The sequence below is a fragment of the Rufibacter aurantiacus genome (assembly GCF_017916345.1).
GTDB classification, from domain to species: domain Bacteria; phylum Bacteroidota; class Bacteroidia; order Cytophagales; family Hymenobacteraceae; genus Nibribacter; species Nibribacter roseolus.
Genome location: NZ_JAFMSV010000002.1, coordinates 1,035,579 through 1,093,249, shown reverse-complemented (window position 1 = coordinate 1,093,249; position 57,671 = coordinate 1,035,579). Strand labels below are relative to the sequence as shown.

The 57,671-nt window shown below is 54.2% G+C and carries 33 protein-coding genes and 1 tRNA gene (2 of these 34 cut by a window edge); 13 read left to right on the top strand and 21 right to left on the bottom strand.

The features are described 5' to 3' along the window. The 4 genes from J3P34_RS09660 to J3P34_RS09645 form a co-directional block, all read left to right on the top strand. Positions 1-3,307, top strand: partial view of an amidohydrolase family protein gene (locus tag J3P34_RS09660; RefSeq protein ID WP_246853642.1) — the 3' portion only. It extends 116 nt beyond the left edge of the window; the window shows 3,307 of its 3,423 coding nt (coding positions 117-3,423); the start codon falls outside the window, past its left edge; its stop codon occupies positions 3,305-3,307. 467 nt (positions 3,308-3,774) lie between these two features. Next, positions 3,775-4,518, top strand: coding sequence for an SDR family oxidoreductase (locus J3P34_RS09655; protein ID WP_210488190.1), 744 nt, complete (start codon positions 3,775-3,777; stop codon positions 4,516-4,518). Positions 4,519-4,762: 244 nt separating this feature from the next. Continuing rightward, positions 4,763-5,428 carry an MCP four helix bundle domain-containing protein gene (locus J3P34_RS09650; protein ID WP_210488188.1) on the top strand — a complete coding sequence of 222 codons (666 nt, stop codon included), beginning with the start codon at positions 4,763-4,765 and terminating at the stop codon, positions 5,426-5,428. A gap of 77 nt (positions 5,429-5,505) precedes the next feature. Further along, a complete protein-coding gene (locus J3P34_RS09645; RefSeq protein ID WP_210488186.1) occupies positions 5,506-5,973 on the top strand; it encodes a hypothetical protein in 468 nt (155 codons plus the stop codon). A 486-nt stretch (positions 5,974-6,459) separates the two neighbouring features. Here the strand turns inward: J3P34_RS09645 and J3P34_RS09640 are convergent, their stop codons facing one another. Together J3P34_RS09640 and J3P34_RS09635 are read right to left on the bottom strand one after the other, a co-directional pair. Beyond that, positions 6,460-7,095 carry a response regulator transcription factor gene (locus J3P34_RS09640; RefSeq protein ID WP_210488184.1) on the bottom strand — a complete coding sequence of 212 codons (636 nt, stop codon included), beginning with the start codon at positions 7,093-7,095 and terminating at the stop codon, positions 6,460-6,462. Next, positions 7,092-9,878: a sensor histidine kinase gene (locus tag J3P34_RS09635; RefSeq protein ID WP_210488183.1), complete on the bottom strand. Its 2,787-nt coding sequence runs from the start codon at positions 9,876-9,878 to the stop codon at positions 7,092-7,094. Before J3P34_RS09635 ends, J3P34_RS09640 begins: the two co-directional genes overlap by 4 nt. Positions 9,879-10,094: 216 nt before the next feature. On the opposite strand from J3P34_RS09635, the gene J3P34_RS09630 reads away from it, so the two are divergent. Beyond that, entirely contained in the window at positions 10,095-11,204 is a 1,110-nt protein-coding gene (locus J3P34_RS09630; protein WP_210488182.1) for a serine hydrolase domain-containing protein, read from the top strand. Positions 11,205-11,335: 131 nt separating this feature from the next. Here J3P34_RS09630 and chrA read toward each other — a convergent pair whose 3' ends face one another. The 12 genes from chrA to J3P34_RS09570 all read right to left on the bottom strand — a co-directional run bounded on the left by chrA (position 11,336) and on the right by J3P34_RS09570 (position 29,649). Beyond that, positions 11,336-12,703, bottom strand: coding sequence for a chromate efflux transporter (gene chrA / locus J3P34_RS09625; RefSeq protein ID WP_210488181.1), 1,368 nt, complete (start codon positions 12,701-12,703; stop codon positions 11,336-11,338). Positions 12,704-12,937: 234 nt separating this feature from the next. Then, positions 12,938-13,708 (bottom strand): DUF2490 domain-containing protein, encoded by a 771-nt coding sequence (locus tag J3P34_RS09620; RefSeq protein ID WP_210488180.1) that lies wholly within the window; start codon positions 13,706-13,708, stop codon positions 12,938-12,940. Between the two features lie 381 nt (positions 13,709-14,089). Continuing rightward, positions 14,090-16,957 carry a TonB-dependent receptor gene (locus tag J3P34_RS09615; protein WP_210488179.1) on the bottom strand — a complete coding sequence of 956 codons (2,868 nt, stop codon included), beginning with the start codon at positions 16,955-16,957 and terminating at the stop codon, positions 14,090-14,092. A 497-nt stretch (positions 16,958-17,454) separates the two neighbouring features. Continuing rightward, positions 17,455-17,525 (bottom strand) — tRNA-Cys (locus tag J3P34_RS09610). A 412-nt stretch (positions 17,526-17,937) separates the two neighbouring features. Beyond that, positions 17,938-18,783, bottom strand: a complete 846-nt coding sequence (locus J3P34_RS09605; protein WP_210488178.1) for a chromate resistance protein ChrB domain-containing protein — start codon at positions 18,781-18,783, stop codon at positions 17,938-17,940. Between the two features lie 308 nt (positions 18,784-19,091). After that, entirely contained in the window at positions 19,092-20,504 is a 1,413-nt protein-coding gene (locus J3P34_RS09600) for a sialate O-acetylesterase (RefSeq protein WP_246853640.1), read from the bottom strand. Between the two features lie 278 nt (positions 20,505-20,782). Beyond that, positions 20,783-22,036, bottom strand: coding sequence for a glycoside hydrolase family 27 protein (locus J3P34_RS09595; protein WP_210488176.1), 1,254 nt, complete (start codon positions 22,034-22,036; stop codon positions 20,783-20,785). Between the two features lie 144 nt (positions 22,037-22,180). Further along, on the bottom strand, positions 22,181-23,932 hold the full coding sequence (locus J3P34_RS09590) for a glycosyl hydrolase (RefSeq protein ID WP_210488174.1): 1,752 nt from the start codon (positions 23,930-23,932) through the stop codon (positions 22,181-22,183). A 137-nt stretch (positions 23,933-24,069) separates the two neighbouring features. Beyond that, positions 24,070-25,311, bottom strand: a complete 1,242-nt coding sequence (locus tag J3P34_RS09585) for an AGE family epimerase/isomerase (protein ID WP_210488172.1) — start codon at positions 25,309-25,311, stop codon at positions 24,070-24,072. Further along, on the bottom strand, positions 25,311-26,531 hold the full coding sequence (locus tag J3P34_RS09580) for a glycoside hydrolase family 130 protein (RefSeq protein ID WP_210488171.1): 1,221 nt from the start codon (positions 26,529-26,531) through the stop codon (positions 25,311-25,313). The genes J3P34_RS09585 and J3P34_RS09580 overlap by 1 nt, the downstream gene beginning before the upstream one ends. A gap of 50 nt (positions 26,532-26,581) precedes the next feature. Then, on the bottom strand, positions 26,582-28,453 hold the full coding sequence (locus J3P34_RS09575) for a sodium:solute symporter family protein (protein ID WP_210488168.1): 1,872 nt from the start codon (positions 28,451-28,453) through the stop codon (positions 26,582-26,584). 53 nt (positions 28,454-28,506) lie between these two features. Next, positions 28,507-29,649 (bottom strand): glycoside hydrolase family 26 protein, encoded by a 1,143-nt coding sequence (locus J3P34_RS09570; RefSeq protein WP_210488166.1) that lies wholly within the window; start codon positions 29,647-29,649, stop codon positions 28,507-28,509. A gap of 591 nt (positions 29,650-30,240) precedes the next feature. Here J3P34_RS09570 and J3P34_RS09565 point away from each other — a divergent pair. Further along, positions 30,241-31,113, top strand: a complete 873-nt coding sequence (locus J3P34_RS09565) for an AraC family transcriptional regulator (protein ID WP_210488164.1) — start codon at positions 30,241-30,243, stop codon at positions 31,111-31,113. Positions 31,114-31,570: 457 nt separating this feature from the next. On the opposite strand, the gene J3P34_RS09560 is transcribed toward J3P34_RS09565, so the two are convergent. Together J3P34_RS09560 and J3P34_RS09555 are read right to left on the bottom strand one after the other, a co-directional pair. Further along, positions 31,571-32,593, bottom strand: coding sequence for a glycoside hydrolase family 5 protein (locus J3P34_RS09560; RefSeq protein ID WP_246853639.1), 1,023 nt, complete (start codon positions 32,591-32,593; stop codon positions 31,571-31,573). 179 nt (positions 32,594-32,772) lie between these two features. Next, the gene (locus J3P34_RS09555; protein WP_246853637.1) at positions 32,773-35,079 is read right to left on the bottom strand and encodes a glycoside hydrolase family 3 N-terminal domain-containing protein; all 2,307 of its coding nucleotides are present in this window, start codon (positions 35,077-35,079) and stop codon (positions 32,773-32,775) included. 578 nt (positions 35,080-35,657) lie between these two features. Between J3P34_RS09555 and J3P34_RS09550 the strand changes: the two genes are divergently transcribed. The 7 genes from J3P34_RS09550 (at position 35,658) to J3P34_RS09520 (ending at position 46,335) form a co-directional block, all read left to right on the top strand. Then, positions 35,658-39,836: a hybrid sensor histidine kinase/response regulator transcription factor gene (locus tag J3P34_RS09550; protein WP_210488162.1), complete on the top strand. Its 4,179-nt coding sequence runs from the start codon at positions 35,658-35,660 to the stop codon at positions 39,834-39,836. Between the two features lie 232 nt (positions 39,837-40,068). Beyond that, entirely contained in the window at positions 40,069-41,862 is a 1,794-nt protein-coding gene (locus tag J3P34_RS09545; protein ID WP_210488160.1) for a glycoside hydrolase family 9 protein, read from the top strand. 430 nt (positions 41,863-42,292) lie between these two features. Then, on the top strand, positions 42,293-43,717 hold the full coding sequence (locus tag J3P34_RS09540; protein WP_210488158.1) for a sugar MFS transporter: 1,425 nt from the start codon (positions 42,293-42,295) through the stop codon (positions 43,715-43,717). A gap of 141 nt (positions 43,718-43,858) precedes the next feature. Beyond that, positions 43,859-44,257 (top strand): hypothetical protein, encoded by a 399-nt coding sequence (locus J3P34_RS09535; RefSeq protein WP_210488156.1) that lies wholly within the window; start codon positions 43,859-43,861, stop codon positions 44,255-44,257. Positions 44,258-44,433: 176 nt separating this feature from the next. Next, positions 44,434-44,871 (top strand): DUF1801 domain-containing protein, encoded by a 438-nt coding sequence (locus tag J3P34_RS09530; protein WP_210488154.1) that lies wholly within the window; start codon positions 44,434-44,436, stop codon positions 44,869-44,871. 87 nt (positions 44,872-44,958) lie between these two features. After that, on the top strand, positions 44,959-45,648 hold the full coding sequence (locus J3P34_RS09525) for a helix-turn-helix transcriptional regulator (protein ID WP_210488152.1): 690 nt from the start codon (positions 44,959-44,961) through the stop codon (positions 45,646-45,648). A 159-nt stretch (positions 45,649-45,807) separates the two neighbouring features. Then, on the top strand, positions 45,808-46,335 hold the full coding sequence (locus tag J3P34_RS09520) for a DinB family protein (RefSeq protein ID WP_246853635.1): 528 nt from the start codon (positions 45,808-45,810) through the stop codon (positions 46,333-46,335). A 420-nt stretch (positions 46,336-46,755) separates the two neighbouring features. On the opposite strand, the gene J3P34_RS09515 is transcribed toward J3P34_RS09520, so the two are convergent. The 5 genes from J3P34_RS09515 to J3P34_RS09495 all read right to left on the bottom strand — a co-directional run. After that, the gene (locus J3P34_RS09515; protein WP_210488149.1) at positions 46,756-48,888 is read right to left on the bottom strand and encodes a glycoside hydrolase family 97 protein; all 2,133 of its coding nucleotides are present in this window, start codon (positions 48,886-48,888) and stop codon (positions 46,756-46,758) included. Between the two features lie 296 nt (positions 48,889-49,184). Beyond that, positions 49,185-51,371, bottom strand: a complete 2,187-nt coding sequence (locus J3P34_RS09510) for a glycoside hydrolase family 97 protein (protein WP_210488148.1) — start codon at positions 51,369-51,371, stop codon at positions 49,185-49,187. Between the two features lie 250 nt (positions 51,372-51,621). Further along, positions 51,622-54,351 carry an alpha-L-rhamnosidase-related protein gene (locus J3P34_RS09505; RefSeq protein WP_210488144.1) on the bottom strand — a complete coding sequence of 910 codons (2,730 nt, stop codon included), beginning with the start codon at positions 54,349-54,351 and terminating at the stop codon, positions 51,622-51,624. 255 nt (positions 54,352-54,606) lie between these two features. Further along, positions 54,607-56,385 carry an endo-dextranase gene (locus J3P34_RS09500; protein WP_486966781.1) on the bottom strand — a complete coding sequence of 593 codons (1,779 nt, stop codon included), beginning with the start codon at positions 56,383-56,385 and terminating at the stop codon, positions 54,607-54,609. A gap of 69 nt (positions 56,386-56,454) precedes the next feature. Then, a protein-coding gene (locus J3P34_RS09495) for a SusE domain-containing protein (protein ID WP_210488140.1) crosses the window boundary here: on the bottom strand, positions 56,455-57,671 show its 3' portion. 256 nt of this gene lie beyond the right edge of the window; only the last 1,217 of its 1,473 coding nucleotides appear in the window; its start codon lies beyond the right edge, outside the window — the gene reads right to left on this strand; the stop codon is at positions 56,455-56,457.

The following is a 57,671-nucleotide window of genomic DNA, read 5'->3' as shown; positions in this document are numbered from 1 at the left end:
GAAGGACGGCGCCAAAAAAGAAGAGAAGAAAGACCTGCCTTTAGAGGCGGGCCGCACCATTGACATCAACACCAAGGAAGGCTCCTGGCTTGCGCTGGACGTGCACCCGGCCGGCGGACAGATCATCTTCAGCATGCTGGGCGATCTGTACCTGCTACCCATGGCCGGTGGCAAAGCCGAGCAGCTAACTGAGGGCATGGCCCTGGATGTGCAGCCGCGTTTCAGCCCGGACGGGAAGTCCATTGTGTTCCTCTCGGACCGCGATGGCAATGACAACGTGTGGGTGATGGACCTGCTTACCAAGAAAACCCGCCAGATCAGCAAAAGCAAAAACGAGAACTTCCAGGCGGCCGAGTGGACGCCCGATGGCGAGTACCTGGTGGTATCGCAGGGACGCCGCAATCTGAAACTGCACCTGTACCACAAAGACAGCGGCAGCGGAACGCAGTTGATCAAAACGCCTGAGACCCTGAAAACCGTGGAGCCGGCCTTCGGCAAAGACCCACGCTATATCTGGTACGCCCGCCGTACCGGCGGTTGGAACTACAACGCGCAGTTGCCGCAGTACCAACTGGCCACGCTGGACCGCGAAACCGGCGAAACCGATACAAGAACCTCTCGTTACGGCTCGGCGTTCTCGCCAACCTTGTCGCCGGACGGCACCATGCTGGTCTACGGAACCCGCCACAACAACCAAACCGGCCTTATTGTGCAGAACCTGAAATCCGGCGACGAAAAGTGGCTGGCCTATCCGGTGCAGCGCGACGAGCAGGAATCGGTGGCACCATTAGGGGTATTGCCGGCCATGTCGTTCACACCAGACAGCAAAGAACTGGTGGCGTCTTACGGCGGTAAAATCTACCGCATTCCGGTGAGCGGCGGCCAGGCCAAGGAGATCCCGTTTGAGGTGAATACCAAAATCGCGATCGGGCCGAAACTGGAGTTCAAGTACCCCATCAACGATGACAAAACCATGAAGGTGACGCAGATCCGCGATGCGGCTATGTCACCTGATGGCAAGCGTCTGGCCTTCACTGCACTGGATAGATTGTACATCACTGATTATCCGAACGGTACCCCGAAACGGGTAACCACCAATGATTTCACTGAGGCGCAACCAGCCTGGTCGCCAGACGGCAAAGAGCTGGTGTTTGTGACCTGGCACGAGAAAACCGGCGGTGCTATCTATAAGGTGGCCGCAAACGGCAAAGCGAAACCAGTAAAACTGAGTCAGGAGAACTCGGTGTTCCAAGAGCCGGTATGGTCGCCTAAAGGAGACAAGATCGTGTTCGTGAAAGGCTCGGCGCAGACCTACCGTGAATCGGCTGGTCCGGGCGCGTTCGACTCCCGCCAGACCATCAACTGGATCTCTTCTAAAGGCGGCCCCAGCACGTTTGTGACCAAAGCCAACCTGGGCGCGAACCCGCACTTCGTGCAGGGCGATGACCGCATTCACCTGTACAGCTCATCAGACGGATTGATCTCTATCCGGTGGGATGGTACCGACAAGAAGCCGTTCGTGAAAGTGAAAGGCATCACCACCTTCGGATCGTTCGCCGATATGCTGGAGGAGGAAATGAGCCACAACACGCACGTGAACGAGCGTGAGCCGCAAATGCAGGCTTCTACCGCTACCACGGTGATCAAAGCCCCCAAAGGTGACAAAGCCCTGGCCCTGATCAACAACGAGATCTACGTGGTGACCATCCCGTTTGTGGGCGGTGAAACGCCTACCATCTCCGTGGCAGACGTAGCTAGCTCTCAGTTCCCGTCCTGGAAATTAACCGATATCGGGGGGCAATTCCCAAGCTGGTCAGCCGATGGTAAGAGCGTGTACTGGTCTATCGGTAACGCCTTCTTCGCCTACAATTTAGACGCCGCTTTCGCGAAAAAACGTGAAATGGAAGCTGCTGAGGAACTGAAGAAAGACGCCAAGCCTGCTACCGAAGCCAATAAAGACAGCACCGGCGCCAAAGAAGCCGTGAAGATTGAAGGCTACAAGCCGGTGGAAACCAGAATCGCGATCACCGTGCCGCGTGACATCCCAACCGGAAACATCCTGTTGAAAGGTGCCCGCATCATCACCATGAACGGCGATGAGGTGATTGAGAACGGTGATATTCTCATCCAGGACAACCGCATCAAAGCGGTTGGTGCTTCCGGCACTTTATCTGTGCCGCAGAACGCTACCGTGATGGATGTGAAAGGCAAGACCATCACGCCGGGCTTCGTGGATACCCACGCACACATGTGGCCACGTTGGGGCGTGCACTCCAACCAGGTATGGATCTACGCGGCTAACCTGGCCTACGGCGTGACCACCACCCGCGACCCGCAAACCGCCACTACTGACGTACTGACCTACGCTGACATGGTGGAAACCGGCAAGATGATCGGGCCACGCGTGTACTCTACCGGTCCGGGTGTGGGATACTGGTCCTACAACCTGAAGAGCCTAGATCACGCCAAGAGCGTGCTGAAGCAGTACTCAGATTACTACAACACCAAGACCATCAAAATGTACATGGTGGGTAACCGCCAGCATCGTCAGTGGATCATCATGGCGGCCAAAGAGCAAGGCCTGATGCCAACGACCGAGGGCGGTCTGGATTTCAAACTGAACCTGACCGAGATCCTGGACGGCTACCCAGGCCACGAGCACTCGTACCCCATCTATCCGCTGTACAAAGACGTGATTGATTTTGCTTCTAAGTCGCAGATCGCCTACACGCCTACACTATTGGTGTCTTACGGCGGACCATGGGCCGAGAACTACTACTATGCCACTGAGAACCTGGCCGGCGACAAAAAGCTGAACTACTTCACGCCTAAAGTGGAGCTGGATGAGAAATCACGTCGCAGACCAGGTTGGTTCATGAAAGAAGAGCACATCTTTGACAAGCACGCGGAGTTTGTGAACAACCTGGTGAAAGACGGTGGTTTGGCCGGCGTTGGCTCGCACGGACAGCTGCAGGGCCTGGGCTACCACTGGGAGCTTTGGTCTATTCAATCAGGTGGCATGAAGAACCTGGATGCCCTGAAAGTAGCCACCATCCTGGGCGCGAAATCCCTGGGCTTGGAGGGTGACCTGGGTTCTATCCAGAACGGCAAACTGGCTGATTTGGTGATCATGGACCAGAACCCGCTGGAGAACATCCGGAACACCAACACCATCAAGTACGTGATGCGCAACGGCCGTCTGTATGATGCCAGCACACTGGATGAACTGGCGCCAACCAAGAAGAAAGCCCCGGACTTTGACTGGCACAGCGCCCTTCCATTGGGCGTACCAGGTATTCAGGAGTAATCTTCTCTGATACTTTCTAAAAGGCCTCCCTTGCACATAGCAGGGGAGGCCTTTTTGTTTTATGGCTATAAAGTGATTTCGGGCCGTGCCTGAGCTAAATTCGGTTGTTACTGTTTTCCCTCCTAAAAGCGGGATGATTCATTTCTCCCGAAACCGGTTCACTTCCTCAGATTACCTAGTCCAAGTTGAAAACCTGAACCAGGTTTTTCAGGAAAATGAATCTGTTATAGTCATGGGAGAGGTAGAGTCTGGCTTCTTGATGAACTCCGCCGAAGGCGCGGGACTGTTTCTAAGCTGATTTGGAGAAAACATCCATAAAGCAATAAGGTCGGTAGAACCTGGAAGTCTGGGGAAAGACCTAAAAGACAACCCCATGCCTATTTCATCCAAGACAAGTAGAACCTCCTCCCCGGCCAGGGAGTAAACATGGTTAAATTCTTTCCTTACACCTATCCCAAACAGAAAAGATGAAACTAGCTGGAAACACAGTGCTGGTTACCGGAGGCGCCTCCGGGATTGGACTGGCCATTGCCGAGCGTTTTTTGAAGGCTGGCAGCACCGTCATCATCTGCGGCCGTCGCTCAGATAAACTCAACGAGGCAAAAGAGAAGTACCCCGAACTGCATACCCTGGTCTGCGATGTGGCCCGTGAGGCCGACCGCATTGCGCTGCTGGAATGGACCACCGCCGAGTTTCCCAACCTGAACGTGCTGGTGAACAATGCGGGCATCCAGCGGCGGGTGAACCTTGTCACCGAACAGGAAGAGTGGAGCAAAACGCAGCAGGAAATTGCCATCAACCTGGAGGCTCCCATTCACCTGTGCAGCTTGTTTGTAAACCATCTGAAACAACAGCCGCACGCGGCCATCGTGAACGTGACCTCGGGGCTGGCCTTTACGCCGGGCGTTTTCGCGCCGGTATACTGTGCCACCAAAGCCGCGCTGCATTCCTTTACCATGTCATTGCGCTACCTGCTCTCCAAAACCAACGTGGAGGTGGTGGAGATTGTGCCGCCGGCCGTGAACACCGATCTGGGTGGCACCGGCCTGCATACCTTCGGGGTGCCCTTGGATGAGTTCGCAGATTCTGTCATGCAGCGCGTGGACAACGGCGAACTGGAAGTTGGTTTCGGGACCTCTGAGGTGAGAAGAAACGCCTCTCGCCAGGAGAACGATGCCTTCTTCCTGGAAATGAACTCCCGCTGGGCTTAAGAGAAAGGCGTTTAGGTCTGTTTCTTAGAAAACAGGTCCTAAATGCCATCTTTAGTGCCTGTTTCTTCCCCTGTTTTGATCCATCATAAGGATCTCCTTTGGCCGGGTAAATGTCTGGCTTTTACGGTGTAAATTTTGTAACTTCCTGACAGGGCGAAGCCTTGTCTCTCTTCTGCAGCTTGCATGAGTTGGTGTCCAGTAAGTGCTTTCCCTTTCTGTTTTTTACTCTTTAATTTCCGGAAAGATGAGATGGGTATATAGTTTAAAACATAAAACAAAGGCCGCGCTGCTGCTGGCTATCATCATGGTGCTGGTGCTGGCTAAGAATACGCTGGACAACAAGACCGTCACCAAACTGGGGACTTCCTTCGCTACGGTGTACGAGGACAGACTGCTGGTGGAAAGCTACATCTATCAGCTATCTGGGCACCTGTACCAGAAGAAAATGCTGCTGGATAATTCCTTCTATGCCGGGAATGACGGGAAGTTGTCCTTGGGGTTGAAAGAAAACAACACGGCCATTGCCACGCTCCTCACAGAATTTGGCAAAACGGAGTTAACCCAGTCCGAGGCCCGTTACTTATCGGCCTTCAACCAGAACCACCGGGCCCTACAAACTTTGGAGAACCAATATCTGAAAGAACTGGGAGGCCAGGGCGCTAAGCCAGCCAAGCAAAAGCTGGACGCCAGATTCCAGCTGGCCACGAATTACCTGAACCACCTGTCCAGCATCCAGGTGGCCGAGGGCAAGCGGTTGAATGATTCCACCAAGCAGATGATGGCTGGGTCTGCGGTCCTTACCCAATTGGCGTTTGTGCTGGTCATAGGCATCGGGATCATGATTCAGGTGCTGATCTTCGCCTCCAAATCAAAGCTCTCTAAGTTTCCGCAGAACCCCATGTTGAACTGAGAAAGCGGCTTGTGGGCAGCTGGGGAAAGCAGCAGGTAATGTATGTTAATCTTCGTCTTGAAAACTAAAAACCAATAATGAAAAATACGATTCAGGTCCTTTTCCTCGCTTCTCTGCTCTTTGGGGCTGGTTGTGCCGAAAGTAAAAAAGAGGCCGCCTCTGGTGCAGGGGCCGGGAATAATACCTCTCTGCCGGTAACTACCTCTTCCTCCAGTTCTGCCCCAGTAATTTCCAGCCAGCCAGCGGCTACTGTTAGCCAACCGGTGACCTCTCCGCAGCCTGCGGTAACGGCCGGCTTAAACCCAGCCCACGGCCAGCCTGGCCACCGGTGCGATATCCCGGTTGGTGCGGGGTTAGACTCGCCTCCCGGAGCAACTGCTAATTCCAGCGCCGCCACCCCGTCCGCCTCAAGACCTGCTACCTTGCCTCCGGCGCCGGTTCTACCTGTAGGCCCGCCGGTAGTTACGGCCAAAGGCATGAACCCACCGCATGGCCAACCTGGGCATGACTGTAGCATTCCGGTTGGCGCCCCGTTGAAGAAGTAGTTGTATTAAAAAGGCGCGGTTGAGTTGTTAGGCTGATATACCTGTTTAGGGGCTGTTTTCTTGGAATAGCCCCTAAAACACAGGGTAGTGCCTTTGCCTTTGTTTCTCCCGATAGGGGCCCAGGCCTGTTTATTCTGGCGTGAAGCGTAAGCCGGCAGATCAGCATAGCTGGATTGAGGCTTTCGCCTCACGGAAGTTTCAAACTTCCGATCATAGTAGGTCCAAGTTGAAAACTTGAACCAGGTGTTTGTCTCTTTGTCGTTTCAGGCTTGTTTTCAAGGAAACAGGTCTAAAACGTACCAAAGTCCAGAGCTTCGACTAGAAGCAGGATTGGGAATTTGGCCAATCTTATGGTTCGATGCCAAACGGGATCACCTCAATCTTCCGGTTTGGCTATAGCCCTGAGCCAAAAATTTAATGTGCTGTTTTGGTCTCGTTTTCAGGGAAATTGGCTGTTTTCGCCTTCCCTGATCTCTGGCAGCAGCATTAAAGGATATTGTCTTTGAATGCTTTGGCGACGGCCTCTGATTTGGAGTTTACTTGTAGTTTCTCATAAATTTTCTTCACGTGCGAACGCACGGTCTCCAGGGAGATGAAGAGCTGCGCGGCCACCATTTTGTAGGAGTAGCCGTTCACGAGCCAGTGCAAGACCTCCTTCTCGCGGTCGCTGAGCTGGTATTGGGCCGCCGTGGTTTTTGGGGTTTGATGCGCGAATAGCTGCAGTACCTGGCGGGCGACCGATGACGTCATAGGGGCACCGCCTTCGTAGACATCCACAATGGCTTCCATGAGTTTGGCGGGCGGCGTTTTCTTGAGCAAGTACCCGTCGGCACCGGCCTGCATGGCTTCCAGTACATTCTGGTTATCATCGAACACGGTGAGCATCACCACCTTCACTTTGTCAAACTGGCTACGGATGAGTTTGAGGCCGGCAATGCCACCCATGCCCGGCATGTCAATGTCCATCAGGATCACATCGGGGACAAGTTGGGTTACCTGCTGCAGCACCTGCGTGCAGTTCTGAAAAGCACCTACCACTGTGAAGCCTTCGGTGCCGTTGAACAACATTGAAAGGCCTTCGCGCAACGGGGCATTGTCTTCGTAGAGCAGGATCTTTATCATACGGGTAGGGGGTGGAAGGCTGTTTTAGAAAGTGGTGCGGTCAGTGAAACGGTAGTGCCCTGTCCGGGTGCCGAGCTGATGTCCAGGGTCGCTCTGATGTTCTGGGCCCGTTTCTGCATGTTCAGCAAGCCGTTACCGGTACTGGCCTGGGCTGTGTCAAATCCCTGACCATCATCCCTGATCTCCAGACGCAGATTGTTCTCCTGCAGCTTTACCTTCATCCAGACCTGGCGGCAGTGGGAGTACTTCGCGATGTTGTTGATGGCTTCCTTGAAGATCATGAAGAAATCATACCGCGCCTCCAGGCCCAGGCGAAGGTTGTTCACCGCCGGATCTGCCTCCAGGCAGAAGGTTATGTCTTTTGCCTCCAGAACCTCGGTGGCCACTTCCCGCATGCGCGAAACAAGGTTCTGCACCAGGTCATTATGCGGATTAATGGACCAGACAATATCATCCATCACGGTCATCATTTGGTGCGAATAGCGGCTGATTTTCTGCAGATAGCCCTGAGCCAGCACAGGGTTGGCGAGGACCTGCTGATTGGCCATATCGGAGAAAATGGTGATGGTGCTGAGCGTAGAGCCCATGTCATCGTGGAGGTCGCGGGCAATGCGGGTACGCACCGCCTGCAGCCCCAGTAAACGGTTGATCCGGAGGCGGTAGAGCCCGTACAGGCCGAGGACCACCAGAAGAAAGACCAGGCCCAGGAACCACCAGGTTTTCCAGAAAGGATCGGAAATGACCAGGCGAAGGGTAGTCACCTGCGGGGTGGTGGCACCGTCGTCGCGGCGGGCTCTTACTTTGAACAGGTAATCGCCGCCGTCCAGGTTGGTGTAGCTGGCAAACCGGTTGCGGCCTGCCTGCCGCCAAGTCTGGTCCACGCCTTCCAGTTGATACTCATACTGGATCTTAGCATCGTCATAATAGCTCAAGGAGGCAAATTCTACCGTGAAAAAGTTCAGGTTATGGGCCAGGTGCAGGCCTTCCTTGCCAGTTTCAGCCTTGTTTAACGTAAGGTTTTTATCAAACACCTTGAACCCGGTAATAGCCACCTTGGGCAGAGCGGCAGAGCGGTTGAGGCTGTCTGGGTGGAAGTAGTAGAAGCCCTGCAAGGTGCCCATTAGTATCCGTCCGTCTTTCAGAGTATAGCCAGTGTTGAAAGCATAGGATTCGTTCACCAGCCCGTCCTGGGCACCGTAACCTGTCACGGTTTTGGTTTGGGTATTCCAGCGTCCCAGGCTGAACTGGGTAGTGAAGAACAGGTTTTTGCCAGTTTTCACCAGGTTGAGGATGGTGTTGGAGGGCAGACCGTTGGCGGTGGTGAGGGCGGTAATCTGGCCGATTTGCACGTTGAGGAAATGGATGCCCAGGCTTGTAGAGATAGCCAGCGTGTGATCATCGTACCAGATCATCTCGCCCACGGCGTTGCTGAGCAAACCCTTAGGACGGCTGGCGGTGGAGTAATGCGCCATGATCTTGCCCGTTTTAGGGTCAACCCGCAAGACGCCGGCTTGGGCAGTGGCCAACCACAAGGTACCATCCAAACCAAACAATAGCCTTTTGATCTGCCCCATGGTTTGGGAGGGTGCCTGCTTCTGCAGAGAAAAAGACTTGAATTGCCCGGTCTCCGGATCATACCGCACCAAAAGCCCTTGGTGCGTGCCCCACCAGATTTGCCCCGAGGCATCCACGGTAGCCTTCATGATGTTCTGGCCTGCCAACGCAGGTGGGGTCACATGCCGGATAGCCGACTTGCCCGGTTCCATCAATAGTAACGTGCCGTCTGAGGCACCGGCCCAAACCCGGTGTTGGCGGTCTTCCACCAGGCACCAGACCTGCAAACCCCCTGACGCATAATTTCTGAGGGGGCTGAACTCCTGATCATATACCTGGATTCCCTGGTTCAGGGTGGCGGCCCAGATCTCACCCTTGGCGGTTTCCAGAAAGCCTGAAACCACGGCCGGATTCCTGGTATTTGAGCCGACTGAAAAGAAACGCTGCTTCCCAGGGTTGAAATAGTAGACCCCCTTGTTCGTGCCCAGCCAGATGGTGCCTTCTTGGTTCTGGGAAATGCTGTAGATTTGGTCAAAGACAAGGTCGTGCCTGAACTCATCGCGTTGCGGGATCAAATCAAAGTTGGTAGCTCCCGGCGCCCGGGCCCACAACTGCCCTGAGGCGGCCCAGAGGGTACCCCGGTTATCTTTTAAATACACATACGGTTCTACACTAGGCTGGGGAACAGGAGCTGCCTCAACCTTCCGGAGGCACGAGGCTATTTTCCCACCGGCGCTCTGGGGCAATACAAAAGCCTTTTGGTTGGGTGCGAACACAAATTGCTCCTGTTGGTTTCCGGCTTCCAGGATGATGGTACCCTGGCATTGCCGGAGGCGCCACCGACGGGGACCGCTGGTAAACCGGGCGGCGGTCTGGATGGGAATGCGGGTGAAGGTGCGGCCGGAGGGTGAGTAGCGCGTGACCTGCGCGGGCGAGGCGATCCAGAGGTTGCCTTGGTCGTCCTGCAGCAGCGCCTCCACAATATCAGAAGCCAGGCTGTTGGGGTTGTTCAGGTTATACCGGTAGTGGAGAAACTGGCGGCCGTCGTAGCGCTGCAGGCCGTTGTCGGTGCCAAACCACATGTAGCCGTCACGGTCCTGCAGAATGGCCAATACAATACTGCTGGCCAAGCCGTCTTCGCGGTCCAGGTGCTGGTAAATGTAGGGGTGCGGTGCGCTCATGGTATTCTCCGTCAGGCCCAGTAAAAGCCCGATCAATATTCCTGACATAAGAAGAAATACCCTTAGGTGCCGCATAAAAAGAAGCTGTAACTAAAGGTACAAGTTACCGGCTTATCCGGAAACAGCTGGCTGCAATATCCCCCTTTTATGGGAGGCTGGTGGGCAGTTGCAGCGGCAATTCCCCCTTATATGCGATTGATGTACAGGTAGAAAAGAACGCATCTTTGTCTTGTTCTCCATCATGTACTTCAACCCACCATAACCATGAAAACCATACAGAAAATAGGAAGCGTGTTGTGCCTGGCCATGTTTCTGGCCACCGTTTCCTTAGCCCAGAAAAGCCCCCAAAAGGAGGCCGAGAAATTCTTCCGGGAGATCATGCAGCGCGAGCATATTCCCGGTCTGGCGTATGCCGTAGTGAAAGACGGGAAGGTGGTCTCGCAGGGGCAGTTTGGCGCGGCCAATCTCTCCTGGAATGCTCCCGTAGACCCCGTGACGGTTTTCCAGACAGCCTCCTGCAGCAAACTGTTCTCTGCCTTGCTTCTGGGACGCCTCTTTGACGAGAAGATCCTGCTACCTGGCCAGACCATGGGCGAACTGCTGGATTCTATCCCGGCAAACTGGAAGCCCATCACCATCCAGCAACTGGCTGCGCACCAATCCGGCATCAACATTGCCGATTTCAGCAGAACTAAAAACAGCAAGGAAGCCTTTGAACTGGCCAGGAAACAGGAGATGACCTATGAGCCCGGCACCAAATCTTTCTACGTGAGCTCAGACTACTGGATCCTGCAATACATCATTGAGAAGAAAACAGGCAAGCCGTACTTTGAGGTCCTGAAATCCTATGTGCTGGACCCACTGGGCATGCAGCACACCTTCGTGAGCAACAACGATGACAGCCAGATCCGGACGCATGCCGTGCTGCCCAAGGAAGCCGCCGTGTACGCCTACCAGAACGGGAGCCACAAGGTAAGCGATATGCAGTTTGTGAGCACGGGCTATACCGGAGGCGGCATTTATACCTCCATTTCTGATATGGCCAGAATTGCCCAGACCCTGGACGAAGGCAAGTTTCTTACCCCTGCTACCCAGGCCCTGCTCCTGACCAGTGCGCCGCTTAAAACCGGAGGGAAAGGCGATTTCGGCATCGGGTTCCATATAGAGAACTATCAGGGGCAAAAGGTATCCGGGCACAGCGGCGGACCTGCCTTAGCGGATTTCGTGCGGTTCGATGACAAGAAGACCACCTTTATCGTGCTGACCAACCTGCGGGGTTTTTACCCTTACCTGGCCAAGAAACTGGCTACTTTCTACCTTCCCGGCCTGAAGAATCCTGAGTTACCGCCTAATTATTGGTTGGCGCTGGAATAGCTTGGAGATAAGCCGTTAAGATATAAGATAAGAGTGGTTTGATCTGAATATTGTTAAAAGCACAGTAAAAAGCGTGCCCTTGTGATCTCTCACTAGGGCACGCTTTTTACTGTGCTTTTAAATGAAGGTTATTAAGATATGCCCGTTACCAGATAGTACCCTAAACCAGCCAAAGCACTGATGATGATCCAGGTGATCATGCCTATCTTGAAGCGGTCCATGGCTACAAACGAAATCACCGTCCAGGCCAGCGCGAAGTAGTCAAGACCTGCCAAGGATAGTTCTTTGGGGAATAAAACGGCTTGGCCGAAGTAGACCGTCAGGTTAAGTACCACACCTACCACCGCGGCCGTGATAACCCCCAACACTGATTTTACAGCGGCATTTCCGCGGGTGCGTTCAATAAGCGGGGCACCGGCCAGAATGAACAGGAAGCAGGGCAGGAACGTGTAAAACGTAGTCGTGAAAAGCCCCAGAGCGCCCATGGCCAAGGAACCGGCATATTGGTTGTACCCGGCCATAAAGCCCACAAACGCCAGCACCATGATAAGCGGACCCGGCGTGGTTTCACCCAGGGCCAAACCGTCTATCATCTCGTATTTGGTGAGCCAATTCAGGTTCTCCACCGTTACCTGCGCCACGTACGGCAGCACCGCATAGGCTCCCCCGAAGGTGATCAACGCGGCTTTGGTGAAGAAGAGAATGAGCGTTTTCCAGAATGCGAAATTACTGGTGAGCAGGTAGAAAATCACCAGCGGCAAAGTCCACAAAACCACCGTCACCACTACTCTGATAATGCTTTGTTTCAGGCTGACACCGGCCCCGGCAACAGAGCTGTGCGCGTTCAGGTAATATTCCTCCTCATTGCCCTGGGTTTTGGCAGTAGCAGGTTTCTCCGCTAAGAAGGGCGGGTGCAGTTTCTGCAGTGCAAACGCGATGGCTATGGCTGCCAGAATAATATACGGGAACGGCACGTGCAGAAAGAAAATGCAGACAAAGCTGACGGCCGCCATGGCATAATGGAACCAGCTTTTCAGAGACTTCCCCGCGATCTTCATCAACGCCAGAATCACAATGGCCACCACGGCCGGTTTCAACCCATAGAACAGCGCCGACACCCACGGAATGGTCCCGTAGGTCACATACACCGAACTCAGCCCCAGCAGAATGAACACCGATGGAAGCACGAACAGAATACCCGCTACCAGGCCGCCTTTCACGCCGTGCATGAGCCAGCCCAAATAGGTGGCCAATTGCTGGGCCTCGGGGCCGGGTAGCAGCATGCAGTAGTTGAGCGCGTGCAGAAACCTTGAATCAGAAACCCACCGCTTCTGCTCCACCACAAACTGGTGCATGATGGCAATCTGCCCGGCGGGTCCCCCGAAACTGATGAACCCCAGCTTCAGCCAAAACAGGAGCGCTTCATTGAAAGAAGGCTTTTCCGGAGGCAAAAGAGCTGTTGTTTCTTTCTCTGGCGGAAGTAAGATTTTCTGTGTCATGGGGCTAAGGTAACTTTCTGCTATTTTACGGTTTGCTTTCTGTGAATGATAGAACAGGCGCAACCTTTAGAACCGTTTTTACTTTTATCCGGGCATTTTGGGCCTGTTTTCTGAAAAACAAGCCCAAAATAGAAAGATTGCTTTGTCTGTCGACAGAAACCTGCGCGCCCCTGCCGCATACGCCTTAGGGTGTTTAGAGCCTGGTTTTACGAATTCAGGGTGAAAACGCCTGGCTCAGTTGGTCACCGGTTCTGCCTTGGGTTTGCGGAGATCAAGGTTATGGAAGAGAAAAAGTCTAAGCGTGTGGGTGTTGAAAAACTGGTTTCCGGCGGCTGTCTGCTGGAACACGTTCATGTAGCCCAACTGCGCGTTGAAGCTTTTGGTGAACTGGTAGCCTATGCCCCCGAAAAGCCGGTTCTGGTCAAAGTAGTTGTAGACAATCTCCTTCCCGAAATTCACGTGTATCTCGTCATTGAATACCAGAAAAGGGACGCCCGGGGCGATGGCATCGGCGGATAAGGGCACCATGAGCCCGATCATGTACCGCGCCCTGAAGTTGAAATGGTATCCTTCCTGCAGCTCGTCATTGGCATTGTTGCGGTTGAACCGCTCCTCCAAGCGTACCCACTGGTTTGTCTGCAGCCGTTTGCTCTTCCCCGACCAGTTGATCTGCTGCCACAGCCTATGCTCGGGCCTTACCGTTTCCTGCTCAGCCGAGGCGGGCCAATGGGAGGCATATGCGTAACCCACCGTAAAGCGGGTGTGGTCAGAGATATGGTACGTGATACCCGGACGCACGATGGTGGTTGCCCAGCGGTCCAGGAAATCATTGCGGCGCGCGTGCAGATCCAGCCACAAAGAGAACTTATCTGAAATGCGGGTCTGGTTAAAATATCCCAGCCATGATTGAGACCGGTCCGTCACCTTTTTCTCGGCCGTCTGGGCCTGGCTTTGGAAGGGAAGAAGGAGGGTAAGCGCAAAAGCTAAACGTAAAATTTGTTTCATAGAGTAGGTGGTATGTTGGTGAGGAAGATAGTTGAATGACGATATCCGGATGTCCCCCTTTGAAGGGGGTAGGGGGATGACAAGGCGTTTGAAGAACCAACTGGCCTTGGCTACAGAGCAGATACGCTTATTGTGTTCCTCATACAAGGGCAACCACAAGGGATTGCCCCTACACTTCTGGAATGCCATGATCTGCACGAGAAATCATCCCCCTACCCCCTTCAAAGGGGGACGATAATTTAGTCCGTCATTCTGGCAATCGTCATCTCTGGAAGAGGACGCTTCGTTTCAGGGCTGTTTCCCGGAAAATTGGCTTGAAAAAAGAAAGACAGGCTGTAAACCAGAAGCGGCAGGTTTTAGGTCCGCCGCTTCTGGTATTGGTTATTTGGCTAGCAACCCGTCTATGGTCAATGCCACGTAGTAGAGTCCCCCAATGGTGGGGCCGGCGGCGAATTGATAGTAGCGTTTATTGAACAGGTTGGTGGCGCCTAGCTTCACGGAGGACTTCAATTTTGGGAGTTTGGCGGTAACCTGGGCATCAACGGTGGAGAAGGCAGGAACCAGACCGTTGGCTAGGGTGCTTTCCCAATATACCTCGTCCTGGAAGCGCCACACCACGTTGAAACCTATGTTCTTGAAGACCTCGCGATTGCTGAGAGACAGGTTAGTCACCCATTTAGGCGTGTTGAAACTGGTCAGGAAGATATCCGGCGTGGGGTTCTTTGACAGGGCGTTGTAGTTCGCATTTCCTGAGAGGGTGAACTTCTTGTAGAAGATATAGGTCAGCCCCAAAGATGATCCGTAGCTGTTGTAGATGTTCTTCGCGTTGGTGTATACACGGTAGCGGTTTTGCTTGGATCTGGTGAGCATGTCCAGCACCGCCGCATCTGAGCCAACCGGCCCCGAACTTGGAACTGCCACCTCTACCTGGCCCAGGAATCCTTTATAAGAGTTGTGGTAGGCGTCAAAATCAATGGTGAGGGTATTGTCAAACAAGACGCTCTTGTAACCCACCTCAAAGGAATTGATGCTTTCTGGTTTCATGACCGGAAGATTGGCCACCTGCAACAGGCCCCGGTTCTTCAAAGCCGCGTCATTGCGGGTCATGCCGGCCGTAACATCGGCATTCACGGCCGCCGTGAATTTGTCAAAGGAGGCCAAGGTGTAAGAGTTCTCCAGAAACCCGATGCCTTCGTTTACCCGGGCCAGGCCACCTACCCGGCGCACGCTGGCATTGTTCAGGAAGGATAAGGCTTCAAACAGAGCCGGAAAACGGTATCCGTTCTGGAAAGAGGCTCTGAAGTTGTGCTTCTCCGTGGCGGTGTACACGGCCGCGATCCGGGGGTTAAACTTAGGGCTAAACTCCGGGTTGTTGTCCAGGCGGGCCGAAACTGTGAACTTCAGCTTGTCATCCAGGAACAGTTTGCTGGCCTGCACAAACCCGCCATACTTGGTGTAGTACTGGTTCTTCCCGAAGGAGCCGTTGGCATCTGCCACCGTTCTGTTTTCCAGCGGTCTGGAAAGGTCCACAAAGGTATTGCCGTCCGGGATTACCTCGTAGCGGCGGAAATCAGCGCCAATCAATATGTTGGCCCATTTGAATTTGCTCAGGTTATACTGGAAATCGGCGTGGTAGGTGTTGCTGTACTGCCAGAGGGCGGCGCCACCATTGGGCGCTCCTCCCGGTACCACCGAGGCGATATCCCAGTTATTGGAGTTGATGATGGTGTTTTTGAGGGCATCAAATTCCGGGGTTCCGGGCTCGGCCCGACCGGCATCGGCGGCGGCGCGGGCTACCTTCATAGCCGTAACCAGATCAACGCCATTGTTTACCTGGGTTTGCAGGGTATTTTTGAATACACCGCCCCACTGGGCGTTGGTGGCGTGGCTTAGGTCAAGGCTATAGGCCAGGGGGTTGAGGTTATAGGATTTCCCGGTATTCTCCTTCAGCACATAAGCCCGCACCAGTAAATCGGTTCCCTTTAATTCAAGTTTATGGTTCTGTACCTTCACGTCTTTTAACTGAATCCGGTTGCCGCGCTGGAAAATACCATCCATAATGCCGAAGCGATAGCCGTAAGACAGTTCCAGTTTCTCGTTCAACCTGTAGAATAAACTACCGTCCACCTTCAGGTTCCGCACCTTCGGATAAATCAGGTCTTTCTCCAGGTAACCGGTTCTGGCTACGTTAAAGGTCTCGTTAACGCCTTTGTAGTTGATGGTGATGGCCTGGCGGGCTTGCCGGTCATCGCCGTAGCGGCTCCATTGGTCCAGCGCGGGGTTGTTCTCGCCGGAAAGCTCGGGGAATTTAGGGTTGGCGGTAGCCAGGTTCTGGGGGTTTTGGTCCACCAGGCCATTCGCTACCCAGTCAGTGCCTTTCAGCGTGCTGAAGTTCACTTTGAACGCGAATTTATCATTGAAGGCTTTGGCATAGCGCACGGCGGTTTCGGTGAGGATGCTGGGGTCACGGTCAATGCCATCCACGTGGTTCACGCCTACTTTCTGGTAAATGCTCAATCCCTGGTACAGGAAAGGGCTTTTGGTGGTGAGGTTGGCCATGCCGTTGATCGCGTTCATGCCATACAACGCCGAGGCGGCACCCGGTGTGATCTCCACGCTCTCAATATCCAGTTCGGTAGCCCCGATGGCATTCCCCAGCGGAACTCCTAAGGTAGCGGCCTGCATGTCCACGCCGTCCACCAGTTGCATGAACCGGAAGTTGTTGGGCACGTTGAATCCGCGGGTATTGGGCACCTTGAAGGTAAGGCTGGAGGTGAGCATCTGCACGCCTTTCACGTTCTCCAGCGCGTCATAGAAGCTGGGGGCGGCCGTTTCCTTGATGGCCCTGATGTCCAGTTTCTCAATAGCCACCGGTGATTTCAGGATGCTTTCCTCCACCCGGGAGGCCGTGACCACCACTTCCTTGCCCAGCAAGGTCTGCGTAACCAGCGCGATGTCTAAACGGAAGCCGGGTTGGGTGATCTCAAATTCCTGCGGCTGGTAGCCCACCATGGAAATCACCAGGTTGAACGGGAACTTCAGTTTGGTTTTTAGGTTGAAGTCGCCGGAGCCGTTGGTGGTGGTGCCGGTCACGGTGCCGCGCACGTACACGCTCACGCCGGGCATCGGCTCTTTGGTCCCTTGTTCGGTGACCCGCCCGTTGATTTCCACAAAGTTGGTTTCCTGCGCCTGCAGCGCCACCAGTGGAAGAAAAAGGAAATGAAGGAGAAGTAGAAGTTTTGATTTCATGACTGATGTGTTGAAAAAATTAAAGAGAAAGGGAGCGGAGGCGGTTAGCGGCAACAACAACCAAAGCCGGCACACAGACTTGGGTTGCGTTTCTTCATTCCTTTTTGGAAAACATCAGTTTTCATGGGTGAAATAATTGTAGGTGAAAGTGTAAAAGGGGAGGTTGCTCCCGGTTAAATCAGATTTTAATTCCCTTTCTGGGCTGTGGAGGTTCTTTTCTCAGCCGCGGAAGACACTTGGGGCTGCGTTTCCGGCTATAGGGGTGACAGTATTTGGTTCTGTGTGCCTCCTCCCTTTGCCTGAGCTCTAGGGTTAGCAGTTCCATTTAGGAGGGGTGAGACAGCCCGGCTCAAATCCGCACCGTGCCGGCCTGTCTCTTACCTACCCAACTTCCCTCTTCGGGCTGTTTTGAGTCCATTTTTTGCAAAACAGGCTCTAAACACGGCGTCCAATTATCGTTACCTTTTGGTGCCGCCTTCTTTCCCGAAGAAGGGTCGCGGTCACGGGCGGAATCGAACCGCCATAAAAAACCTTGCGGGTCTTTGCTTAGCCACTCAGCCACACGACCTGTTCCTGATGCCAGAGAGATTCTTTTCAGAGGGCCTTGAAGTATGGACAGGTGCTTCATCTTCTTCATTACTCTTAATCTCTATAGGATCAGTAGACAAATAGAAATGCTTTTTACGGTTTCAGCAAATTTTTATTTAATTATTTAGATGGTGATTTTGTAAAATATTGAAATTCAGTAAATTAAAATTGATAAAGCCTCGCTTTGGTTTTCCTTTACTATCAATGAATCTGCTCATTACAGGCTGTACTAATCTGTCTTGGACCAAAATAGTATGCTAGGCCTTCCAAGGTTTCATACCAGGGCAGAGGTCTGTTCGCTGGAGCCCGGCTTCCATTTAGGATGAAAGAGTTGCAAGGTTACAACGGGTAATTACCCGATGCTAGAACACAGTTAACCTTTGGAACCTGGTTTACTTTTTGAGCAAATTTTTTCGGTACTCAGACGGGCTCTGGCCCATGTGCTGGCGGAAAATGCGGGTGAAATGGCTTTGATCAGAGAAACCGGTGAGGTAGGCCACCTCGGCCAGGGAGTACCCCGAGGTGTGCAGCAGGCTTAGCGCCTTTTCTATGCGCAGCTTCCGGATGTACTCGCCAAAAGAGAGGTTGTCAAAGTACTTGGAGAAGACCCTTGACACGTACGCGGGGTGTACATCCAGCGCCTCAGAGATTTCCTTCAGGTTGAGCGCCAGGTTGGTGTCTATCTGGTCCTGGATGATCTCCTTCAGGTGCAGCGCCCAGGCGGGTACTTTCTGCTGGTTCTCTTTCTTTTCCTGCAGGTATTTGTGGTACACCTGCAGAAAAAGCTGCTCGGTGGGCTCAGTGGTATGCTTCTGTTTCTGCAGGTGCTTGGCCCAACTGTAGAGCCCGTCATAAAGCACCATGGCCTTCTCCAGCAACTCATGGTCATCACTTATGTTGAAGGACATGCCATGCGAAATGGCCCACAGCCCCGCCGATTGCGCCGCCAGCGAGTGGTCGTCGGTATCGGCGCCCCGCACAATCAGGGCCATGGTCTGCAAAGCGGGCTCGGTGAGGCGGTACTTCTCCAGGAAATAGTCAAAGGTGCACCGGTCCTCATAGTGTGAGTACTCCACTCCCGGAATGTCAAACGGAATGGCATCCAGTTCTTTGGCTTTGTCCAGAACCTGAGCCTCGGGCACGTAGAGGATTTCTGCCGAGGCATCAAGAAAGCGCCTGATCAACCACGGACAAGCCAGCCGGTCAATCTTGGGGCGCTCGCGGGTGATCCATTTCATGGTGCTCTCTTGTAAGAAGTGAAAGCCTACCAGAAGGTTGCTGGCAGCCAAAGTAAAGATAACCGGAATTGGGTTTCGTTTTGGGTCTGTTTTTCAGAAATCAGGCCTGAAACAAAATCAAATTCATGGTATTAACCAACGGAAGCCATATAAAAGATGTCATCCTGAAAGGATCTTGTGGGCGAACGGTAATAGCGCAAGATTCCCGCCTTTTCAAGTCGCAACCAAGATCTTTCCAAGATGACAAGGAGTTGTGAGGAAGTATAAGCTTTTTTCAGGCTGTTTTTCGAAAATCAGCCCATAAACATCTACAGGCTGGTCTTGCGTGCCCATTGATCGGTTCTGAAACTGGAGGCGGGGAGACCCGCTTTGTTGAAGAGGTTAGGGGTAGCAGTGTTGCTCCAGCCCATGCGCACGGCCACCGGGTTCTTCACGCCTTTAGCGCTGACCACTACCGTTTTTCCGTCTATTTTGGCTTGGGCGGGAACAAACTTCTGGTCTTCGCCGGCAATCTCAAACTGAGTGAGTTCCTTGCCTTTCACCGCCAAGCCCTGGTCTGCGTGGTCAAAGAACAGACGGATCTTGTTTCCCTCTTTCTTCATCTCGCGGTAAATGGGTCCGGAGAAAGGCACCTCTTTTTTGCCGTAAGTTTTGTTCAGGGCCCAACCTGCCAGGCGCTTGCCCACGTCCAGCTTGTTTCTAGGGTGGATGTCCTCTACGTTGCCCACGTCATGGATCACGGCCATTCCGGTATTGGGCACGCTAAGGGTTTTCAGTTGGGCTTCGGCCAAGCGAGGCCAATCTTCGGCTCCGCCGTACTTGAAAGGCGCAATCTGCACAAGGTAGAACGGGAAGTCATGTTTCCAAGCGGTGCGCCAATCCTGGATGAGGGCGGGTAGCATCTGGGCGTACACGTCCGGGGCATCTACGTTATTTTCGCCCTGGTACCACAAGGCCCCGGCCAGCCGGAAAGGGACAAGCGGTGCGATCATGGCATTGTAGGCTTTGGCGGGCTGGGTAGGGCCATATGGCACTTCTTTGCGTTTCGCGGCGGCTTCTGCCAAAACAGGGTTAGCGGCAATGGCCGGCGCACTAAACCAAATCTCGGCGGGAGTGCCGCCCCAGCTGCTGTTGATCAACCCGACGGGCGTTTTCAGGTTCTGGTGAATCTCTCTCCCGAAAAAGTAGCCTACGGCGCTGAAGTGTTTCATGGTCTGAGGCGTACACACCACCCATTGGCCCTGCAGATCCATTTGTGGGGCATCGGCGGTGCGCTTGCCCACCTGGAAAAACCGGATGGATGGGTAGTTGGCTTCCTTGACGTGCTGCTCGGCATTGTCAATGCCGGCATTGGCGTTCCAGTCCATGTTAGATTGACCTGAGCATAACCAGACTTCGCCCAGCAGCACGTCTTCCAGCACGATGGTGTTGTAGCCTTTCACCGTCACCGTCTGCGGACTGGCGGTGGCGGAGGTTTGCAGTTTTACCTCCCATTTGGCCAGGTTGTTCACCTTGGTTTTGACCGGTTTGTTATCCCAGCTTCCGGTCACGGTGACTTCCTCACCGGTGTTGCCCCAGCCCCAGATAGTCACTTCGGTGTTGCGCTGCAAGACCATGTGGTTCCCGATGATAGCCGGAAGTGACACGGCTCCCGCCGATGAAGTGGCGCCGGTGAGCAGCAGGCCCATGAAAAATTTACCTAATGATTTCAAAGAGTTCATGTTTTCTGAATTGGTGCACGAATTATAAGGTAAGCAGAAGATTGGAAAGGACCGCAATTGCAATTTGCTTCTGCATTAAATGTATTAAAAGCCAATGTAGAGACGCAATCCGTTGCGTCTGGCGGGCACGAATAAATAGGGTTGGCTAAGGTAGTTAAAGGTTCCAGAGAACCAAGATGCAAGGCCTTTCGTCTCCACCCCATGAAAGCGTTTAGGTCCTGTTTTATAGAAAACAGGACCTAAACGCTGGTTTTGCAGCTACCAAGAGAGAAGAGCGGTTACTTACTGGCTACTTTTTCCTTGTCGGCGGAGAGTACCAGCAGAATGACATCGTGGGCGGGTACGGTCGCTTCGTAGTCTTTTTTCGTAGTGCCCTGGCTTTTCTTTGTCCAGACGTTCCGGATTTTGTAGGTGGTTTTGCCGCCGTCCAGTTGTCTTTTGGCTACCTCATCGTTGATCACGTTCTTCTGCCAGTCAAAGTCTACCTTCTGCGGATTCTTAGCCCGGTTTAGGAAAGCCACCGCCCACTTGCCGCCGTCCAGCGGTTTTACCCAGGTTTCCAGGCTGTCTTTCACGGTGTACCGCAGGCCCTGGATGCCCAGTTTGTCCTGGTTGATGGCCAGCACTTCTTTGTCAGTTAAGATAGCCACGGTTTCTTTGCTCATCTTGCGCAGGTCGTTCCCGGCAATCAAAGGGGCCGCGATCATGCTCCACATGGTGAAGTGGGCGCGGTCTTCGTTCACGGGCATGCCGTTGCCAACTTCCAGCATATCCGGGTCGTTCCAGTGGCCTGGACCGGCATACTGGCGCAGGCCGTCCTGCTTGTCCAGGATCTGCATCACGCCCCAGGATTTCCAGGTGCCGTGGTCTTCCACGCAGTCAAAGCAGTTGTAGATATCACCGGTGGTGCGCCACAGGTGGCCTACGGTTGGGCCCCATTCCCAGGGCTTGTCGTTGCCCCACTCGCAGATGCTGAGCACCATGGGCCGGCCAGCTTTGCGCAACGCCGCCGCGATGGTTTTGTAAGCGCCTTCGGCTTTCAGGCCCTCGGTGTTGCACCAGTCATACTTTAGGTAATCGATGCCCCACTTGGCGTACATCTGGGCATCCTGGAACTCATAGCCACGACTCCCCGGACGGCCGCCGCAGGTCTGGGAACCGGCATCGGAGTAGATGCCCAGCTTCAGGCCTTTGGAATGCACGTAATCCGCGAGGGCTTTCATGCCCGATGGGAAGCGCTTGGGATCTGGGTGGATGAAGCCCAGGCTGTCGCGGTCGCCGTGCCAGCAGTCGTCAATGTTGATGTACTCGTAGCCTGCGGCTTTCATGCCCGAACTCACCATGGCATCGGCGGTTTCCCTGATCAGCTTCTCGTCTACGTTGCAGGCGAATTTATTCCAGCTGTTCCAGCCCATGGGTGGGGTCATGGCCAGGCCCTCGTACTTGGTGTAGTTCTGGGCATAGTTGTTTCCCTGGCTGAAAGCCGTGAAAGACAGCGTGAGGGCCGCTAAAGAGAGCAGTAGTTTTTTCATCTTCTTAGGTCAGTTGGGATTAGGATATAGGTTCTTGGTGATCGGTTCTGTTAAAAGGTCTGTACAGTCTGGTTCAGGTACGTTTTTGCGAAATCGGCTCCTAAACGGACCAATGGGTAGGTTGTTGAAACAGGCAGGAGCCGCTTATTTCATCACCACCACTTTGCGGCAAATCTGCTCGTTTCCTTTCCGGATGGAGAGCAGGTAAATGCCCGCCGGTACCTGACGCAGCGGGAGCCGCACCTGATTCTGGCCACTGGCCAATTGCACGGTGACTTCCGTTACTTTGGCACCCTTGGCATCGTAGAGACCAAAGGTGGCTTTCATAGGCGATCTGGCCATGGTCTTGATGGTGAGGTGCGTACCGTTAGCCGGATTGGGATACACCTCCAGCTGGCCTAAAGCCTGTTCCAGCGCGCTGCCGGTTACCGCACCGGATTTCCGCCAGTCGGGCAGTTCGTCCAGGGTGATCACGTCTGGGTCGTTGAAGACAGCGTGCAGAAGGGTGGTAGGCTGTTTTCTGGTGTATTCGGCGCCGGGCCACACGGCAAACCAAGACCACCAGGTCTTGTAAGTCCGGATGTACTCGGGGTTGGGCAGATTACCGGTCTCGGAGAGTGTCACCAGTTTCTTGCCGTTGAAAAGGTTCTGCAGCTCGGTCCACTGGCCGCTCAGGTTAGAGGCCACCGCGGTGTTTTCATAGATGTCAATGCCCACTATATCCACGTACGCATCGCCGGGGTACCACTCTGGTTTGGCGCGCTCGGCGGTGTAGACCCAGATGAGGTTGTGCAGTTGGTGGTGGTTGGTGAGGCGGTCATACATCAGTTTCCATAGTTCTTTGAACGGACCGGCGCCCTGAGCTCCCCACCAGAACCAGCCGCCGGCCGCCTCGTGCAAAGGGCGCCACAGCACCGGGATGTCCTGCGACTGGAATTTCTTCAGCTCCACGGCAATGGCGTCAATGTCGCGGAGCAGGAGCTGGTAATTAGCTCCGTTTTTATCGGCGAGCGCCGCCGCGAAGTTGAAGGTGGTAGCCCGGGTGTAGAAGCCGCTCCACCAGAGTTTGTCGGGTGACTGGTTGATGAGATCGGTGGGCGCGTTCCAGTGCCACATCAAGCTGATGATGCCGCGGCCCTGGTCTTTCTTGGCCCATTGGATGGCTCTCTCAGAGAAACCAGCGGGGTTGGAGCCAAACTGGATGCGGGAGGGCGAGTACTCAATCAAGTCATAGGACCCAACGGCCGGGTCTTTGCCTGTGTGCGTGCGCACGTAATCTATTTCCTGCAGCTCGTTAATTTCTTGCTGTCCCGCCAGCACCTTGGAACCATAGATGTCCACCAGGTACGAGAACAGGTTTTTGGTGGATGTAGTGGCGTTGGCGTCAGATAAGGTCTTGGGTGGTTTGGCAGGTAGCGGGATATTGGCCGGGGCCAGGTTGATGTAGTCAATCACGTAGTAACCCCAGCCGCCGCCCAGGGTGATGGTGTTCGCACCAGCCGGTAAACTGAACATGCCCCCCTGCGCCGTTCCGAAACCTGCAACGTTGGTGAACATGCCCGAGGACTGCTGCCCATTCACCTCCAGCACGTATCCTTTCTCCCCAGACGGAGTGGCGTAGCGGATGGAAAGCTCGTAGATGCCAGCGGCGGGAAGGTTGAACGTGAACTTCACGTTTTTCGCGAAGGAGTTGTCAAAGCCCTGCACGTACCCGGTGCCGGAGTAACCCGCCATGGAGCTGGCCACGGTCACGCCAGTTCGGGTGCCATTCTCAGCTTCCAATTTGAGGTCTGCAGCCAAGGCGGCAGGAGCGAATGCCAGGAAAAAGAGAGCCGCGAGCCATGCAAAATGCCAGGGCCTGTCTATCCTGGAAAGCAAACGTAGCAGTGTTTTCATCCTGGGATCAAGGGTTAAAGTGGATATTTCTAAATGTATTTCACAGCCATTTTCACGGAAACGGCGCCAAGGCATCGACCTTCCCGTTTTAAGACTGATTTTCATAAAACAGGCCCAAAACGGTAAAGAAAATCTATCTACTTCAAGGCGGCTTCGCCAATGGTTTTCCTGCACCGATGGATGACCTCGAGGCAGGCGCGGGCATTGTGGTAAGGGCATTTCCAGAAACCCACCTTGTCTTCTTTATCCATCAGGCTGTAATCATCGTGCACGCCCCAGTGCCACTCGCCGCGCTCCAAGTCCAGCAGGTGGGTCTGCGCGAACTTCCAGGCGTTCAATGAGTGCCGCAGGAATGTCTCGTTATGCGTGAGCTCGTAGGCGTTGAGGAACCCGACCATCGCCTCGGCGCTCACCCACCACTCGCGGTGTTTGTCACAGTGGTTCTCGTCTAGGTTCAGCTCATGGTACAGGCTTCCGTCCGGGAGCAGGGCCTCGGCGGTGGCGTTGGCCATGGTGAGCGCGACTTCTTTTACCCTGGAAAGCAACGCCTCTTCGCCTAGCACCTCGGCGGCTTCCTGCAGGAGCCAGGAGGCCTCAATGTCATGTCCGTAGGAGATGAGGTTAGCGGTTGAAGTCCAGTCGCGGGAGAAGAACGGCTTCAGGTGTCCCGTAGATTGGTCGATGATCTTCTCAAGTAACACCTCGATCAGGCCTCTGAGCTTTTGGGCCAGCAGCGGGTCCGGCCAGGCGCGGTACAGGTTGGCGTAGGCCTCCAGTACATGCAGGTGCGTGTTCATGGTCTTGGGGTCGTTGCGGTCCTTTTCGCTTAGGCGCAAATCCTCCAGAAGTTCCCCCGTCTGGCTGAAGGCCTCCAGGTACCCGCCGTGCTCCGGATCAAAGCTGTATTTTTCAATCCACCGGAAAAGCTCCTGGCTTACTTCCAACGCCTTCGGGTTTTGGGTGGCCAAGTGGTACTCGCTCATGCCGTACACAGTGAAGGCCAGCGCGTAGACCTGCTTGCGGGTGTCCAGGGGCTGGCCCTGGGCGTCCACCATCCAGTAGACCCCGCCGTGGGCAGAATCCAGGAAGGAAGTACACAGGTAATCGAAGGCGCGGGTGGCAATGGTCAGGTACACCTCTTTTCTGGTGTGCCGGTACGCCGCCGAGAACGTCCACAAAATACGGGCATTCAGGATGCTGCCTTTGGGCGCCTCTGGGTTTATGGTGCCGGTGTGGTCTATCTGCCCCACGAACCCGCCGTACTGGTGGTCCAAGGTGTTTTCTGACCAGAAAGCCAGTATCCTCTCCAACTCGGCCTCCATCTCCCGCTGGTAAGTGGAAAGCTGGGACGCTAAAGAAGTATAGGAAGCGGTAGCCATCAGTTCGCGCCGTTCAATTCGGGGGCCATCACGTGCTTTTTGCTTTGGATGTAGGTATTGTTCTTCTCCACTAACAAGTTTATCTGCTCCACCGAGGCAGCGGAGCGAAGCCCATCGGCAGGGGTGTTGAGCACGTAGTCCAGCAACTGATCCACGGTAGAGGTCGCCACGTGCATCCTGGTATCGGAGGAGGCGTAATAGATGAAGACGGTGCCGTTTTCGTCCAGGATCCAGCCGTTGGCGAAGGCCACGTTGGACACGTCACCCACCCGCTCTTCGCCCTCCGGGGCGATGAAGTGCCCGCCTGGTTTGGCAATGACTTTAGAGGGGTCCTGCAAATCGGTCAGGAACATATACAGCACGTAGCGCAGGCCAGCGGCGGTGTTCCGTACGCCGTGCGCCAGGTGCAGCCAGCCTCTTTCGGTCTTGATAGGAGCCGGTCCTTGGCCGTTTTTCACCTCGTACACCGTGTGGTAGGTCTTCGGGTCCACGATGAATTCTTCGTCCACAACCGCGTTCTCCATAGAATCGGTCAAGCCCCAACCGATTCCGCCGCGGCTGCCCGCCTCGATAAAGCTGTCCTGCGGGCGGGTGTAGAGCGCGTATTTTCCGCTCACGAACTCGGGGTGCAAGACCACGTTGCGTTGCTGCGGCGAGGTGGATTTCAAATCTGGCAGGCGTTCCCAGGAAACCAGGTCGCGGGTGCGGGCAATACCGCATTGGGCTACTGCCGAGGACTCGTCGCCGGGTTTGGCGTCCGGGTCCTTACGCTCGGTGCAGAACAGGCCGTAGATCCAGCCGTCTTCGTGCTGCACCACGCGCATGTCGTACACATTGATGTCCGGCTCACTCGTCTCGGGCAAGGTGATGGGCTTCTCCCAGAACCGGAAGTTGTCTACGCCGTTGGGGCTCTCGGCGACGGCGAAGAAGGATTTGCGGTCGTTGCCTTCCACCCGGGCTACCACCAGGTACCTGCCGTTGAGCTTGATGGCGCCCGCGTTGAACACGGCGTTCACCCCGATCCGCTCCATGAAGAAGGGGTTGGTTTCGGGGTTCAGGTCGTAGCGCCAGGCAAGGGGGGCGTGCTGATTGGTCAGGATGGGGTGTTTATATCTATCGTAGATGCCGTTGCCCAAAGGCTGCTTCTCGTTCTTTCTGGTGATCAGCTCGGCCTGGAACTGCTCCAAAGCGTGCTGTCTTTTCTGGAAGGTGTTTTCCATGGGGATTCTGTAAAAGGTTGCTAAAACGGCTTTTCAGGGCCGGTGATGGTTTATGAAACAGAGACTAATTTGCGTTTAAGGGTGGCCGCCACTGAATCGCCGTCCTGGGGCAGTTTGTCCCACCAGGTTTTCTTCAGGATGGCGCTGCACACGAGCATAAGGCCCACGGAAACCATCAGTTCGGTGTGCATGCCCAGGATAAGGTAGATGGGGATAACCGTGAGGCACATCTGCCACACCACCCCGACGACCACGTTGAACATGTCCAGCCCGAAGTTCCTGTTCTCCACGAAGGAAGGGTCCTCGGCTTTCACCTGCTCGGCTATTGGTCTCCAAAAGCCCCAGGGGCGCACGTTCCGGTAGAAGCCTTTCAGGGTCTCGGCATCCGTAGGCGGCGCCATGTAGGTGCCAATCAAGCTACCGGCCAAAGAGATGAGCAACAGCCACGGGAAGTAATAAAGGTCAAGTCCTTCGGTGAAATACGGGAAGATGAGGGCCGCCACAATGCCTACCAACATGCCCCAGAAGAAGCCGTTGGCGTTGAAGCGCCACCAGTACCATTTGAGCACGTTGGCCGAGATGTACCCGCCGTACAGACCAGCCACAATCCACTGCAGCAGGCTATTCACGTCCTTGGCCAGGAAGCCCAGCGCCATGCTCACCAGCACCACCACAATACCGGTGCCGTAGTTCATGCGGTTCACCGTGGCATTGTTGGCTTTGGGGTTCACGTATTTCAGGTACACGTCGTTCACCAGGTAGGCCTGGGCGGCGTTGAGCGTGCCCGCGAAGGTCCCGATGAAGGCGGCCAGTAGGCCCGCTAGCAGCAGGCCCATGACCCCCGTGGGGGCGAACCGCTGGATGGCCGCCGGCAGGATCCGCTCGAAGTCGATCCCGGAGGCCGACTGCAGGTCCAGCTGGTCATAGTTGAGGATAGCCAGCACCGTGAAGCCCATGATCATGAGGTAGCGCGTGGGGATCAGCACCACCGACACGAAGGCGCTCATTTTGGCGGCATCCGCCGGGGAGCGGGACGAGAGGATCTTCTGCATGTCATAGTTGGGCGTGGGCCCGGCCAGGCTGGCGAGGATTCCCTTGAAGACCATGAGCGAGAAGAAAATCCCGAACAATGAGTAGCCGTCTGACTGGATTTTGGCGTTGACATCGTCAATGATGCCGGTCCAGTCCATGTCGAGGGTGGCCCCGAAGAAAGGGGTCTTCCACTCTTCCGGCACGTTGAGCGGCGCGGTCTCCAGGTTGTTCATGGCCAGGACCGCCACTACCACGGAGGCCGCCGTCATGATGGCGTACTGCAGCACATCGGCCCACACGATGCTGGCCATGCCGCCCAGCACGGAGTAGAACACCGCGAAGAAGGTGAAGAGCATGCCGTAGAAATGGGGCACAAACTTCGGGGAAACAGTAAACGGCACGTACGGCTGCACCGCGGCCCAAGGCACGAAGATCTCCACGAACTTACCCAGGCCTATGAAGCCGTAGGCCAGGAAACCCAGGCAGCTCAGGAGGGCGAAGGCTACCACGATGGCGTGCGATTTATTGGAATCCCGGCCCCGGCCGAAGCGGGTGAGCATCCACTCGGCGCCCGTCGTCACGTTGGAGCGGCGCAGCCAGGCGGCCAGGAACATCATCAGGAAAATTTGGTTGAAGGAGGGCCACAGCCACGGGATCCAGATGCTTTTCAGGCCATAGACAAAACCCAACATCACCATCCACATGGTGCCGGAGATGTCGAACATGCCCGAGGCGTTGGACAGGCCCAACGCGTACCAGGGCAGGGTGTTGCCGCCCAGCATGTACGCCTCCTTGTTGGCCTTGGCCCTCTTCTGCAGGACCAGCCCGATGGCCGCCACCGCAAAGAGGTAGAGGAAGATGATCCCGATGTCAAGCGCGGTTAGTTTCATGAGTAAGGGTTGAAATAGTTTGTTAGTAGGTAAGGAGCGTGTGCTGAGTGCGGTTATTTGTTCTGAGCTGCCGGGGCGTATAACCGTTCCTGGGCTACTTTCTTAATGAAGAACACGTTGGGGTTCTGGTAGAAGGCTTTGAAATCTGTCTCGCTCTTCTGGCCAGGATAGGGGGCGTAATAATGGTCAGGCCTTCCGTTGCGCCAAACCATCACGTAAGACAAACCGGCGTCTTTCACAATGGGGGTAAGAATGTTAGTCCACCAATCTGCCTGCGGAAGTTTTTCCAGGCCGGTTTCGCTCAGGGTCCAGACCTTGTTTTTCTCCTGACCAATCTGGCGCAGCGTCTCCACCATCTGGCGGGTTTCTTTGATGAAGGTCTGGTTTGCCTGGGCTAGTTGGTTTAAATCAGCGGGCGGACGGTGGTAAATGTCAAAGCCTACTATGTCCACGTAGTCGTCACCGGGGTAACGCTCCAGGTAATCCTCGCGGGAGGTGAAACGGTCAGTGGAGTAAGCGAAGAGCAGGTTGTTGGCTTTCTTCCTGCGCAGGTAATCCACCGTGAAGCGCCACATCTGCTTGTATTCCTCGGGCGAGCAATGCTTGCGGCCCCACCAGAACCAGCTGCCGGTATGCTCATGAAATGGCCGGAACACCACTGGAATCAGTTCGCCTTTCGGGCCTTTCAGGCTTTTCATGAAACCAGCCAAATCATCTAGCCACGACTTATAGCGCTTCAGGGCTTGCTTGTCTTTGAACAGGTGCTGGATGGTGGAATCCATGAGGTCCCAACTGGTTTTAGTTGGGTCCAATGGGTTGTTCAGGTGCCAGCTGAAGGTGTTGAGGCCACCATTGGCGTACACTTCCTGCGCAAACTGCCTGATTTTATCAAACGGCACGCTATCCAGGTTCACGGTGTGTTTCAGTTCCAGGTGGCCTAAATCCCAACCCACTACCGCCGGGTACTCGCCTACCACTTCTTTTACGTCTGAGCGGCCCGGTTCATATTTCCAGCCCATGCCGTAGGCCAGCGCATCCTGGTGCCCGAACATGATGCCTTTCTGCGAGAGTCGCTTCAGGTTGGCGTACAGGTTCTTGGTCTCCTTCGTGGCTTTTTTGTTGATGGGTGAAAGGGCCTGCCCTGATGCGGAAAAGGTAAACGCCAGTAAGAGAGATGCCAGTAAGATTCTTATCATACAATCAGTCTGTAAAACTTCTGGTGGAGAAAGAAAAGCAGGAAACCTTTGCCTTTAAGTTCAGGGGGTTGGCCTGTCATGGAAAGGGAAGGTAGGCCTACTTTGCGACTGGTTGTTCCTTGGGTTTTGGTTAAGAAAACAGGGGATAAAAAGAGGTGTTCTTCTTTTCTCTTGTTCTTAAGCCAAGACCCAAGGAACGCATTTAACCGCTTTACAAAACTAAATAGTTTTCAAACCCTCAGGTAATACTATTTTAGCGATTGTTTGATTAAAACTAGCCTTAAACCAAAGTGGCAATTGATTTCTGTTTCTGTTTAGAGTAAAATGGTTTTGATAGGTGTTAATGGAACATGCCTATAGGAACTTAGAACTTGAGAAAAATTTAATAAAGATGATGAGCTGTGAGTTTTAAGTAAGAATATGGAAAGGTTTGGTCCAATTTATTTAAAATAAGGAAAGGTGATTCCCTCCTTTCTTTTATCAAATAGAAGAAGAACAAAGTTTCTATAGAAATGGCGAACTGGTATTATTTTAACATTTTTACAGTTATATTCAGCATTGTTCTTAACTTGACGCTATATAAAGTGTGCTATGAGTTCGATTTACCGTGAGATTACTCCCTTAACTCAGAATGACTGCTTTACCATTTTCTCAAGGGTAAAACAGGAGTTTAACTTCCCCCTTCATTACCATGAGGACTTTGAGTTGAACTTCATTTACAATGCTGCCGGCGCCAAGCGGGTAGTAGGTGACCACGTAGAAATAATTGACGATCTTGAGTTGGTATTGGTAGGCAGCAATCTGCCCCACGGGTGGTTTACGCACCAGTGCAAGAGCGCGGAAATAGTGGAGATCACCATCCAGTTTCATAAAGACCTGCTGGACGAAAAGTTTCTGCGCCGGAACCAGTTGAGTTTCATCAGGGCTTTGCTGGAACGGGCCGGAAAAGGCATTTCGTTCTCCCGCGAGATAAAGGAGACGTTCAGACCCCGGTTAGAGCAGTTAACCCAGAAAGGCGGTTTTGACTCAGTCCTGGAGCTGATCTCCATTCTGCACGATTTGTCTATTTCGCGCAACATGCGCACGCTTTCCAACAGCTCCTTTACGTCAGACCAGTTCAATTATTACTCCAGAAGGATTGAGAAGGCGTTTGAGTACATGCAGACCTACTATGACAAAGAGGTTTCGCTGGCAGATGTGGCCAAAGTAGTCAACATGCCCGAAGTCTCTTTCAGCCGGTTTATCAAAAAACGCACGGGAAAAACCTTTATTGAAAGCCTCAACGAAATCAGGCTAGGCCACGCCTCTCGCATGCTCATAGACACCACAGAAACTATTTCTGAGGTTTCATTTAAATGCGGGTTCAACAACCTGTCTTACTTCAACCGCATCTTCCGGCGGAAGAATGGGTGCACGCCTAAAGAATTCCGGCAGAATTACTCCGGTTCAAGAGTGTTTATTTAATAGTAAAGAAGCGCTAGAGCGTTTAGAGGCTGTTTTCCTTAACTAAGGCGAAATCGGGTGTAAAAAGAACATCTAATTCTAACCGTTACCCTTCAAGAGCACCAACGGGGGTTGAACAATGCAGACTCTCCCCTTGAGGGGAGCGAAGAGGGGTGTTTACATCTGCCGAATTGCGCATTGGTGATAATGCTTTGCCTCTCTTAAGAGAAGATACTATTTGTAAATAGCTCTGGAATGCGTGCTCTCCTGTGTAAACACCCCTCTTAATCTCCCCTCAAGGGGAGAGTCTCCGTCAGGACTGAAATAACAGGGAGCCACCAGAGCTAAACAATTCTCAAGGTTTCCTAAAAACAGGCCTTAAACGCCTCTCCAGATTTGAGACCTACAAAAGCAGGAATCCCCGCTTAAATCTCTTTAAGCGGGGATTCCTGCTTTGAAAATGAATTGAACAACCCGGCTAAGGCTGCGTTTTCTCCTGTCTGGCTTTCTCCAAAAGCTCCTGCCGAACCAATTGGCCTGAAGGACTGATGTTGGCTTCGGTCCAAGGCCCTGCAACTGGAGAGCCTGGTTTCAGGGCGGACGCTGCTTCGTCTTTGTTAGCAACAGACCAGTTGCACCAGGAGATTTGGTGCTGGTCCAAGAAAGCCCACCAGGCCTTGGATTCCGCTTCGTCTACCTTACCGTTTCCGTCGGCGGCGCAGGTGCCGAATTCCGTCACAAACAGCGGCGCTCCTTTTGCAATGGCTTTGGAAGCGATGTTGCGGAGGTCCTGTTTGTGGGTGGCCGCGTAGTAGTGCAGGGTGTAGGCAATGTTGCGGGCGTTGATGGGGTTCTCCGCCGCCTCATCTACCCGCTGGGACCACATTCTGGTGCCGCAGACAATAACGTTATCGGGGTCGTGCTTTCTGATTTCCTGGATGATGGTCTCGTGGTAAGGCTTGATCTGGGCGGCCCAATCGGCGTCTTGCAGGGGCTCGTTGTAAGGTTCGTAGATCACGTTGGGGTACTCCCCGTAGTGCTGGGCCATTTCGCTAAAGAACGCTTTGGCCTCCTCGGTGTGCTTGTGCGCCTCATGGTCGTGCCAGTCAATGATGACGTAAATGCCCTCTTTGATGGCGGCTTCCACCACCGTGATCACCTTCTGCTTCTCGGCCTCGGGGTTCTTGAGGTAACCGCCCATGTCCACGCCCATGGCGGCCCGCACCACGGTATTCTGCCAATCGTCTTTCAGCCACTTTACGGTGGTAGGGTTGTAGAAGCTGCCCTGCCATTGGCTCCAGAAGAAAGACATACCCCGCAGCTGGACCGATTTGCCGTTCTGGTCTACCAGGTGCGTGCCCACAATGCTCAGTTGTCCGTGTTTCTCTACCGGCGTCTGCACCGCGGCAGGTTTGTCGGGGACGGTGCTTTTGCACCCAAAACAAACCACCGAGGCCAGCAGCACGGCGACGGTAAGGTACAGGAAATGCTTATTTTTCATGGAAGGAGGTAAGGTTTGGTTCTGAGAAAGATGGGCTCTTTTAAGGCTGGTTTCCGGGAAACGGCCCCTAATCAGCTTGCCAACAGAGATTTCTTAAGCCAAAAGAAACAAGCTTTCCGTTTCGGGGCTGCTTTTGGGAAAATGCACCCTAAACGGAAAGCTTGTTTACAGAATATCGGTTACTGAAGCGTCACCACGGTTTTCAGGTCGCCAACCATCAGGTCGAAAGCGCCGGGCTCAGTTACCCATTTGCCGGCCTCGTTCACGAACGCCAGGTCTTTGGCGGAGATGGTGAAGCTAACTTCTTTCTCCTCCCCGGGCTGCAGAGACACTTTGGAGAAAGCTCTCAGGCGTTTGGCAGAAGGGGTGATGCTGGCGTACTGGTCGTGACTGTAGAGTTCCACTGCTTTCTTGCCGGCCTTGCTGCCGGTGTTCCGCACCCGCACAGTTACCTTCAGGTTGTCATTGTTACCGAAGGTGGTTTTATCTACTCGCAGGTCAGAGAAAGCGAAAGTGGTGTAGCTCAGCCCGTGCCCGAATGGCCACTGTGGGTTGAAACCACGGTTTCCGGCTGCGTTAGGAATGTCCTCACGGATGATCTCGGTGCCTTTGTGGTCATAGGTCAGCACGTCGCCGGAGAATCTTGGGTAAGTGAAAGGCAATACGCCATCTGGGTTATAATCCCCGAACAGCACATCGGCAATCGCCGCAGCTCCGAAGGTAGCCGGACGGTAAGCCATCACAATTGCATCGGCAAGGGGCTCCACGGATGACAATACGCGTGGTCTGCCTTCCAGCAATACAATGATCACCGGTTTGCCGGTTTCTTTGGCGGCTCTCACCAGGGCTAGTTGGTTTTCCTCTAAGTCAAGTTCATCAATCACACCAGGGCTCTCGGCGTAGGCTTTCTCGCCTAAGCAAAGCACGATGGCTTGGGCCTGGGCAGCGTCTCTTTTCAGCTGGGCCACGCTGTAGTTGGCGGGGTTGCCGAATTCAGCCACAGAACGGGAGATCACATTGTTCTTCCCGATTTCGGCCACCAAGCCTTGTACCACGGTTTTGGCTTTGGCTGGGTACTGGGTTTCATCGGTTCCTTGCCAGATGTACGACCAGCTACCGTGTAATGCTGCCAAGGTATTGGCGGTTGGGCCAGCTACCACAATCTTAGAGGTCTTTTTGAGAGGCAGCACCTGGTTGTTGTTCTTCAGCAGGGTGATGCTTTCCAGCGCCGACTGCAGCGATACCTGGTCAAACTCAGGCTTATGGATGGTGTTTTTGAGGGCTGCTTTTGGTCTCACCTGCTCAAACAAGCCCAGTTTCTTTTTCAGGGCCAAGATACGGCGCACCGAGGTGTTGATACGGTCCTCAGAGATGGTGCCTTCTTTCACCAAAGCCACCAGGTGGTCATAGAAAGACAAATCCATAGGCACCATGCTCATGTCCAGGCCGGCATCCACGGCCATGCGCACGGCTTCTTTGGGCGTGGCGGCTACTTTATGGCGGGTGTGCAGACGAATCACATCTTCCCAGTCGGACACGGCTACGCCTTCAAAGCCCAGTTCGTTCCGCAGGATTTGGGTCAGGTAATATTTGCTGCCATGCACCGGCACGCCGTTGATCTCGCCGGAGTTGATCATGACAGTAGAAGCGCCGGCTTCCACGGCCGCTTTGAACGGCGGCAGGAAAATCTCGCGCAGCATCTGCTCAGGAATGTAAGAAGGCGTGCGGTCTTTACCGGTAGAAGGGTAGGAGTAGCCCAGGAAGTGCTTCATACAGGCAGCAACCGTGAAATCAGGGCCTTTTCCGTTCTGCTCATAGCCCCTGATGGCGGCCGCGCCCATGGTTTTCACCACAAACACGTCTTCGCCGAATGTTTCCTCAAAACGCGGCCACAGCGGCTGACGGCCCACGTCCAATACCGGGTCAAAGTTCCACGGAATACCGGCGGCCCTGGTCTCCAGGGCGGTGATCTGGGCCAAGCGGTTGACCAGCTCCGGGTTACGGGTGGCGGCCATGCCGATGTTGTGCGGGTAAAGGGTAGTGCCGGCCAGGTAGTTGTTCCCGTGGATGGCGTCAATGCCATAGATCACCGGAATCTTCAGGCGGGTTCTGTCGGTCACGTCATGGATGGCGTTCAGGACGGTGTGCCACTCGTCAATGGTGTAAGCACGGCCTTTCACGTTCAGGATGGATCCGATATGGTGGTTCACCAATACATTGCGCAGTTTGGCGGTGTCTACGGTGGCCGCTTCGCTGTCTTTCAGGATAAGGTCAATGGTGAGCTGCGTCATCTGCCCTACTTTTTCCTCCACGGTCATTCTGGAGAGCAGGTCCTCAATCTGCTGGTCGCGGGCCTGGGTGGCCGGGGCGGTGCTGGTGGCCGCAGACATGGAAGCTTCTGGTTTGTTTGACTGTCCAGTCTGGGTAGAACTGCAGGCCTGCAGCCCTAGCGCCAACACCAAAGCCATTGGGGTAAGGTATCTCATTGTTTTCGGTTGGTTGATTTTGGTCGGAAGATGCCCTGCCCCGGAGTGCCCGAAACAGGGATTGTACAAGTATAAAGCATCTTTTTGAGGAGACCTTCGGGCAGGGGCCATTCTTAACAAATGGACCACCAAAAGGAAACATTTGATACTTCCGGGGCGCTGCCAAAGCCGCTACCTTTGACCACAGTGGGAGTTTAGTGCCTTCCCCTATGGTTAACATTCTTTCGGCGGTCCAGTCAAAAATTGGGGTTCTGTTAGCAAAGTCGTAACTTTTGGGAGTTTAAACCTCAAAATGGCAAGCATCCGTTTCAAGGCAGTTTTCTGCAAAACGGCTTAAAAGCTTTCCTTGATTAGGGAACGTTTTACAGGATTGGTCTGTGTTGGAGGGGTTAGAATGATAACTGCCTCATTGGGTTTTAGTTAATTCTGAAAGCCCCGTTTTAATGCCGGTTTTCTGAAAACAGGCCTAAAAGACAAAGGAAAATGGGTGGGTGTCGCCTGCCGGTGAAGCATCAAATAAATGGCCCCAGCCCATGGTAAGGGGAGGGTTTAAGGTAAATTTCCACTGAAGATCAGGTATGGGAGTAAAAAGATGGTTAGTGGTAGTGCTGGTGCTGCTGGGGTCATTGGCCCAACAGAGTCAGGCGCAGGCGCCGGGGCAGTTCAGGTTTTCGTCTATAGACATGGACCAGGGCTTGTCCAGCAACCAGGTGAAGTGTTTTCTCAAAGACAGTCGCGGTTACCTGTGGGTGGGCACCGTCTCGGGTGGTCTGAACCGCTATGACGGCAATAAACTCAAGGTCTACAAATCGCAGTCCAACGACACCACTTCGCTCATCAGCAATGATGTGACCAAGCTGTTGGAAGGCCCTGATGGGCGCATCTGGGTGCAGACCTTCCAGGGCAATTGCATCTTTGACCCGCAGACCGAGCGCTTCTACCGCAACCCGCAAGCCTTTTATAGACAATATAAACTGCCGGCATCCAGCGTGGTGCAGGACATCCTCAAAGACCGCGAAGGCAACTTTTGGTTTGTAGTGTCGGGCCAGGGGCTGGTGAAGTACAATGTGCGTAATAAAAGCTCCGTGCACCTCAAGCACGCTTTCTCCGCCAAAAGCAGCCTGAGCACGAACAATATATCGTCCATCGGCCAGACCTCCCGTGGCGATATCTGGATGGTGCACCAGAACGGCCTCCTGGAGCGACTGGACGGCAAAACCCTCAAAGTGGTAGAGCGCAACGACGACATCTACCGCAAATACAGCCAGGAAACACACGACTACGCCCTCACCGTGGACGCTGGTAATGACCTGTGGCTCTACGTGCGTGAAAGGGAAGGCGGCGTTTACTTTTACTCCAGCGCAGGTAAAACGCTCCAGCATTTCCACAAAGACTCTCCGGGGCTGCAACTCAACAACAACCTGGTGCGCGGCATCATAGAAGGCGCCCCGGGCAAGATCTGGGTGGGCACCGATCACGGCGGCATCAACGTCATAGACAAGAATAACCTCACGGTCCAGTACATCCGGCACAACAAGGAATCTGCCCAGAGCCTGGTGGATAACAGCATCCACTCCCTGTACAAAGACAACCAAGGCATTATCTGGGTGGGTACCTTCAAAAAAGGCATCAACTACTACCACCAGAACATCATCCGGTTTCCGCATGTCAAGTCCCAGTCCTCGGTGCCGGGCAGCCTGCCGTTTGATGATGTGAACGCCTTTGCCGAAGATGCAAAAGGCAACCTTTGGATAGGCACGAACGGTGCCGGTCTGCTCTATTTAGACCGGGCCACCGGCCAGTACACCCGCTACACGCATAACCCCAAAGACGCTGCCAGCCTCTCCAGCGACATCATTGTGAGCCTGCTCATTGACCGTAACCAGAAACTGTGGGTGGGCACCTACCTGGGCGGGCTCTCGCGGCTGGAGGGCCAGAAGTTCGTGCATTACAAAAATGAGCCAGGAAATCCCCACAGCCTCTCTGACAACAACATCTGGGAAATGTACGAAGACACAAAGGGCAACCTCTGGATTGGAACCCTCAGGGGCGGGCTGGAACTCTTTGATCCGAAGCTGAACGGGTTTATCCACTCCAAAGGCGGTGCAGGCAAATTCCCCAACCACTGCGATTACATCAGCTCCATCACCGAGGACCGGCAGGGGAATCTCTGGGTGGGCGGCGGCTACGGTATTGACGTCTTCAACAAAGAAACGGGCAAGAGTACTTTTTTCCTCCATGATCCCAGGAACCCCAAGAGCCTGCTTAGCAACAACATCACTTATATAAAAAGAGACAGCCGGAATAACATTTGGATTGCGACCACTGAGGGGCTGGATCTGTACAATGAGCGCGATAACTCTTTCACCCATTTCACGGTCAAAGACGGATTGCCCAATAACACCATCACCACCATTCTGGAAGACAAAAGCGGTAACCTGTGGGTGAGCACCCATAACGGCATCGCCAACGTCATTGTCAAGCAACAGGGAAAGGGGTACCGCTATGATTTCGTAAGCTACGATGAGCAGGACGGCTTGCAGGGCAAAGCCTTCAATGAGAACGCGGCCCTCAGTACCCGCCGGGGGGAACTGATTTTTGGCGGCTCAAACGGTTTCAACCTTTTCACGCCCAGCCGGATTGAGAAGAACAAGGTAGCGCCCAAGGTGGTGTTCACAGATTTTCAGTTGTTCAACCGGAGCCTGGTGCCCAACCAACCCGTTGATGACCGCGTGATTCTGGAAAAGTCTATCTCTGATACCCGCGAAATCACCCTGCAACATGACGAGAACGTGTTCTCTATTGAGTTTGCGGCCCTGAACTACATTCACCCGGAGAAGAACCGCTACCGCTACAAACTGGAGGGCTTTGACAAGGAGTGGCACCCCATTACCGATGGCAACCGGAAAATCACCTACACCAACCTAGACCCCGGTGAGTATGAGTTCAAGGTGATGGCGGCTAACAATGACGGCGTTTGGACCCCAACCCCAGCTTCCATGAAGATCACTGTGCTGGCACCTTTCTGGCAAACGCCCCTGGCTTTTCTGCTGTACGCGGTGGTAGTAGTGGTGGGGCTGGTTATGATCCGGCGGATAGAACTCAAAAAGGCCATTGCTAGGTTTGAGATGGAGCAGGAGAGAAGGGAGGCCCGCCAGTTGCACGAGCTGGATATCCTTAAAATCAAGTTCTTTACCAACGTGAGCCATGAGTTCCGGACGCCGCTTACCCTCATTCTGGCGCCTATCGAGAAACTGCTGAAAACCACCACTGACCCCGAGGTGCACCAGCAGTACCAGATGATCAACAAGAACGCTCGGCGCCTCCTGAACATGGTGAACCAGCTGCTTGATTTCAAAAAGATGGACGTAGAGGACATCAAACTTTCGCCGTCTGAGGGTAACGTGGTGGCTTTTGTGGATGAGACCGTTCATTCCTTCGGGGACCTATCTGATAAGAAGCATATTTCCCTTTCCTTCCAGACCCAGGTGCCCGAGCTGCACACGTCCTTTGACAAGGACAAACTGGAGAAGATCCTGTTCAACCTGCTCTCCAACGCCTTTAAGTTCACCCCGGAGCACGGCCGTATCTCGGTGGAGTTCAACTGCCATAACAATGACTCCTCTTCAGAGGGAATCAAGATCCTGGAGATCAAAGTGAAGGACAGCGGCATTGGCATTGCCAAAGAAAACCACAAGAAGATCTTTGAGCGCTTCTTCCGCGACACCGTGCCCAGCCACATGGTGAACCAGGGCAGCGGCATCGGGTTGGCGTTGGTGCAGGAGTTTGTGCACCTGCACGGGGGCGTGATCTCCGTAGAAAGTGCCCCCGGCGAGGGAAGCACCTTTACCGTGACCATTCCGGTGAAAGAACTGAGCAAGGCCCAGGCCAGCGAGGAGATTCCGGTGGAAGAAATCAAGGAGCCAAACCAGCCGGTGCAGGCAGAACCCGCGAAACCCCAGAAACCGGTGTTCGCCGACAATAAACCCGTGGTGCTGGTGGTGGAAGACAACGACGATTTCAGGTTCTACCTCAAAGATAGCCTGAAACCGCACTTCAACATACTGGAAGCCCGCGACGGCAAGGAGGGTTGGCAAAAAGCACTCTTCCACCTGCCAGACCTCATTGTGAGCGACCTTATGATGCCCGAGGTAGACGGCATGGAGTTCTGCCAGAAGATAAAGGCCGACCCTAGAACCTCGCAAATCCCGTTTGTGTTGCTTACCGCCCACGCCTCAGACGAGAAGAAACTCAAAGGCCTGGATGTAGGCGCGAACGATTACCTGACCAAGCCTTTCAACTTTGACATGCTGCTCTCCCGCATCCGGAACCTGATATCCCAGCGGGCGCTTTTGCAGAAGGTGTTTGAGAAGAAGATAAGCGTGCAGGCCAGCGAGAACGAAATCGTGTCCCTGGACGATAAACTCATCCGGAAAGCCATCAAGTACGTGGAGGACAACCTGTCAAACCCAGACCTGTCGGTGGAGGAGATGAGCAAGGAACTGGGCGTGAGCCGGGTGCACCTCTATAAGAAGATGATGGCCATCACGGGGCAGTCGCCGGTAGAGTTCATCCGAAAGATACGCCTGCAGCATGCGGCCCAGTTCCTGGAGAAAAGTCAGCTGACCGTGGCCGAGGTGGCTTACAAGGTGGGCTTCAACAACCGGAAATACTTCACCAAATACTTCAAGGAGGAGTACAACATCCTGCCCTCGAATTACGCCGAAAGTCTGCAGAACGAGAAAAAGGAATCTTAAAGTCGTTTTAAGGCTGTTTTCTGAAAATCAGGTCGCAATCATTCGGCTTGACAGGCACGGGTTAACCGGAGAGGGACAGATTTGAAACATTTGGTGTACCCCGGCGCGGGTGGGCTTGCCTATCTTAGCCAACCAGAAAACAGCTTTTCTGAAGGGTATAAATGTCCCGTCCAGAAGGCTAATCCTCCATGTCTTTGTCCTTGGGCAAAGAAATAAATTGAAAAGAACAAACATGCGTCATCTCTACAAAACCTTGGGCGGAGCCCTGCTTTGCCTGTCCTTCTCCTGTGCCCAGGCACAGAAACCCTTGTCAAGCCAGGAGGCCATCCGCCTGAATCAGGTCGGTTTTTATCCAAACGCCTCCAAAATAGCCGTGGTGGTGGGCGAGAACAAAGGCGGCAAGTTCTTCGTGAAAACCGCCGATGGGTCTAAAACGGTCTTCACCGGCCAGCTCTCCGAGGCCAAAGCGGCCGAGCTTTCCGGCAAACCCACCCGGGTAGCGGATTTTAGCGTTTTCAGCGGCACGGGTTCTTACGTGCTGGAGATTCCCGGCGTAGGCAAGTCTTATCCGTTTGAGATCAAATCGGAGGTGCACGGACCGGTGGCGGCTGCAGCCATCAAGGGCTTTTACTACCAGCGCACGGCTATTGAACTGCCTGAGAAATTCGCTGGAAAATGGCATCGGCCGGCAGGCCACCCAGATGACAAGGTGCTGGTACATGCCTCGGCGGCTACCGCCCAGCGTCCGGCTGGTACAGTGATTTCATCCACTAAGGGCTGGTATGATGCCGGTGACTACAACAAGTACATCGTGAACAGCGGCATCACCATGGGCACGCTGCTCTCGTCTTACGAGGATTTCCCCAAGTTCTACGCCGCCCAGAAACTGAACATACCCGAGAGCGGGAACACCGTGCCGGATTTGCTAGACGAGGCCCTCTGGAACCTGCGGTGGATGCTGACCATGCAAGACCCTAATGACGGTGGCGTGTACCACAAATTGACGAACCCTGCGTTCGACGGAATGGTGATGCCCCATGAGGCCACCAAACCCCGCTACGTGGTGCAGAAAGGAACCGGCGCGGCCCTGAACTTCGCGGCCGTGATGGCGCAGGCCAGCCGCGTGTACAAGAGCTTCCCCAAAGAGTTTCCGGGCCTGGCTGATTCCTGCCTTACCGCCGCCACCAAAGCCTGGGAGTGGGCGCAGAAGAACCCCAACGTGGCCTATGAGCAGGATGACATGAACAAGAACTTCGACCCGGATGTGACCACCGGCGCTTACGGCGACAAAGACTTCAACGATGAACGTCTGTGGGCCGCCGCCGAGCTCTACACCACCACCCAGAAAGAAAGCTACTACCAGGCGGTGAACGTGCTGCCCGATGCCAAAATGCCGCTGCCCAGCTGGGCGCAGGTACGTTTGCTGGGCTACTATACCCTGCTGCGGAACAAGAACCAGAAAGGCGCCGCCCAGAAGGACCTGCCGGAGATCAGAAAAAGGCTGCTGCAGTCCGCCGATGACATGGTGACGGGCGCCGCCAACGCTTCTTACAGAATGGTCATGGGCCGGGCCAAGGAAGATTACGTGTGGGGCAGCTCGTCAGTGGCTGCGAACCAGGGCGTATTGCTGGTGCAGGCCTACCAACTCACCGGCGATAAAAAGTATCTGCAAGCCGCGCTCTCCAATCTGGATTACCTCCTGGGCCGTAATGCCGTGGGTTACTCTTTTGTGACCGGGTTCGGGGAGAAAAGCACCATGCGCCCACACCACCGCCCTTCCATCGCCGATGGTGTTGCGGAGCCGGTACCGGGCTTGCTTTCCGGGGGCACCAACGGCAACGCCAACAAGCAGGATAAGTGCGAAGGCTACACCGCCACTTCCCCGGATGAGATGTACCTGGACGTAGATTGCTCTTACGCCTCCAACGAGATCGCCATTAACTGGAATGCCCCGCTGGTGTATTTGACCGGTGCCATGGAGGCCCTGCAGCTACAGGCCGGTTTTGCCGCGAAAAGCACGAAGTAACCAAAGCAGTTCGCCTGTTAGGGTGTTTATGAGGCTTCAAGGGTAGAAATTGCTTTCTGCCTTTGAAGCCTTTCATTTATAAATCTGCTAAATTGTTTTACTAAGCTGCAAACGGATTTTCTGCTGGCTTTTATGGCTAAAATCTGAAGATAAAGCAGTATACTTGAAGATTCTATGGACAGAAAGCCGCTACTACCTATCGGTTGCTTTTCTGAAGGATAGGAGGCAACACGGAGGCGGCTGGTTTTGGGCTTGTTTTTGCAAAAATCGACCTGAAACAGAAACCGCCGGGGGGAGGATTGGTGAAGTACTATTGCCGATGTCTCGCTGTCCGTAATGCCTAACCCTTCCCGAGGAAAAGCTTGGGTAGCCCGCTTCTGAAAACCAGAACTGAATACGTTTCATCCCCTTACCAAACAAAACAAACCATATGGCAGGAATTTCCAGCAGCGCGGCCTCGGCTCCCGCGGTAACAGAGCCCGGTACCACCAGCAAGAGCTACACCGGTGCCTTGATGACGGTGACCATGCTCTTCTTCATGTGGGGCTTCATCACATGCATGAATGACATCCTTATCCCCAAACTCCAGCAGGTCTTCACGCTGCAGAACTGGCAGGCGATGCTCATCCAGACGGCCTTCTTTGGGGCCTATTTCATCGTCTCGCTCCTCTACTTCATCTTCTCAGTGACCAAAGGCGACCCTATCCTGAAAATCGGGTACAAGAACGGAATCATTGTAGGATTGGCGGTGACGGCCATCGGCTGCCTGCTGTTCCTGCCTGCCGCTGATTCCCATTCCTACGGTTTGTTTCTGGGTGCTTTGTTCGTACTGGCCTCAGGCATTACGGTGCTGCAGATCACGGCCAACCCGTACGTGTCCATCCTGGGGCCGCCGGAGTCTTCTTCCAGCCGCATGAACATGACCCAGGCCTTGAACTCCTTCGGGACAACCATCGCACCTATCATCGGGGGCTACCTCATCTTTGACCAGGTGTCCAACGATGCCGCTACCGCAGACTCGGTGAAAATGCCGTACGTAGGGCTGGCCATTACCCTCATTGTGATTGCCGTGATCATCAAACTGGCCCGCCTGCCCCGCCTCACCGGCGATGGTGCCGTGGTAGTGGCCGGCTCGGGCGCTTTGCAGCACAAGCACCTGGTGCTGGGGATTATCTGTATTTTCATGTACGTGGGTGGCGAGGTGGCCGTGGGCAGCATGCTCATCAACTACTTCAAGTTGCCGCAGATCGCGGGTCTGGACGAGTCTGAGGCCAAGCACTTCCTGTCGTTCTACTGGGGCGGCGCCATGATTGGGCGATTCTTCGGGGCGGTGGCGCTGGCGCAGTTCCGCAACAACTCGCTTAAGTACGTGATCATGGCCGTGATTGCGGCGGTGACTTTTGGGACAGTTTACGCCATTTATGACCTGAACCAGGCGCTCATCATCCTGGGGCTGATTGCCGCCAACTTTGTGGTGTTGCTGCTGGGCCGTTTCATTCCTAACCGTACCGTGGGCCTGTACGCCACGGCCGTGATTGTGCTGCTCCTGATCGGAACCTTTGGGCAGGGCGCGGTGGCCATGTGGGCAGTGATTGGGATTGGGTTGTTCAACTCCGTGATGTTCCCTACCATCTTTGACCTGGCCATCAAAGGTCTGGGCGTACACACAAGCCAGGGCTCATCGCTACTGGTGATGGCCATTGTGGGCGGCGCCATCGTGCCGCCGCTGCAAGGCGTGGTGGCCGACGTGACCGGCGACGTGCAGCTTTCCTTTATTGTGCCCATGCTCTGCTACGCATACATCGTTTTCTACGGCTTCAGGGGCTACAGAACCCGCGATGCCCATTTAAGGTAAGACCTTCGTTTGGGGCCTGTTTCAGAAAAACAGGCCCCAAACGGATTTATTTAGATAGGGAACGGCCCGGGAAGATTAGCTCTTTCCGGGCCGTTCCCTTTTGTTTTTTCCTGATGAAAAATTTATACCTTGGCCCAACGTATGAACACAAGAATTATAATGTCGGGCAGCGCGGTGGTGATGGCTGTTTTAGGGTTAACGGCTTCCTTTCTGCCGCAGGAGGTGCTGGCGTCCCTTGGCGCCGAGGCTACCGGAATGGCGCCGTTGCTGGTGCAGTTGCTTGGCGCGCTGTACCTGGGCTTCGCCATCCTGAACTGGATGGCCAAGGGTATCCTTATCGGCGGGATCTACGCCCGTCCGCTGGCCATGGGCAATTTCCTGCACTTCTTCGCCGGGGCAATGGCGCTCCTGAAAGGCCTGCAGGCCGGTCATCAGCACCAAATTACCTGGGCTTTGGCGTTGGTGTACGCCTCTCTGGCGCTGCTTTTTGGCCTGATTTCGTTCCGGCATCCGGCTAAGGCCTCGCTGGCGGGCAAGTAATCTCTGAGGAGAACGTCGCCGGTTTATTCTCAAGCCGATTTTAGAAAACCGGGCCTGAAACGCCTATCCAAGGATTTCCCATTTGGCGGTTTTTTCGGGCAAATGCTCCTCAGATTCATCAATTTGGGTTATCTTCATTCTATGTGAACCGTTTTTTGAAAGTAAACACCAGCGATATGGAAGCGGACGAAATCCAGAAGTTTGACACCGTGGAGGAGCTGTTGGCCTTTCTACCCCTGGAAGAGCGGAAACTGGTGGCCGAGCTGCGGCAACTGGTTCTGGAGTGCCTGCCGTTCTGCGCTGAGAAGCTTTCCTACAACGTGCCGTTCTACGTGGGCCATACCCGCATCTGCTTTATCTGGCCCGGCTCCTTGCCTTGGGGACCCGTGAAGCAACAAGGCGTGCAGCTGGGCTTCTGCAACGGAAACCTGCTGCAAGATGACTCCAACTACCTGGAAAAAGGCAGGCGAAAACAGGTGTTTACCAAAACCTTTCACCACGTACAGGACCTGGACTATGACCTGATCAGGATGCTGCTCTACGATGCCGGGGAGGTGGATGCCAGGCTGTTTGCCCAGAAGAAAGAGCGCAGCAAAGTCCGCCGGAAAGCCTAACCAAAGGCTTTTGTGAAAGGCAGCAGGTGAGAGGCTGCATTGTTCCAGAAAGAACCTTTTCCTATCATTGGCAAAACAACTGAACTTATGAACCGGGTAGACAGGCTTTTCGGGATACTGACGTTGCTGCAGTCCAAGAAATACGTGACCGCCGAGAAGATTGCCGAGGCGTTTGACATCAGTGTGCGCACCGTGTACCGCGACATGAAGGCGCTGGGTGAGCAGGGCGTGCCCGTGGGCTTTGAGCCGCACAAGGGTTATTTTGTGGTGCAGGGCTACTTTCTGCCGCCCGTCTCCTTCACCTCTGAGGAAGCCAATGCCCTGCTTCTGATGGAGGCCATGGTCTTTGGGTTCACCGATAAATCCATTCACACGCACTATGCCTCAGCGCTGAACAAGGTGAAAGCCGTCCTGCGCACGACCCAAAAAGAAAAGCTGGACTTCCTGAACAACCACATCAAGCTGCAGTTGCCACCGTGCCTCAATAACGACTACGAGTACCTAGCGCTCATCCAGCAGGCCATCTCAGATAGAACCATCCTGGAAATCGGCTACAAAAACAAAAACGAGGAAGTCAGCAAGCGGCAACTGGAACCCATCGGGCTGATCTTCTACGCCTACAGCTGGCACCTCATCGGGTGGTGCCATCACCGCCAGGACTACCGCGATTTCAAAGTCTCCCGCATCCTCACCATCAGTAACACTGGACTGCCTTTTCTCAAAACCGAGCACCTGCCGGTAAGCGAGTACATGAAACAACTGCCCGTGCCGTATTGATTTTGGAGGTTTGTCTAGTATACCGTTTTCAGGCTCTTTTTCCAGAAATCAGGCTTAAGTCAGGACTTCAAAAAATAAATTTCATTTCCTGAAAGTAGACTGCCATAGGGTTGTCAGTGGGTGACGGTTTCTTTGTGTCATCACTAAACCACTAACCTTATGTCAGAGATGCAAACCTCCATCGCCACCACCACTATCCTGGATCTGCTCGCCAAAGAAATGGAGCAGGAAGCCGTTACCACCCGTAAAATGCTGGAGCGTATTCCGGATGACAAGTTCGACTGGAGACCTCACCCCAAAAGCATGGACATCCGCACGCTGGCTACGCACATTGCGAACTTGCCGTCTTGGGTAGGCATGACCCTGACTACGAGTGAACTGGATTTCGCCCAAAACCCGTACCGGCCCAAAGTTGTAAATACCACTGCTGAGGTGCTGGCCTATTTTGAGGAAATGCTGGAAGACGCCAGAAAGTATTTCGCCGAAGGCTCTGATGATCAACTAGACGAGTCCTGGACTCTCAGAGAAGGAGACACCATTTATCTCACCTCCACCAAGTACGACGTGCTGCGCATGACCATGAGCCAGATCATCCACCACCGGGCGCAACTGGGCGTGTTCCTGCGTCTGCTCGACATACCCATCCCCGGTAGCTACGGCCCCAGCGCCGATGAACCGGGAATGTAGATAATAACCTGCAAGTAACATCAAGGTGGCTGTTCACCTGAACTTATCTACCTTAATTATCACGCATTCCGTCCCCCTTTGAAGGGGGTAGGGGGGATGATTTCTCTTGCTGATCACACACATTCCCGATTTGGTAGGGGCAATCCCTTGTGGTTGCCCTTACTTGAGTCCCGCCTAGTTCGATTACAAAAGCAGAACAGTTCTTGAAACGGCCTTGTCATCCCCCTACCCCCTTCAAAGGGGGACGGAATGCGTGTAAAATTTTAGAAGAATAGACTTAAAATCGGAGTTGTCGTTTCGCGGATGTTGAGGTGTTTCTGAACAGTTGCTGCCATTTCCCGAGCCAAGGTCCTTCATAGAAACAAAACGCCCCGCCTAGTTTATTGGCGGGGCGTTTTGTTATAACAGGTAAGAAACGCCTTACAACTTAGGCAAGTCTTTCACTTCTTTCTTGCTGCCTTCTTTGATGCTGATGGCCAGGCCGCCGCTGGAGGCTAGTTTCTGCTTCAGGACACTGCCAGGCGTTACCACTACTTTCCGGATGGTGTAGCTCTGCGGTTTTTTGTCGTAGCTGGCATCTGCGCCGTCTGCGTAAATGGTGGCGATGTACTGCTTGCCTTTGGGCAGGAAAGAGAAGTTCACGGTGGCGGTGCGCGGGTTCTCGTCGGTGACGCCGCCCACGAACCACTCGTCTTTGCCTTTGGCCTTGCGGGCAGTGGTCACGTAGTCGCCGGGCTCGGCTTCCAGCACGTAGGTGTCATCCCAATCCACGGCCACGTCTTTGATGAACTGAAACGCATCGGGGAAGCGGAGGTAGTTCTCAGGCATATCGGCGGCCATCTGCAGCGGGCTGTACATGGTCACGTAGTAGGCCAGCTGCTTCACCAGGGTGGTGTTCACGCGGTTGCCATGTCCGTAAATAGATAAATCGGTCTGGAAAATGCCGGGCGTGTAGTCCATGGGGCCACCCATGAGGCGGGTAAACGGAAGGATGGTGGTGTGCTCGGGCGCAAGTCCGCCCATGGCTTCAAACTCAGTTCCTCTAGCAGATTCCTGCGCGATCCAGTTAGGGTATGTGCGGTTAAGGCCGGTAGGACGCACGGCTTCGTGGCTGTTGACCATGATCTTGTAATCGGCGGCGGTGTTGGCTACGTGAATGTAGTGGTTCACCATCCATTGGCCGTCGTGGTGCTCGCCGCGCGGAATGATCTGGCCCACGTAGCCGGTTTTCACGGCGTTGTAGCCATTGTCTACCATGAACTGGAAAGCAGGGTGCAGGCGGCGCTCGTAGTTGGTAGCAGAGGCCGAGGTCTCGTGGTGCATCATGATCTTCACCTTTTTAGACGCGGCATAGCGCTGCAGCTCCTTCACATCGAAGTCCGGGTAAGGAGTCACAAAGTCAAACACGTTTTCTTTCCAGTTCCCGATCCAGTCTTCCCAGCCGATGTTCCAGCCTTCCACCAGCACGGCATCGAATCCATGCTCAGCGGCGAAGTCAATATGTCTTTTCACGTTCTGGGTGGTGGCGCCGTGGCGGTTGTTGGGCGTAAGTTTGCTGAAATCCTGGTCCAGTTTCACGTTGTTCTCGGTACCGTAGGCCCAGGTGCTTTTGCCGGCCACAAAGTATTCCCACCACACGCCAATGTATTTCACCGGCTTGATCCAGGAAACGTCTTTGTATTTGGTAGGCTCGTTCAGGTTCAGAATCAGTTTGGATGCCAGAATGTCGGTGGCTTTGTCGCTCACGATGATCGTGCGCCAAGGCGTCTGGGCATCGGTTTGCATGTAGCCCTTGTTGCCCACGGCATCGGGCACCAGGTGCGATTTCATCCGGAGGGTTTTGGCATCCACTTCCAGGTCCATGGCCGGGTAGTTGATGAGCGCCGCCTCGTGAATGTTAATGTACAAGCCATCAGAAGACTTCATCATGGAAGGCGTCTGCACCGATGGTTCTTTGATAGGCGTCTGGGCCGTGATCTGCACCGTGGCTTTCTTCTGCAGGCCTGGGATCTCCGATACTTTAGACGTGGTGTACGGGTACTCATTCGTGTCATAGTCGCCCGGAATCCAGAAGATCTTGTGGTCGCCGGCCAGATTGAACTGCGAGTGCTCTTCCTTGATCACGAAGTAGTTCAGCTCCTTCTGTTTCGGGAACTCGTAGCGGAAGCCCAGCCCGTCATTGAACAACCGGAAACGGAGACGGATGGTGCGGTCTTTCTGCGCCTTCTGCGTCAACGTCACCAACAACTCGTTGTAGTTGTTTCTAATGGTTTTCTGCTCGCCCAGCACCGGCTCCCAGGTATCGTTCACCGATTGCAGCTCGGTTTTTACCACGGTGAAGCCGTCCAGGAAAGAAGCCACATCCTTGGTTTCAATGCCCAAAGTGCTGGGTTTGATAACCGGTTTTTTCTTGTACGTCAGTTGGTAAGTGGGAACGCCTTTCTCTTTCAGCTCAAACTTGAACGTGAGGTTCTTGTCTGGCGAGGTGAGCGTCTGGGCCTGCAACTGCACTGTGAAGAGGCAGGCCATGAGGAACAGTAGGATTCTTTGCATGGGGTAAATTAGGATATAGGTATAGGGTTCGGGGTGTTTTCAGGCCAATTTTAGAGAAACAGTCCGAAAACGGTTTTCTCTTTCCAGCCATCGGCTTGTAAGCCTGAAGCCAAAACGGAGAAAGTTTACCGCAAGTTAAATGCTCCTTTCTGATTTCCGGCTGATTTTCTAAAAATGCCTCTTAAAAGCTAGCGGGTTATGGATAAAGAAACAGTAGGGGTATAAAGCAGAAACGGGTTGGCCGGAAAAACCCGCCAACCCGTTTCTGCTTTATTTTATAGAATATGGGCCAAAAACTATTTGCCAGGCGCCTCCACGAAGCTGATGGCATACCCACCGCCCGGCGCCACAAACTGCGACAGTTTGGATTTGCTTGCCACGTTCACCTTCCGGATGTTGTAGGCCTGCGGATTGGTTTTGTAGTGAGCGTCCTTGGCATCGGCGTAGATGGTGGCCACGTACTTTTTGCCTTTGTCCAGGAAGTCCAGCTTGATGTTGGAGGTGCGGGCCTCGTTGCCGCCCACGCTGCCCAGGAACCACTGGCCGGTGCCTTTGGCTTTGCGCGCCACGGTCACGAACTCGCCGGGCTCGGCCTCCAGGTATTTGCTGTCATCCCAGTCCACGGCCACGTCTTTGATGAACTGGAACGCATCCGGGAAACGGTCATAGTTCTCGGGCAGGTCAGCGGCCATCTGCAGCGGGCTGTACAGGGTGAGGTAAAGGGCCAGCTGGTTGGCTAGGGTGCTGTTCACGTGCGATTTGTTCTGTGGGTTGAGCTTGCTCAGATCCATCTCGAAGATGCCCGGCGTGTAGTCCATCGGGCCGCCAATAAGACGGGTGAAAGGCAGAACGGTCACGTGGTTGGGCTTGGAACCTCCGAACGACTGGTACTCGGTACCGCGGGCAGATTCGTTCCCGATGAGGTTGGGCCAGGTGCGGGCAACCCCGGTAGGGCGCACTGCCTCGTGGGCGTTCACCATGATCTTGTACTCGGCGGCTTTCTCAATGGCGTACTGGTAGTGGTTCACAATCCATTGGCTGTAGTGGTTCTCGCCGCGCGGCAGAATGTTGCCCACGTACCCGCTTTTCACCGCATCGTAGCCGTTGTCTTTCATGAACTGATAGGCTTTGTCCATGTGGCGCTCATAGTTACGCACCGAGGAAGAGGTCTCGTGGTGCATGATCATCTTCACGCCTTTGGACTTGGCGTACTCCCGGATGCCTTTCACATCGAAATCTGGGTACGGGGTCACGAAATCAAACACGTAATCTTTGGAGTTCCCGAACCAGTCTTCCCAGCCCACGTTCCAGCCTTCCACCAGCACACCGTCAAAGCCGTGCTTTGCCGCGAAGTCAATGTAGCGTTTCACATTGGCAGTGTTGGCGCCGTGGGTGCCGTTGGGTTTGGCTTTGGAGAAATCGGTGATGCCCAACTGCACGGTAGGGTAGTCATTGGTGTAAGACCAGGTGCTCTTGCCGGTGATCATTTCCCACCATACGCCCACGTATTTGGTAGGCTTGATCCAGGAGGTGTCTTTGATCTTGCTGGGCTCGTTGAGGTTGTAAGTCATCTTGGAAGCCAGGATGTCGCGGGCATCATCGCTCACGATCACGGTGCGCCAAGGCGTGCTGCGCGGGGCCTGCATGTAGCCTTTGGCGCCCTGGGCATCTGGCGTAAGCCAGGACTCAAACACCAGGTTCTTGTCGTCCAGGTTCAGGTGCATGGCCGGGTAGTCAATCAGAGCAGCCTCGTGCAGGTTGATGTAGATTCCATCTTTGGACTTCATCATTAAAGACGTCTGCACGCCAGTAGGCGAGAAGGTGGTCTGCGACAGGTTGTTCGTCACGGCCTTGGCCATGATGCCCCTGATCTCCGACAGCCTGGAGGTGGTGTAGTCGTACTCCTGGGTATCGTAGTCGCCCGCGATCCAGTAGGCGGTGTGGTCACCGTTCATCCCGAACTGCGTCCTTTCCTCCTTGATCACAAAGTAGGTGAGGTTCTTCTGCGTAGGGAACTCATAGCGGAAGCCCAGGCCGTCATCGAAAAGCCGGAACCGGACCACCATCTGGCGGTCGGTGCCTTTCTGGTTCAGGGTCACGGCCATTTCGTTGTAATGGTTCCGGATGGTTTTCACCTCGCCCCACACCGGGTTCCAGGTCTCGTTGAAAGAAGCGGTTTTGGTATCAGTGACGGTAAAGTTGTCATACAGCGAGCCCTGCAGGTTCACGGCCTTCTGCTCCATGTTGGCGTCAGACCCGCCCGAGGCCGCCGCCGCGCCTTTGGTGATCAGTTCAAAACCCATTTTGCTGGGCTTGATGATCTGCTTGCCTTTGTAGGTGAGGGCGTAGGTGGGCACCCCGTTGCCCTGCAGCGAGAATCTCATGCTGAATTTCCCGTCGGGCGATTTCAATTCCTGGCCTTTGACCCGTACCATTCCCACGAAAAACACCAGAAGTAGTGTCAATAAAGAAAGTTTATGCATGTTCTAAAAGTAAAAGCGGTTGTTTGAATGATGAGTTTGGGTTCTGTTTTGGCCCTGCTTTCTATATTTCAGGCTGAAAACGGAAAGCTGGAATACCGGATGACAGAAAACGCCAGAAAAGGGTACCATTGCTTTCCGCAGGTAAAGCTAACGCCTATTTACCGATTTTTAATACTTAGGCTCAGCCGGTTTCCTGTAGTTTAAGTTAAGAAATGTTGTCCGTTTTGCCTTGGGTTTATGGTTACTTCTTTTACTCTATCCTGGTCAGTCGCAGGTAGTCCAGCAGAGCGCGGTTGATCTCACCGTTCATGTTCTCGTTGGCCGGTTCAAACGCCAGGGTCAATTCGCGGGTGCCTTTCTCCAGTTTCACCTGCACGGCATTGGTGAAGCCCCAGTCTGACCACTCATTCGTGCCTCGCTGCGGCAGCACTACCGTTCCCAGGAAAGCGTCGCCTTGCCTTAAGGTCCGGATGGCACATTTGTTCTCGGTGTTGATAGGGCCCTCGCCGTTGGCGTACCGGAAGTCAATGGCGTATATGCCGGTTTCCGGCACCTGTACCTTGAACGTGACCTGCGTGTTCTGGGTCTTGCTGATTTCCACGAAGCCCTTCCCGCTGAATCCTTTGTAGGGCAGGCTGGCCTTGGCGGCACTATGCTCTGCTTCGTGAACGGTCTGTTTGCCGGCGGGCACCACTGCTACCGGTTCATTCGCGAACGACTCGTATCCCTTGGCATCCACGGCAATGACCTGGTACTCGGCGTAGGCACCTTTGTTTACTTGAAGTTGGGTTTTATCGGTTTTCTCTATCTGTCTGCCGTTTTTAAGGACTTTGAAGTGTTTTACTCCGTCGCCAGCCGTCCAGGAAAGGGTGCCGTTGGCGTAGGTGACGAGGGGAGCCGTTGGAGCGAACTCCACCGCTACCCGGTTCACTTTGCTTTCTCCCATAGAATTGTTGGCCAGCACTATCTTCACGGCGTGTTGCCCGGTGAGGGCACCCGGAATTTCCGCGTTGGGCAGCGGCTTCCCGTCCAGGGTGATGGATTGGATCAGGTCTCCGTAGCCTTCCATGTCAATGTCCAGCACAGCGTTCCGGTATCTGAAATTGGAGAGTTGGCGCTTGCCCCCGAGGGCCTGCGGCACCACCGGTTGAAAGACCAGGCTGTTAGCCCGGTACTCCATCCCGAAGATGACTTTGTAGGTCATGCTCAGGTTGCCCGCTAGGCTCCAGAGCATGTTGCTGGAGTTGATCTGGGTGCCCGCGTAGTCGCCGCTGGTAGCCACGAAGTTCTCTTTGTTCGTCAGAAACAAGGCGGCAGGCCGATAAATGGCACTCATGCTTTCCAGCAGGGCGGCTTCGTTCTTTACCTTGGCGGCGGCCAATGACCAGTAAGACTGCACAAAGGGCCAGGTGGCGTTGTTGTGGTACGGCGGAATGTTGGGGATCTGCGGGTAGATAGTGGGAATACCGAACGGCGCAACCGGCGTGTTGGCTACCACCTGCCTCTGTTTCTCTCTATCGGCGATGCCGAACAATACGGTAAGGGCCTCGCCGAGCGCCTCTGCCTTGGGTGACAAAGTTTTGTAGTTGCGGCCGTATAGATATTGCCCATAGTAACCTTTATCCGACATCCAGAGGTGGTCGTTGATGCCTTTTTTTACCTTCTCGGCAAGGGTCTGGTATCTGGTGGCGGAGGTACCATCATTCAGGAGCGTGGCCATCTGCGAGAGAATACTGGTGGCCTGGTAGAAGACGGCATTGGTTCCCAGGTTCTCAGATTCATAGATGTCCACGGGCTGCATCCACTCGGGATAGGTTTGTTCGCGCCAGTCCAGGAACGAGGACTCACCCTTGAACAACCCGGTTTTGGGGTCATACACGTTCTTCAGGTCATCTTCCAGCGTGTTTTTGACGATCTGGAAAGATTCCTTGAGCCAGTTCTGATCTCCCGTCACCTTGTAGAGTTCCCAGGCGGCTACGGCCCATATGATGCGGTCTGACGAAGCGGGGTACGCGCCGCCCGTGCCGGTGTCTTGTACAATGCGGCCGTTTTTCACTTTCCGCATGAGGCTGTTATAGGCCACTTTGGGCTGCAGGGCGGCCATGGACAGAATGATGCTGTAGCTGATGTCACGGGTCCAGACGCCGGCCCACTCTTTCCCGGTCCTGAAGGTGCTGTCCGGCTCCACGGCGTTCACCATCTCCTCCAGGGAAAGGTTGTACAACGCATCCACCAGGGGGTAATCTGACTTGTACTGCGGGAAAGCGGCTACCTCCTTGGACAGCTTCCAGGTGGAGGCCGTGACGGTTTCATCCCCAGAGGGATTCAGCACCAGGTCCAGTTCATAGATTCCATCTTTGTCAGCGTCTTTCAGCTCCAGATTCCTGAAGTTGTGCAGGTTGTCAAAGTCCCAGGTGAGGGGAGCGGTGCCGCCCGCCACGAATACGCCTTTGAAGTCCTCTTTGTAGATTTTGTCGCCGTTGAAAGCCGTATAGAAGCCTTTTTTGGAAAACGCCTCCAAAACGTGCCGCATGTCCAGCCTGATTTTCAGTCTGGTATTGGGCGCCAGGTACGTGTTGGCCGGCACCTTGGAGCTGATGTTGTTCTGCGTCCCGAATACAATCAACGGTGTCTCACAGCTGCCATTTTCTGCCATGCAGGCAAAGGTATGGTCCCGACCGGAAAGCATTTCGTTGTCCTTGCCATTGATGCTAAACTTGAACTTGAGCTCGGGGCTCAGGAACTCCTTGGCCATGCTTCTGTAGTTGGAGGCCAGTTCTGTGGGAGAAAGTGCCTTGGCCTCAAAGGAGCCCTGCACCACCCGGTTGGGGTAGATGGCGTACTGCTCCGATTTGAAAATAGGCTCTTCTTGCATAACGGGGGTAGTTACAGAGGCCAGGCTGTTTCCTTTCTGCGTTTGGCAGCTCCCTAAAAGCAGGAGGGAAAGCGCCAGGCTTATTTGTAAAGGTTTAGTACTCATTGCGGAAAGCGGAGGTTTTGATATTGAGAAGGGTTTGGCTCAGGAAAGAGGGGCGATCCTAAACCCGGGGGAATCAAATGGAATGTCATGAAAGCTTTGCCCAGGTGCACAGTTTTAGGTTCTGGGGCATGGTTGTGCCGGAATCTTGTTTTGGGGCTCTTTTCTGGGAAACAGGGCTAAAACGGCGGCGGCTAAAACCGGGTGAAACCAGAAACTGCCCTGCAAAGGACAAGGGCAGCTTCCGGTGACAGGTTTCTAATACTCTACCACAATCATGCTCCAGTACTGCAGCTCGGGCAGGGTGAAGCTGACGGTATTGCCGCTTTGGGCAAAATTCAAGGATCGGGAGGCGCCGCCGATATTATCCGGGGAAGCGCACCACACTTTCTTTACCGGGCCTGTGGCGGTGAAAGACAGCTTGGCATCCTTTACCTGTACCGGGGCTGTCTGGATGCCGTTGGTGTCGCGCCAGTTCTGGGTTTTGGAGTTCTTGAAGTTGATAAGGTGGATGACCTGACTGTTTCCTGCCTGTTTTCCGAAAACGGCCACAGAACCGGCCGTGCCAGGCCAGTTGGCGATGGCCAGTTTATTATCCTTTGAAGAGAGGGTGACGTTGTTGAACGTGCCACCGTCGCGCAGCAGGTTCTGGTAAGCTACCAAAAAGTCATAGTAGTTTACCAGGGCATTCTTTAGGTCCTGCTTCATCTCCAGTTTGCTGTGCGGGAAATACTCCTTGGAGAGCATGTGCTCGCCCAGTTCCAGGTGCGAACCACCGAAGGCAAAGATCACCGCGTTGGTCATCAACACTGAGGGGGTGTTGAAAAACCCGTTGTTGTTGGACAACTCATAGTTCATGTACGCGGTCAGGACCGTATTCTTGGTGTTGTTGCTGAGGGTGTTGTTCTGCTTGATGAGGTTGGCCAGGTCATTGAAAGTGTCAAAGGGCGCCCAAACCTCGGTGTACAGGAAATCGGCGTTGGACTCAGCAATGCCTTGTTGTCCGTATTGCGCCACGGCATTCATGACCGCGTACTTGTTAGGGGCCTGGGCTTTCACCGCGTTGATGAAGGGCTTGTACGTTTGGGCAAGGTTCAGGGCGCTGCCGTTGTACGCGTAGGTGGTGCCCCGGTCGCCCAGTTGGTCCATGTGGAAACCGTCAAAAGCCAGGTGCTGGTACACCTTCTTGTTTTCATTGATGAGGTAGTTCTGCCAGGCGGTGTGGGCGGGATCCACCAGGTAAATGTTGCTCAGGAACGGCGGCGTAGGCAAAGGGTGGAAATCGCGGTTGGTGCGGGTATTGTCTTTGAAGACATACCATTCTTTCTGGACGCCGTCTGCCTCGGCATTGTCCCAGGCCCCGTAGACCAGGTTGTACTGCATGGCTTTCATGTTGAAGCTATGGGCGCTGCTGATGTATTTCTGAAGGGTGCTGAAATAGATGTCCCGGTTCATGATGTCTTTCCAGGAACTGGCCGGGGTGCCGCCGGAAACCGGAAGCGGCTGGTGGTGCTTGTTATGCCAGTCATAGAACTGGATGCCGTTGATATGGTGACGGTTCAAGTTAGAAATGACCCCGTTTACCTCGGCCTCGCTCAGCTGGGGGAATTTGGAGAGGAAACCGTAGCGGGGAAATTTCTTCCAGTCTGAGGAAACGTCTACCCCAATGGTGGCGTGGATGGTCTCCGTGGCATTGACCGTGCTGAATACCTCGGCCAGGTAGCCCCGGTAATCAGTGGCGGGCGCTTTCCAGGTCCAGGTGCCCGATGTAATGGCCGCTTCACCCAACACCTGGTTCAGGTACTTGTACCGCACCTTGGCCCCGGCCGGTAGTTTGGCGAAGTCAACCGTAAAGGTCACGTCACTACCCGGGCTGTAAGCGGCTTTATCAATGGAAAGGGACACGTTGCCATAGGCGGGAGTGCCCGGGTTGGCCGGCACCTCGGTAGGCGAAGGGTCAGAACTGGCATTGCTGTCTTTACAGCCCAATCCTGTAAAAAGAACCAAAAAACACGAAAATAGAATCCTGAAAGTCATAGTGAGGGGATTTGATCCCAGCCTCCGGACATCTCGCGGAAGCTGGGATTTGATGAAAGGAAAGGAGGATTATTGCTTCTGAAACTGGATGGTCTCGTGCAGCACATCAATGGTGATTTTGTAATTGCCCGCCTGGTCTGCGGAGATTCTCCATTTATTGTCTGGCTGCCCGCCGGGAACGAACTTCATCTCGGTACTGGTGGCGTCTTCGTTGGGCGTGACCGGCATGTAGTAGTCCCCTGTGAAGTCTTTCTGCAGCGGGAACTTGAACTCACCCGCTTTCAACGCCCCGGTGTAAGTGAAGACATTGGGATTGGCGGCATCACGCACCAACGGTGTGGCGTTCCCGATATCCCAGCCGTTAGGCGTGGCATCCCCCACGAGCCAGATCTGGGTAGGCGGGATGAACGGTGTGATATTTATCTTCATGGTTTCCAGATCCAGTTTAATCTTGTAAGCGCCCGGCGTGGTGATTTTCCATTTAAGGTCTGGGGTACCGCCGCGCACCAGTTGCACCCCGGTGGAGCTCAGGTCTGGGTTGTTCACCAGGGGCATGTAAAAGTCGCCAGCCCACCCATTCCCGGTAAAGGTGGGAATCTTGAACTCGCCGGCCTTCAGCACTTCATTGTAAGTGAACACGTAGGGGTTTGATCGGTCTACCCGCAGTTTATTGGGGTTGTCAATATTCCAGCCGTTAGGCGTGGCGTCGCCTACAATCCATAGCTCAGAGTAAGGCGGAGCGGAGCCCTCCACAATGGAAACGGTCATGTCCAGCAGGTTCACCGAGATGGCGTACAAACCGGCCTTGGTGATGGTGAATTTGTCATCTGGCTGCGCATCTGCGGTGCGGTACACCAATTGCGTGGGAGAGGTCCCTTTGTTGTAGGATGGCAGGAAAGCGCCTTTGGTAGTGATGAACTTGAACTCACCGGCCTTCAATCTGCCTTGCCAGGTGAATCTTCCCGGGGCCGAAGGGTTCAATTTAAGGGGCGTGGCCTCGTCGGCGTTCCAGTCATTGGGCGCAGCGTCGCCTATCAGGAACAGAGTGGTGGTTACCGGTTGGTAAGGGGTTACTTTCAGCGTGGTTATGGTAGAGTCTGACAAATCCGTGCCCGAAACATTGGAGACTACTTTGGCTTCCAGGGTGGCTTCCACGCCTGGCATCAGGTTCAGCCCCAGAAGCAGGTCATTGAGTTCCTTCACGCTGTACTTCTTCTGGAAGCTGGCTTTGCCCATATCCGTTGCCACGGCGTTCTGGAAGTTGTTTCCCTGGCGGTCCAGGTACA

Bases quoted from the DNA above. Each gene is read 5' to 3' on its own strand.
- J3P34_RS09550 (WP_210488162.1), top strand. From the start codon at position 35,658: ATGGGAGTAAAAAGATGGTTAGTGGTAGTGCTGGTGCTGCTGGGGTCA.
- J3P34_RS09560 (WP_246853639.1), bottom strand. From the start codon at position 32,593: ATGAAAAATAAGCATTTCCTGTACCTTACCGTCGCCGTGCTGCTGGCC.
- J3P34_RS09545 (WP_210488160.1), top strand. From the start codon at position 40,069: ATGCGTCATCTCTACAAAACCTTGGGCGGAGCCCTGCTTTGCCTGTCC.
- J3P34_RS09590 (WP_210488174.1), bottom strand. From the start codon at position 23,932: ATGAAAACACTGCTACGTTTGCTTTCCAGGATAGACAGGCCCTGGCAT.
- J3P34_RS09595 (WP_210488176.1), bottom strand. From the start codon at position 22,036: ATGAAAAAACTACTGCTCTCTTTAGCGGCCCTCACGCTGTCTTTCACG.
- J3P34_RS09580 (WP_210488171.1), bottom strand. From the start codon at position 26,531: ATGGAAAACACCTTCCAGAAAAGACAGCACGCTTTGGAGCAGTTCCAG.
- J3P34_RS09650 (WP_210488188.1), top strand. From the start codon at position 4,763: ATGAGATGGGTATATAGTTTAAAACATAAAACAAAGGCCGCGCTGCTG.
- J3P34_RS09530 (WP_210488154.1), top strand. From the start codon at position 44,434: ATGGAAGCGGACGAAATCCAGAAGTTTGACACCGTGGAGGAGCTGTTG.
- J3P34_RS09655 (WP_210488190.1), top strand. From the start codon at position 3,775: ATGAAACTAGCTGGAAACACAGTGCTGGTTACCGGAGGCGCCTCCGGG.
- J3P34_RS09615 (WP_210488179.1), bottom strand. From the start codon at position 16,957: ATGAAATCAAAACTTCTACTTCTCCTTCATTTCCTTTTTCTTCCACTG.
- J3P34_RS09555 (WP_246853637.1), bottom strand. From the start codon at position 35,079: ATGAGATACCTTACCCCAATGGCTTTGGTGTTGGCGCTAGGGCTGCAG.
- J3P34_RS09635 (WP_210488183.1), bottom strand. From the start codon at position 9,878: ATGTCAGGAATATTGATCGGGCTTTTACTGGGCCTGACGGAGAATACC.
- J3P34_RS09605 (WP_210488178.1), bottom strand. From the start codon at position 18,783: ATGAAATGGATCACCCGCGAGCGCCCCAAGATTGACCGGCTGGCTTGT.
- J3P34_RS09640 (WP_210488184.1), bottom strand. From the start codon at position 7,095: ATGATAAAGATCCTGCTCTACGAAGACAATGCCCCGTTGCGCGAAGGC.
- J3P34_RS09575 (WP_210488168.1), bottom strand. From the start codon at position 28,453: ATGAAACTAACCGCGCTTGACATCGGGATCATCTTCCTCTACCTCTTT.
- J3P34_RS09520 (WP_246853635.1), top strand. From the start codon at position 45,808: ATGTCAGAGATGCAAACCTCCATCGCCACCACCACTATCCTGGATCTG.
- J3P34_RS09540 (WP_210488158.1), top strand. From the start codon at position 42,293: ATGGCAGGAATTTCCAGCAGCGCGGCCTCGGCTCCCGCGGTAACAGAG.
- J3P34_RS09600 (WP_246853640.1), bottom strand. From the start codon at position 20,504: ATGAACTCTTTGAAATCATTAGGTAAATTTTTCATGGGCCTGCTGCTC.
- J3P34_RS09570 (WP_210488166.1), bottom strand. From the start codon at position 29,649: ATGATAAGAATCTTACTGGCATCTCTCTTACTGGCGTTTACCTTTTCC.
- J3P34_RS09630 (WP_210488182.1), top strand. From the start codon at position 10,095: ATGAAAACCATACAGAAAATAGGAAGCGTGTTGTGCCTGGCCATGTTT.
- J3P34_RS09565 (WP_210488164.1), top strand. From the start codon at position 30,241: ATGAGTTCGATTTACCGTGAGATTACTCCCTTAACTCAGAATGACTGC.
- J3P34_RS09525 (WP_210488152.1), top strand. From the start codon at position 44,959: ATGAACCGGGTAGACAGGCTTTTCGGGATACTGACGTTGCTGCAGTCC.
- J3P34_RS09510 (WP_210488148.1), bottom strand. From the start codon at position 51,371: ATGCATAAACTTTCTTTATTGACACTACTTCTGGTGTTTTTCGTGGGA.
- J3P34_RS09645 (WP_210488186.1), top strand. From the start codon at position 5,506: ATGAAAAATACGATTCAGGTCCTTTTCCTCGCTTCTCTGCTCTTTGGG.
- J3P34_RS09585 (WP_210488172.1), bottom strand. From the start codon at position 25,311: ATGGCTACCGCTTCCTATACTTCTTTAGCGTCCCAGCTTTCCACTTAC.
- J3P34_RS09535 (WP_210488156.1), top strand. From the start codon at position 43,859: ATGAACACAAGAATTATAATGTCGGGCAGCGCGGTGGTGATGGCTGTT.
- chrA (WP_210488181.1), bottom strand. From the start codon at position 12,703: ATGACACAGAAAATCTTACTTCCGCCAGAGAAAGAAACAACAGCTCTT.
- J3P34_RS09515 (WP_210488149.1), bottom strand. From the start codon at position 48,888: ATGCAAAGAATCCTACTGTTCCTCATGGCCTGCCTCTTCACAGTGCAG.
- J3P34_RS09620 (WP_210488180.1), bottom strand. From the start codon at position 13,708: ATGAAACAAATTTTACGTTTAGCTTTTGCGCTTACCCTCCTTCTTCCC.
- J3P34_RS09505 (WP_210488144.1), bottom strand. From the start codon at position 54,351: ATGAGTACTAAACCTTTACAAATAAGCCTGGCGCTTTCCCTCCTGCTT.
- J3P34_RS09500 (WP_486966781.1), bottom strand. From the start codon at position 56,385: ATGACTTTCAGGATTCTATTTTCGTGTTTTTTGGTTCTTTTTACAGGA.